Origin of the sequence: Pantoea sp. A4 (genome assembly GCF_000295955.2) — a bacterium.
In the GTDB taxonomy this organism is placed as follows: domain Bacteria; phylum Pseudomonadota; class Gammaproteobacteria; order Enterobacterales; family Enterobacteriaceae; genus Pantoea; species Pantoea multigeneris.
The window spans coordinates 1-57,671 of record NZ_ALXE01000002.1; the positions used below are offsets into that span (position 1 = coordinate 1).

Below are 57,671 nucleotides of genomic sequence, written 5' to 3' on the forward strand. Positions count from 1 at the left end.
CTGCTCCACCCCGCGTCCGTGGATGCGCACTATACTCTGCGAGCGCGGCGATGCAACTTTTTTTTCCAGTAAATTCGTAAATTTAGCGGGAAAAGCGGGTTTTAGCCGTTTTTTGATTATTAATTATACTGCCATGCACGGCAGCAACAGGGACGCATTCCTTTCTGACTGCCCCTTTGCTATCGTCGCGGCTGGCACGCCTTCTTATATGAGATTGCAATGAAAGGACACTGGACGAAGTATGTACTTACTGGCGCTGTAATTGCGCTGCTGGCTGGCTGTAGCTCCAGGCCTACCGATCGCGGCCAGCAATATATAGACGGAAAACTGGACCAGCCACTGGCGCTGGTTAATCAGCCGAATGCCAAAGGCCGCCCCGTGAATGGCAAAGATTTTAGCGACCAGGTGCGACAGATTCAGTACGCTGCCACCGGGTTATTTGGCCGCAATACCGGCACCTACAGTGCGGTAGAAAACTGGCTGCTTTCCGGCGGTGATACCCGTCAGCTGCGCCAGTTCGGTATTAATGCCTATCAGATGGAAGGAACGGATAATTACGGCAACGTGCAATTTACCGGTTATTACACCCCGGTGGTTGAAGCACGCTATACCCGACAGGGTGAATTCCAGTATCCGATCTACCGTATGCCGCCACGCAAACGTGGGCAAAAATTACCTAGCCGCGCCAGCATCTACAGCGGTGCACTGAGCGATAACTATGTGGTGGCTTACAGCAACTCGCTGATTGATAACTTCATGATGGATGTGCAGGGCAGCGGCTATGTGGACTTCGGTGACGGACAGCCCCTGAGCTTCTTTGGTTACGGTGGCAAAAATGGCTGGGCTTATCACAGTATCGGTAAAGAGCTGATCGATCGTGGTGAAGTGAAACGCGAAGATATGTCGATGCAGGCGATTCGCCAGTGGGCGCAGGAGCACTCACCGCAGGAAGTGCGGTCACTGCTGGAAACCAACGCCTCGTTTGTCTTCTTCAAGCCGGAAAATTTCGCTCCCGTGCGCGGGGCCAGCGCTGTGCCGTTAATTGCGAAGGCCTCGGTCGCCTCCGATCGCTCGATTATTCCTGCCGGAACGGTGCTGCTCGCAGAAGTGCCGCAGTTGAATGCGAAAGGCAAATTCAACGGACAGTATGAAATGCGCCTGATGGTCGCGCTGGACGTTGGCGGGGCCATTAAAGGCCAACACTTTGACATCTATCAGGGGATCGGGCCGGATGCGGCACACCTGGCTGGATTCTATAACCACTATGGTCGTGTCTGGGTACTGAAATCTGCCCCTGGCAGTGGTCAGACGCTGTTCAGTAACGTGCAAAGCGGTAATAATGGCTCAATGTTATTAGGTTCCAACTGATTCCTGACTGCGGGCCTGCGCGCCCGCTCACGTTATAAGGTTTGTTATGGCTGTGGTTAATGACGCCTGGCGGCAACGCTTTGGCGGCACCGCGCGTCTGTATGGGCAAGACGCGCTGCAACACTTTGCAGATGCCCATTTCTGCGTTATTGGTATTGGCGGCGTTGGCTCATGGGCCGCTGAAGCGCTGGTGCGCACGGGGATTGGTAAAATTACCCTGATCGACATGGATGATATCTGTGTGACCAATACCAACCGCCAGATCCATGCGCTCAAAGAGAACGTGGGTAAAGCCAAAACGGAAGTGATGGCGGACAGGATGCGTGCGATCAATCCCGACTGCGAGATCATCTGTATTGATGACTTTATTACGCCAGAAAACACCGCTGAGCTGCTGTCTGCCGGGTTTGACTATGTCATTGATGCCATTGACAGCGTGCGCCCCAAAGCGGCCCTGATCGCCTGGTGTCGACGGAATAAAATCCCGCTGATCACCACCGGTGGCGCGGGTGGACAGATCGATCCGACCCAGATTCAGGTCGCCGATCTGGCAAAAACGGTGCAAGATCCCCTGGCCGCGAAACTGCGTGAGCGGTTGAAAGCGATGGGTGTGGTGAAGAACAACAAGGGTAAGCTCGGCATTGACTGCGTCTTCTCCACCGAACACCTGGTGTATCCGCAGGCAGATGGCAGCGTTTGTGCTTCCCGTGCCACGGCGGAAGGGCCAAAGCGGATGGACTGTGAATCGGGCTTTGGGGCAGCCACTATGGTGACCGCCACCTTTGGTTTTGTCGCCGTCTCTCACGCACTGAAAAAGTTCCAGGCGCGGTTAGCGCGCAAAGCCTGAAACTATGCCGCTGCGCGTGCGGCGGCATGTACCGCTTCAGCCAATGCTTTTAATCCGCTACTGCGTGAGGCGCTAAGCTGAGCGCGTAGCCCAAGCTGGTCAAACAGTTGCAGCGGGTCTTGCGCCAGCAGGGCCTGTGGCGTCTGGCCTTCAATCGCAGTAAGCAATACCGCCAGCAATCCGCGTACAATCCGCCCCTCACTTTCACCATAAAAATGTAGGGTTCCGTCGCTGCGTTTTTGGCTTCCCAACCAGACCCGGTTTTCACAGCCGCTTAGCTCAATCTCCGGTGTTTTTAACGCTTCGTCCAGCGGCGGAAGCTGTCGGCTCAACTGGATGAGTTGACGATAGCGATCCTCCCATTGGTGAAAATGGGCAAATTTCTCCTCAAGCCCCGCGCGGGTGATCAGGTCGCCAAACGGGTGCTGGCCAATCTGCTGTGACATGTTAAAACTCCGAAAGCAATTCCACCGTGCTGCGCATGGCGCGTACCAGCGCATCCACATCCTGGAGATTATTATAGGGGGCGAATGAAGCGCGTAGCGTGCCGCTAACGCCGAGTGCCTGCATCAGTGGCTGGGCGCAGTGTTGCCCAGCCCGCAGCGCAATGCCATGCTCTGCCAGCAGGGTCACGATATCGCTGTGATGAATACCGGCAATCTCAAACGCCAGCAGGCTCGACTGACCAGAGCGGAAGCTGCGAAAACCGCTGATTTCCGCCAGCTGCTCTTCAGCAATGCTCGCCAGCTGCTGACACCATAGTTCTGCCTGCGGCAAATTGTGTTGTTGCAGCCAGGTCAGTGCGGCGCTCAACCCCACCACGCCTGCGACATTGGGCGTTCCGGCTTCAAAGCACCAGGGAACGGGCTGCGGGGTAAAGCCAGAGAAACTCACCTCGGTGAGCATTTTCCCGCCCCCTTGCCACGGTGCCATTTCAGCCAGCAGCACTGCGTTGCCATACAGCACGCCGATGCCCATCGGGCCGTACAGCTTGTGGCCAGAAAAGGCATAGAAATCAATATTCAGGGCGGCAACATCCGGGGCATGGTGTACCACGCCCTGAGCACCATCCACCAGGACTTTGGCACCCACGGCATGTGCCTGCGGGATAATCTGCGCCAGATCCGGACAACCGCCAGTGACGTTAGACATCTGGCTCACCGCGACCAACCGGGTACGCGCATTGAGGAGCTGTGGCAGCAGCGTCATATCCGGCAGATGATCCTCGCCCAGTGGCCATTTCACCACGCGAGCCTGACGCGCGGCGGCGACCATCAGCCACGGCACCAGATTGGCATGGTGCTCCGCTTCACTCACCAAAATTTCATCCCCTGGCTGCAAACGCGGTAACAGCCAGCTATTGGCCACCAGGTTGATCGATTCGGTCGTGCCGCGTGTCCAGATGATCTGCCGGGCATCGCCCGCGTGCAGGAAGTCCGCCACCTGTTGCCGTGCCTGCTCATAGCGCTCAGTCAATTCACGCGCGGCAGCAAACTGACTACGATGCACAGTCCCCGCGCTCAGGCTATAGAACTGCTGGGTGGTATCGATCACCACCTGAGGCTTCAGCGCCGTCGCGGCGCTATCGAGGTAGACACCTGCATCGGCCAGGGCAGGAAACTGCTGACGAAATGCGCCAGGATTGAAAAAGGTCATGCCGGACTCGCTTTCTGTTAACCAGGACCAGACCGAAAGCTGGGTTTCAGCCTGGCAAAGATGGAAAAGCGCGTTATGCTAATTATTGCAAGGTATTAACCAATACCCGCATAACGCGTCGACATTTGCAGTCGATCTCTCTGTTTTCTGCTGTCAACCAGCGAAATGCGGGTGGTTTTGTGCAATCAATCTGTAAGGAGATAGAAGATGAAAAAACTCGTCGCAGTGCTGGCTGTCTGTACCATGGCCTTTACCCTGGCTGCTTGCTCCAGTAACTATGTGATGCACACCAACGATGGTCGAACCATCATCGCTAAAGGCAAGCCGCAGGTAGACTCAGATACCGGTATGATCGGCTATAAAGATGCCAATGGCAACAAGCAGCAGATTAACCGTACTGATGTGAAAGAGATGGTTGAGATGGATTAAGGCATTCACTGCTTATCACTGAATCTTGACCTGAAGCGCCCTGATGGGCGCTTCGTGACCCCCTCCCGTTAATTCACCGATGCGCGCCCGCGATGACGTAATTTCTCCTGCACATCGGGCTCATCCTGTAGCGAAATGCGAGACGTTTCAGGCAGTGCCATACCGCCTGACATAGCCAGTAATGCCACCAGAATCAGATAGAACGCCGGCGCCAGGCTGCTGCCGGTCAAACTGATTAACCAGGTGGCGACTAAAGGCGCCGTACCGCCAAAAAGGGTATAGGCCAGGTTGTATGTAATGGCTGAAGCCGTATAGCGAGCCCGTGTCGGGAACACTTCAGACAGCAGCGCCGCCGTGACCACTCCGGATAAAACCGCCCCTGTTGCCAGCAGCAAGACGCCAAAGATTGCCGCGCCAAGATGACCACTGTTTGCCAGCCAGTAAGCCGGATAGACGGTGAAAATGACCCAACAGCCGGTGAGCCGAATGGTTTTTCGCCTGCCGATGCGATCACAAAGTGCGCCAGCCAGCGGGCAAAGGGCGGCGGCAAACAGCAGCGCCAGGGTAGAGACCAGCAGTGACTGGGTACGGCTAAAGTGTCCTTCCAACTGGAGGTAGGTGGAAAAATAGGTGTTAAACATATAAAAACTCAGTGCGGTCAGTGAGATAAACGCACCGAGACGCAGAATATTGCCCCCTTGATGACGCACGGTTTCTGCCAGCGGTGAGTGTGGTGCGCTGTGATTTTCTGACAGCGTGGCACGGAATGCTGGCGTCTCTTCCATGCGCAGACGCAGATAAACCCCGACCAGCCCTAATGGTGCGGCAATCAGGAAGGGGATGCGCCAGCCCCAGAGGCTCATCTGTTCAACGCTGAGCACGGCATCCAGCGCATAGGTCAGCACGGCCGCACAGGCGAACGCTGTAAAGGTGGAAACGGTGATAAAGCTGCCGTACCAGGCGCGCTTGTGATTTGGGGCGTGCTCCATCACGTAGGCGCAGGCACCTGCGTATTCGCCACCGGCGGAGAATCCCTGTAAGCAGCGGGTCAGCGTCAACAGGATCGGTGCCCATAACCCAATGCTTTGATACGTCGGTAGCAGGCCAATCACGGTGGTCGCAGCGGCCATCAGCAGCACGGTAAGGGACAGAATACGTTTGCGTCCCAGTTTGTCCCCCAGCATGCCACAAACTATGCCGCCGAGTGGACGCAGGGCAAAAGCCACAGCGAAGACGGCAAAGGTCTGTAATAACGCGGCATGGGGCTGACTCGCAGAAAAAAACTGTTGGGCGATCAGCGTGGCAAGGAAGCCATAGACAGCAAAATCAAACCATTCAACAAAATTACCGATGGCGGCAGCTGTGGTGACTTTACGTAACGTCGCGGCGGATGTTGATGCTCTGTTTTTCATGGCGTAGTTCCCGGTGTGGAGAGAAGCCATGACCGGTCACGCATCATGGCTTAACAGACAGCATTGAATGGAAGGGTTACGGCATCTCTTTTACGCGTTGTGTGGTAATGGGTTCATTCGAGTTAGCAGGAGGCGTGTTACTCAGCGAAGCCGCATCGTTGAGATCCATCTTGTTGGTTTCCGGTGCGAGGATGAAGGAGACCAGCAAGCCGAAGAACGTAATGGCGGCGGAGATATACATCGTCACTTCAATCCCCTGGGTCTGGAGTGAGATGGGGACCAGCCAGGTGCCAGCGGCAGCACCAATACGTGACATGGAAATACCAACACCGACGGCAGCAGCACGGATTTCCGTTGGGAAGATTTCGTTGGGATAAACCAGCGTCAGCACCTGCGCACCACCAATAAACAGCGCGTAAGCACTGAACAGCAGCAGCACAACCACCGGCGAGGCATCGTGCTGCCAGCCTAGCAGCAGCAGGGCGAGGCCAGACCAGAAGAAGCTGTGCAGGATCAGATTACGCCGCCCCAGGTAGTTAATGAGTGAGGTCGCGAGAATGCACCCGGCAACGAACAGCAGGGTAATAATAATGGTGCCGATAGAGGCCAGTTCGCCGGTCACGTGGAGTGCATCCAGCACGATGGGCCCAAAAGCGTAGACCGCGAACAGGGGGATCACGCCACAGGTCCAGAACAGGCTGACAAACGCCATGCGTTTACCATAACCAGAGTGCAGCAGGTTAATAAACGAGAGTTTTTTGCGCGGTTCTTCAGCAGGTAAATTTGCGACCCCGTACTGCGCGCCATAGGTTTTTTTTATCACCTGCTCAGCTTCAGCAATGCGGCCTTTGCCTAACAGCCAGCGCGGAGACTCTGGCGTCCCCAGGCGCAGACAGAACAGGATCAGGCCAAACAGTGCCGCACTGGATATCACCCAGCGCCAGGCATCATCCCCACCATACCGGAGGATCAGTTCGCCAATAATGTACGCGGCCGCCGCGCCGACGAACCAAATAATGGTGATCCCCGCCAACCTTGGGCCACGATTTTTCTTTGGCAGGAATTCCACCAGAAACGCGGAGGCAACCGGATATTCAATCCCCACTGCCACGCCCAACATAAAGCGGTAGATGAAGAGTTGCATGCCACTTTCAGCCCAGAGCTGGAGCAGGGAAAAAATAATAAACAGAGCGGGACCAACAAAATAGAGCAGGCGGCGACCTAATTTATCCGTCAAAAACCCACCTAAAAAGCCACCAAAAAATATTCCGATGAGTGCTGATGAGGCCACAAGCCCCTGCCAGAAAGCGTCCAGGCCTAAAGCGACGGTGATTTTTGCCATGACGATGCCAATAATACTTAATACATAACCATCAACAAAAGTACCGCCCGCCGATCGCACAGTCAGTATTTTGTGAAAACGGTTAAGCGGTAGATCTTCAATAGATAGATGTCTCGACATTGTTCTGATCTCGAATTGAAGTGATGAGGATCAAAGTCAGAAAATTACCATGATGATTGCCGGGAGAGATTATTCCTTCGGTTTTATATCGAAGGGTTTTAATCCACCAAACATGAGCATTGTAATTGTCTGTCTTTAATCGTATGCGGTTTTCTTTATTGTGATCGATCTCTCTTTTAATTGTTGTTTGATGTTCGGTTAGCGTGGTATCCCTTTTTTCAGGATGCATGATTATTAATTGTCCGGTGTGAAAGGATACTTGCATAAAGTTTTACAGCGATCAACACGGTTTCGACGTAAGTGCAGGGCAAAATGGGATGAATCGGAAGTGTTAACAGAAGCTTTCATAATAAAACACCTTTAATTCAATGTGTTATGGCGTGTATTTTTTGGTCATATGATTTTTGTTTATAAAAAAGCGCTAATATCCACACTTCGGCTTATTACCGTAAAAGGTAATGAAATCAGACAGTGAAAAAGAAAATGCTTTTGATTTATATGGTGATTTTTAAAACCTCTGGCGGGTTTTTGAATAAAGTGATGACGCAATTAAAACAGCCTAATCTTGCCCTCTGTCGTTTTTTGACATTCAGAGGTCGCTTTTTTCATTTTTATGTTTTCGTAATGTCATATTTTATTACTTTGACGCTAACGGATGAAAGTCGCTTCTGGGTAGTCTCTCCGCTGTATTTTTGATCAAATTGTCGCCACGTGGGAAAATGTGAGCTGCGTTATATATTGCCCTATTATTAAGCAATCTTTGCACTAAAACAGTGCTGAAAGTCAGATTGCCGAAGCGATAAAACATTATTTATTGTGTGCCATCACGAATCTAGTAGCTTCGCTTGACAGTGGCATATCAATTGCTACAGATTTTCACGGCAGAGAATCATAATGTTACAAACCCGATTTTATCAATTTTCGGTAATACATTTAGAGGGTTGTGCTCATGCTCGAGACAAATACTGCATTTCAGACGACTGCAGATAAACCCAAAGTACGCAATGTCGGTTTTTTACTGATTAGCAATTTTACTATGATGGCGCTGGCGGCGGCGGTTGAACCTCTGCGAATGGCAAACCAGCTCAGCGGCAAGGAGTTATACAACTGGTGCACCATCAGTGAGGACGGTAACCAGATAGCCGCGAGTGATGGCATCTCCATTACGCCTGACAGCGCGATGCTGGAATCACTGACGCTGGATGTGCTGATCGTGGTGGGCGGGGTAAACATCACCCGCAGCTACAGCACCCGACAAATCAGTTGGTTACAGGCGATGGCACGGAAAAAAACGCTGCTCGGCGGCGTCTGTACCGGGCCATACCTGCTGGCTGAAGCCGGACTGTTGGATGGCTATCACTGCAGCGCACACTGGGAATGTATTGCCTCGATGCAGGAGCTTTATCCAAAAGTGATCTGCACTAACCAGTTGTTTGTGATTGAACGCGATCGCATGACCAGCAGCGGTGGCACGGTGCCGATGGATATGATGCTGCATCTGATTCAGCGTGATTTTGGCTACAAACTGACCACCGCCATTTCCGAGATGTTTATTTGCGATCGGGTACGCGATCAGTCTGACTATCAGCGTATTCCGCTCCGTCATGTGCTTGGTACTACCCAGCCAACGCTGGTGGAAGTGGTGTCACTGATGGAAGCGAACATCGAAGAGGCGATTGAGCTGGACGATCTGGCCAAATACGTTGGCCTGTCACGCCGCCAGCTTGAGCGCCTGTTCCAGAAGTATTTGCACTGTTCGCCTTCACGTTACTACATGAAACTCCGGCTGTTCAGGGCGCGGCAACTGCTCAAACAGACCTCGCTGTCGATCATCGAAATAGCCCTTGCCTGTGGGTTTATCTCTACGCCGCACTTTAGCAAATGCTATCGCGAATATATCGGCATCCCACCGCGTGAGGAGCGCAAGGGAAAGGGGAACCGGGATGAGGACAAAAAATTCTCGCAGCTCATCATCACCGACTTGCCTGGCCTTGCCAGCAAAAATGAAGAGTCGCTTCTCTCTCTGTCGCTGCGCGTACTGGGTGAAGCCCGCTACGAACCTACTTATGGTTCGGTCCCGTTACCGCTGACCTGACCCAAATTTTTCCTCTGGTTGTGTCGCAAAAGAGCTTGCCGATCAAGGCAGGCTTTTTTTGTCCTGAAGCCGCGTGATTACTGGGCTGGCAAAGCTGCGTTTCCAGCCAGCAGAGTGACGTTTTCAGAACAATTTCCCCCTGTGGTTAATCCTATGCTGTCAGCAATGAACAACGTCGCGGGCAAACAGATTCAACGGGAGAGACTATGAACGCAAGTGAACTGCACAATGATGCGGTGGTGATCGATGGGCTGGTGATTGCAAAGTGGGACCGGGAACTGTTCGTCGATATGCGCCAGGGAGGGATCACCGCAGCGAACTGTACCGTGTCGGTCTGGGAAGGGTTCCAGAGCACGGCAAATAACATTGTCGCGATGAACCAGCTGATCGCAGAGAACAGCGATTTGGTGACTAAGGTCCAAACCACCGAAGATATTCGCCGCGCCAAGCGTGAAGGGAAAACCGGGATTTTGTTCGGCTTCCAGAATGCCCATGCTTTTGAAGATCAGCTGGGCTACGTCCAGTTATTCAAGGAGTTGGGCGTAGGCGTGGTGCAGATGGCCTACAACACACAAAACCTCGTTGGCACCGGATGCTACGAACGTGATGGCGGTTTATCCGGTTTTGGGCATGAAGTGGTGGCAGAAATGAACCGCGTCGGCATGATGTGTGACCTCTCACACGTGGGCGCGCAAACCTCGAAAGAGGTGATTCTGGCCTCGAAAAAACCGGTGTGTTACTCGCACTGCCTGCCGACCGGGTTAAAAGACCATCCGCGCAATAAATCAGATGAGGAACTGAAGTTTATTGCGGATCGCGGCGGCTTTGTTGGCGTCACCATGTTTACCCCTTTCCTGAAAAAAGGCATTCACGCAACGATTGACGATTATGTCGAAGCCATTGCCTACATCTTTAATCTGGTCGGGGAAGATCAGATTGGGATCGGAACTGATTTTACCCAGGGCCACGGTCAGGACTTTTTTGAATGGCTCACCCATGACAAAGGCTATGCGCGCGAACTGACGCAGTTTGGCAAAATTATCAACCCGGAAGGTATTCGTACCTTAGGCGAGTTCCCTAATTTAACCGCTGCGCTGTTACGCCATGGTTTCACGGAGAAACAGGTGCGTAAAATTATGGGTGAAAACTGGATGAATATTCTGGCTGAAGTTTGGGGAGAATAACAATGCCTTCACATGCACCGGAATTACCCATTAATGTAGACAGTGAAACAGGCGTATGGACCAGTGATGCGTTACCCATGCTGTATGTGCCGCGCCACTTCTTTGTCAATAATCACATGGCGATTGAAGAAGAAATAGGGGCGGAAAAATACGCCGACATTTTGTATAAGGCAGGGTATAAATCCGCCTACTACTGGTGTGAAAAAGAAGCCGAGCTGCATGGTATTCGCGGCGAAGCGGTGTTTGAACACTATATGAAACGCCTTTCTCAACGTGGCTGGGGATTCTTTATTACCGAAGCGATTGATATTGAGAAAGGCACTGCGCGCGTTCGTCTCGAAAACTCCGCCTTTGTTTATCAGTATAGCAAGGTCGATCGCAAAGTCGATTATATGTTTACCGGCTGGTTTGCCGGGGCGATGGATCAGGTCGCACAAAGCCTTGGTTTTAAAATATCCACGCGTGCCGTGCAGACACAAAGTGCGGCTGAGCATGGCAAGGATGTCGGTATTTTTGAAGTCTCACCACTGTAAATGTTCACCCGGCGTTATACGCTGAATTTATTTCTCTGCGTATAACGCTGTCGCTCTATTTAAATCCAGATAAGAAAAGGCAACGTAAAAATAAGTTGCCGGAAATACTTTCGTCTTCATTTAAGGTGCAGCCATGTCACAGTTTGATCTTCTGTTTCAGCCGTTGAATATTAATAAACTCACCATCCGTAATCGCATTGTCAGCACCGCACATGCAGAGGTGTATGCCACTGATGGCGGCATGACGACCGATCGCTATGTGAAATATTACGAAGAGAAAGCCAAAGGCGGTTGTGGCCTCTGTATCTGCGGCGGCTCCAGTGTAGTTTCGATTGATAGCCCGCAAAGCTGGTGGAGTTCCGTTAACCTCAGCACCGATCGCATCATTCCCCATTTCCAGAATCTGGCGGACGCTGTACATAAGCACGGCGGCAAAATCATGATCCAGATTACCCACATGGGACGGCGTTCACGCTGGGACGGTGAAAACTGGACGCACCTGATGTCTCCTTCGGGCATCCGTGAACCGGTGCACCGTGCCACCTGTAAAATCATTGAAGAAGAGGATATCTGGCGCATTATTGGCGACTTTGCCCAGGCGGCCAAGCGGGCAAAAGCGGGTGGACTGGATGGCGTAGAACTCTCGGCTGTGCACCAGCATCTGATCGACCAGTTCTGGTCGCCGCGCGTGAACAAACGTACCGACCAGTGGGGCGGCAGCTTTGAAAACCGGATGCGCTTTGGTCTGGAAGTGGTGAAAGCCGTGCGCGCCGCCGTGGGCCCCGATTTTGTGGTCGGGATGCGTATCACCGGGGATGAGTTTCACCCGGACGGTCTGAGCCATGACGACATGCGCCAGATCGCCGCCTACTACGCCGATACCGGCATGATTGACTACCTCGGTGTTGTCGGCTCGGGTTGTGATACCCACAACACCCTGGCAAACGTGATCCCCAATATGAGCTATCCCCCGGAGCCGTTTTTACACCTTGCTGCGGGCATCAAGCAGGTGGTGTCCATTCCGGTGATCCACGCGCAGAACATTAAAGATCCCAACCAGGCACAGCGTATTCTGGCGGCGGGCTACGTCGACTTTGTCGGCATGACGCGTGCGCACATTGCCGATCCCCATCTGATCACCAAAATTAAGCTCAATCAGGTCGACCAGATCCGTCAGTGCGTGGGCGCCAACTACTGCATCGATCGTCAGTACATGGGTCTGGATGTGCTGTGCATCCAGAATGCGGCGACGTCGCGTGAGTATCTCGGGCTGCCGCATATTATCGAAAAGACCACCGGGCCGCTGCGCCATGTGGTGGTGGTGGGGGGCGGACCGGGTGGATTAGAAGCCGCCCGCGTGGCTGCTGAACGTGGTCATAAAGTCACGCTGCTGGAGCGGGCTCAGGAGCTGGGCGGCCAGGTGGTTACGGCTGCTAAAGCACCCCAACGCGATCAAATGGCGGGTATCACCCGTTGGCTGGCGATGGAGCTAGCGCGCCTTGGCGTCACTGTGCAGCTGGGCGTTGAGGCGGATGTCGCGATTGTTAACGACCTCAAACCCGATGTCTGCATTCTCGCCACCGGCGGTCGCCCGTTCCTCGAACAAAATCCCGAGTGGGGTGCAGCGGAAGGGCTGGTGGTCTCCACCTGGGACATTCTTAATGGCACGGTTGAGCCGGGTAAAAATGTGCTGATTTATGATGCTATCTGCGAATTCTCCGGCATGTCAGCGGCAGATTTTCTGGCCTCAAACGGGTCGCTGGTGGAACTGGTTACCGGCGATATCAAGCCAGGAGTGGGCATTGGTGGCACCACGTTCCCGACCTATTACCGCAGCCTCTACGAGAAGGCGGTGATTATGACTGCCGACCTGGCGCTGGAAAAAGTCTATCGCGAGGGCGATAAGCTGGTGGCGTTGCTGGAAAACGAATACACCGGCCAGCAAGAGGAGCGAGTGGTGGATCAGGTGGTGGTGGAGAACGGCACCTACGCCAATGATGAACTCTACTTTGCCCTGAAAGCGGACTCACTGAACAAAGGGCAGATTGATAACGAGGCGCTGTTTGCGTTGCAACCCCAGCCGATTCTCGCGACAACAGAGAAGGGCATGATTCTGTGGCGCGTGGGTGATTGCATCTCCCAGCATAACGTCCACGGTGCAATCTATGATGCGCTGCGGCTGTGCAAGGACTTGTGATTAAGGAGCACAGCATGATACTCGATCAATTACTGCCGCTGTTGCTGGCCGCCGCGCTGGTGTTAGTGGTGGCTGGTGTAGTGAAACGCGTTAGCCTGTGGCGCAGAGGCCGGCCGGAAAAAGTCAGGCTGCTACGCGGCCTGATGGCGATGCCGCGCCGCTATATGGTGGACTTACACCATGTGGTCGCGCGGGATAAATACATGAGTAATACCCACGTGGCTACTGCGGGTGGCTTCGTGTTGTCACTGGTTTTACTGGTGGCGATCCACCTGTTGGGCATCTCCAACTGGGTGCTGAATGTGGCACTTTCAGCCGCCTTAGTGATGATGTTTACCGGCGCCGTGTTTGTCTATCGTCGCCGTCGCAACCCGCCATCCCGCCTTTCCAAAGGGCCGTGGATGCGTTTGCCGAAAAGCCTGCTGATGTTTGCCTTTAGCTTTTTCATCACCACCTTGCCGCTCTCTGCGGCCGTCTCCTCTGATGTTGGCCGTTGGGCGATTTCCATCCTGCTCGTCGTGGGGATTATTTGGGGGCTCGGTGGGCTGGTGTTCAGCATGAGCTGGGGCGGCCCGATGAAACATGCGTTTGCCGGAGCACTCCATCTGGCTTTTCATCGCCGTCCTGAGCGTTTTGGCGGCGGCAGATCCACCGGACTGAAAGCGATTGATTTAGCGGCACCGAAGTTGGGGGTGGAGCAGCCAGCCGATTTCAAATGGAATCAGCTGTTGGGTTTTGATGCCTGCGTGCAGTGTGGCAAGTGTGAAGCGGTTTGCCCGGCGTTTGCGGCGGGGCAGCCGTTGAATCCGAAAAAGCTGATTCAGGATATGGTGGTCGGCATGGCGGGCGGCAGTGATGCAAAGTTTTGCGGCAGCCCCCATCCCGGTATTGCCGTGGGGAATGCCGTCGGCGATGCGCATCAGCCGATAGTCGGCGGGCTGATTGCCCCTGAAACGCTGTGGTCCTGTACCACCTGTCGCGCCTGTGTGGAAGAGTGCCCGATGATGATTGAGCACGTGGATGCGGTGGTCGATATGCGCCGTTTTCAGACGCTGGAGAAGGGCAGCACGCCAGGCAAAGGCACTGAGGTGCTGGAAAATCTCATCTTCACCGATAACCCAAACGGTTTTAACCCGCAGCATCGTACCCACTGGGCAGCCGATCAGAACTTGCCATTAATGAAACAGGTGAAAAGCGCGGACGTGCTGTTCTGGGTTTCCGATGGGGCATTTGATATGCGCAGTCAGCGGATCCTGCGTGCCTTTGTGAAAATCCTCAATGCCGCGGGTGTGGACTTTGCCGTGCTGGGAGATGAAGAGGCGGACAGTGGCGATATGGCGCGCCGTCTGGGCGACGAAGCCACGTTCCAGCGTCTGGCGAAACGCAATATTGCTACGCTGAGCCAGTACCAGTTTAAAACCCTGGTCACCACCGATCCCCATGCGTTTCACTGCCTGAAAAATGAGTACCTTGATTTTTATCCCGCCGGGGAAAAACCAGCATTTGAAGTGCTGCATCACTCCACCTTTATTAACAACCTGGTGAAAGCACAGCGGCTACGTCTCAACGCCAGCAAAGGCAGCAACGTCACGTATCACGATCCCTGCTATCTGGGCCGCTACAACGGTGAGTATGCCGCACCGCGTGAGCTGCTCGCCAGCCTCGGCATGACGTTGGTTGAGATGGAGAGATCCGGTTTTCGCTCCCGCTGTTGTGGCGGCGGTGGCGGTGCGCCGATCACTGATATCCCCGGCGAACGACGGATTGCGGACATGCGCATGGACGATGCCCGACAGACCGGTGCTGAGCTGATTGCCGTAGGCTGCCAGCAATGTACTGCGATGTTAGAGGGGGTAGTAGAACCGCGTCCGGTGGTGAAAGACATTGCCGAGCTGGTGGCTGAAGCGCTGACCATGGCGGAGCGCCAGCAGCGCGAGAGCAGCCGTCGCATCGAAATAGCCGTGGAGATGGCCTGATGAATGACATTATTCGCAGAGATCCCCGGCGGGAGTGGATTATCCGCAACCGCCTGCACCCGCAGCACCATGAAGTCACGATGAACGTCATGACATTGCGTGGCGCTTCCGGCGTGCTGCGCAAAAACCCGCATGTGTTGGGGTATATCGGCCCTAACGGCATTAAACGTATTGATCGGATGAACGTTATCGCGCCGCAACAGATCCCGGCTCGGGGCGTGGCCCGCGCGGCCGAAGCTCGCGAACTGCCGCTGCATCGGGTAGATCAAGCCGATTACTACGTGGCGGTGGTGCCGGACATGGTCGGTGGACGCTTGAGCAGTCACGATCGCGATGCGATTGGCCAGGCGCATGCGTTAATCCGCCAGGCCGGGGGTGCAGGCGCGGTGTTAGTAATTGTGTTTGCGGAACACCGTGAAACGCAGTTTGCTCAGGCCGGGGTTGATCGGTTGATGCTGATCAACGGCAGCGAATATGCCGGATACAGCCCCGAAGCGCGAACTCAGGTGCTGGCACAGGTGGAGCAGGAAATTGCACCACGCTACTGGCTGTTCCCGGACAGCATCTCCGGCGGCTTTGAGCTGGGTTGTCGCCTGGCCGCGCGCATCGGCGAACGGCCAGCCACTCAGGCATGGAAAGTGGATACTGAACAGACGCTCTGTCGTGGCGCGGCAGGTACGCAGGATATTGCCCGCATGACGCCGCGTGTTTTGCTGCTGGCGGAAGAGTGTGCCGATCACATTGATGAGACGCGTCATGAAGTGTTACCGCTGGCGCTCTCCAGCACCACGGCGACACGCGCACGGATTATTGATGACGGGCCGGTTGCAGTTGATCCTAATGCCGTGGCGCTGAGCGAGGCGGAATTTATTCTCTCCGCCGGTAATGGCGTGCATCACTGGGCGCAGTTCCATCAGACCGCACAGGCGCTGGGGGCCACCGAAGGGGCGAGTAGGGTCGCGGTGGATAACGGCGATATGCCGCGTTTTCGTCAGGTGGGGGCTACCGGGACTTGGGTTACGGCCAGAGTGTATGTGGCCGTGGGCATCTCCGGTGCCGTTCAGCATCTGCAAGGCATTGGGCAGTGCGACAAAGTGATTGCCATCAATACCGATATCAGCTGTGACATGGTGAAGCGTGCGGCGCTGAGTGTGATTGCGGACAGCGACGAAATTCTGGCAGAACTGCAGCGACTGGTGCAGCAAAATCGTAAGGAGGCGTTGGATGATGCAGCCTGATAATTTCCGCATTACGGCGTTGATCTCAGTGGGTAAACATCCGGATTCCGGGCGCGATCGCCGTGCGGAACAAGATGCACGCGCGGTAGAGATGGCGCTGCGTCTGGCCCCGCAGCAGCTGGAAGTGTTGCATGCAGGCGATGTCGAAACGCCCGCGTTGCGCGCCTATGCCGGCATGGGCGTGAAATCTCTGCGAGTGTTATCAGTCGGGGAATCCGCCGATGCGGTGCCAACGCTGGTGGATTATCTCCAGCGTAAACCGCCCGATATCATCCTCACCGGTAAGCGGGCTGAGCAGGGCGAGTCTTCCGGTATGCTGCCGTTTCTGTTGGCGGAGCAGTTGGGCATCCCCCTGGTGATGGGGATTGCTGAGATTGTCCGGGTTGAGGGGGGCGAAGCGCAGGTGCTTCAGGCTTTACCGCGCGGGCAGCGTCGTGCGTTGCGCGTTCCACTGCCGTTTATTGCCAGTGTGGATATGGCCGCCAGCGTGCCGCGCCAGAGTGCTTTCGGCCCTGGCAGCCGGGCCATCTTCGCCTGTGAAACCGCGCAGGTGATTGCAGAGGATGAAACGCGGGCTGCGTGGCAAGTCACTGCTGCGCGTAAACGACCAAAACGGATGAAAGTGGTAAAGGCCAAAACCGCTGCGGATCGCTTTAAAGCGGCCACAGCGAAAGCTCAAAGCGAAGGGGGAAAGGTGATGCGCGATGAGCCAGTTGAGAAAATGGCGCAGGCCATCTATGACCTGTTACTGGAGGAAGGGGTGTTACGCTGAATAGCTTATCTTGATAGCCCTTTTTTCTACCTGAAGTTGATATTTCATAGAACGCAGCGCACGAACAGGTATTGATCGGTATGCGCTGCGCTCGAGCATGACTCTCCGTTAGTCATTCCCGCAGAAGTTCTACGTATCGATAGTACTCGTAACTTCTGTGTCGGGCCCTGCCGGAAGTTTCAACCAATACGCCAGCCTCAACCAGACTTTTCACCGCTGCATTTGCTGTTGGATAAGTGACTTCCAGCAGTGTAACGGCTCGATCAACGGTCAGCTTAGGCATTGTCGGTAAAAATTCGAATAGACGGATGCTATGAACGGATGTCGATTTAAGAGATAGCATCCTTTTTCTGTCATCCGCAAAAAGAGTGGCTATTTTGATGATACCTTGTTGCGCTTCTTCGGCTGAAAATGTGACTGCTTCCAGGAAAAAGGCAACCCATTGCTCCCAATTTCCGTTGGTCCGTATATCTGTCAGACACTGATAATAATAACGCTGGTGCTGTTTCAAATACCCTGAAACGTATAACAGTGGCTCATTCAGAAGCTTCCATTCTTCTAGCAGCATAGCGATAAGCAAACGACCGATGCGTCCGTTGCCATCCAGGAAAGGGTGAATGGTTTCAAACTGAGCATGAACAAGGGCGATGCGAACAAGAGGTGGTAGAGAAGGATTGGGGGCGTGAATGAATTTCTCCAGGTCAGATAACAACTCTCCAACATTTTCCGGCGGTGGCGGAACATAGGATGCATTTCCTGGCCTTGTACCACCGATCCAGTTTTGCGTCGTTCTTACTTCACCTGGTTGTTTCGTGGTGCCCCGAACGCCGGATAATAGTACCTGATGAGCATTTTTTAGCAGGCGAACACAAACGGGCAAACCTGAAGGAGAGCTCATCTGATCGTGAACAAACTTATACGCTTGTAGGTAGTTAGTGACCTCTTCTACATCATCAACATTCGTGACAGAAAGCCCGGCCTCTTCATCAAAAATATCTGTCAGGGTAGCCTGTGTGCCTTCTAACTGCGAAGTTAGCAGGGCTTCCTTACGAATAGCGCTGTAGACAAGCCATTCGCTCGACGATACCAGCCCTGACATGCCAGACAATCTTGCCAGTGATTTTTCCGCTTTTTCATTCAGTTCAATGAAAGATGCTGGATCGAGCTCGGGTGCAGAGGGGGGTAAAGGGAGCGGCATAAATGCGCTGACAGTTTCATCATAGCTAGTGGTTTTGAGGATTTGACCGGATACACGCTTCATAAAAATCCTTTCATTATGTCCCTGGTTATTAAAAAAACATTTAATTACTCCGGGGGCTATTAAAGCATTTTTTAATAACGTATGTGTTATTAAAAAAATTTTGCTTTCATAACGGCATGACATTCCGCAAATCGTTGAGCATGTGTGGGGGGGTAGATATTTGATTTCATAGGGATTAAGAAAGGAATACCGCAGAAAATCAGAGCCAGGCGTTGCCTGGCTCTGTGCTGTCAGGGGTGCAGATTTTTCAGGACGATGTCACTGTACCAGTCAATAAAGTTGATCACGCCGAACTCATGGGACTCGGAATAGGGGCCAGGACGATACCCCATGGAGTTGATGCCACGTTGGTTTTCCTCACCCAGTACGCGGTCCTGATCGTTAGTGGCATCCCACACTTCGCGCAGGCGCTGAGGATCGTAATCCACCCCTTCGACGGCATCTTTATGCACAAACCACTTGGTGGTTACCATGGTTTCCTGGGCGGAGATCGGCAACACGCGGAACACAATAAAGTGATCGCTCTGCATGTGGTTCCAGGAGTTTGGCAGATGCAGGATGCGCATCGAGCCCTGGAAATAGCTGGTAAAGCGGCCCAGTAATTTGCCCGATCCGGTGCCGCCGTCAATGGTCATGACTTTGGCTCCCTCTTTTAACGGCATACGCACAATGCGGTTACGCAGGCCAAAACTGCGGTGACGATGTGGAATGCCCTGTTCATCCCACTGCGCGGCGTGTTTGTTGTAGTAGTCGAGGAAAGACTGCGGTGCGCGTGGGTCATTGATATCGTCCCACTCCAGCAGGGAATTGAGCAGCTCAGGATGGCTGCCCGCGCAGTGATAGCACTCGCGGTTGTTCTCAATCACCAGCTTCCAGTTGGCGCGTTCGTACATATTCGACTCAACCGCCAGCTTGGTATTTTCGACGTCATACGGCTCCATGTACTCTTCCAGCGTCAGCAGGAAGTCATCGAAATCAGAAACCGGTGCGGACTCCGCCAGGCAGACAAAGATAAAGCCGCCGGCTGTTTTACAGTGCGCACGCTTCAGGCCGTGCTGTTTCATATCGAAACCTGGATTGGTCTCCGATCCGGCAAACAGCAGATTGCCTTTCAGGTCATAGGTCCACTGGTGGTAAGGGCAGACCAGGTTAGCGACCTTACCGCGCTCTTTAGAACACAGGCGCGAACCGCGATGGCGACAGGTGTTGTGGAAGGCAGAGATCTTCCCTTCGCCATCTCTGAGGATCAGTACCGGGTTTTGGCCAATTTCAACCGTGAAGTAGTCACCTTTTTTCGGTATTTCACTGCTCATCCCGACGAAAAGCCACTCCTTCTGGAAGATCTCCTCCATATCTACACGAAACAGCGCAGGGTCGTTATACAACCCCTGTGCCAGAGAGTAGTTAGGCTGGCGCTGCTCGAGCAGCTCAGTGGTTTTCTCTCTCGCCTCGTCAATGCTGGTACAGCTGATATTCAGAAAATCGATATTGCTCATAATGGCTTTCTTCTCGCGCGGGTGAACGAAAATTGTGTTTGTGTGCAACACATTCGGATGTCAACCAGGCCCCAGCTGTGCGGGAAACCAATGCCGCAGTTTAGGTGTGGGTAACTGTTAAGCTGAATGCTGCACTGATTCAAATCTTGCGAATGTTCTACCTGCGACATCGATCCCCTCAGTTAAAGACGCTGCCAGCAAAGCACGAACCTGTAAGCGCTGTTTTAGGCATTTCCATGTCGTGAATAAACAAATGCCCAACCGGGGATAACACCAGAATTCCAGCTATTGGCCACATTGTCTGGCCGCACTGGAGAGCCTCCTTTGGCTTTTCATTTCCTCTACCCGAGACAGGAAATGCCATGATGAGCACGCAAGACATTACAATACTGAACCCGAGCTCTTTTGAACCCGTCACCACGCGAACCTGGAGCAACGGGCGTCATGCAGTGCGGTGCGTCAAGGTGATACAGGAAACCTGGGACGTGAAGACCTTTAACTTCATGGCTGAGCAGCCAGCGATCTTCTTCTTTAAACCGGGCCAGTTTGTCACCTTAGAGCTGCCGATCGAGCAGGAGACCATTTTCCGCTCTTACACCATCTCCAGCTCGCCTTCGGTGCCTTACAGTTTTTCTATTACCGTGAAACGTGTGCCGGGTGGTCTGGTCTCAAACTGGCTGCACGATAATATTCAGGAAGGGATGGAGCTGGCGGTACACGGCCCGGTGGGCCAGTTTAACTGCATCGATTTTCCCAGCCGCAAGGTGCTGTTCCTGTCGGGGGGCGTGGGCATTACGCCGATGATGTCGATGGCGCGCTGGTATTTTGATACCAGCGCCGATGTGGATATGGAGTTTGTCCACAGTGCCCGTACCCCGGAAGACATTGTGTTCAAGCGCGATCTGGAAAACATGGCTGCGCGTATTCCCAGTTTCAAACTCAGTCTGGTTTGCGAGCGCTACACTTCGGGCCAACACTGGAGCGGCTATCGCGGCTTTTTCAGCTACGCCATGCTGGAGATGATTGCGCCTGACTACCGTGAGCGAGAAATTTTTTGCTGTGGCCCGACCCCTTACATGAATGCAGTGAAGAAAATGCTGCAAGAAGCGGGCTTTCCGATGCATCGCTACCATGAAGAGTCGTTTGGCGCGACCCCGGCACCCGCCAAAGAGCAGGCTAAGCAGGAAGCCGAGGAGGCGGAAACTCTGGCGGATGCGTTAGAAACCGCCGATCTGAATCTGGTCTCTTTCGCCAGCCACGGCAAAAGTGTGCAGATTGCACCGGGTGAAACCATTCACGCCGCTGCGGCAAAATCAGGTATTACCATCCCGAAAGCCTGTGGCATGGGCATTTGTGGCACGTGCAAGGTGAAGTGCATGGAAGGAGAGGTGGAGATGAACCACAACGGCGGTATCACCGATGAGGATGTTGAAGAGGGGTATATCCTTTCGTGCTGTAGCGTACCGCAGGGTAACGTGGTGATTGAAATCTAGTCGTTGGGTGATTTCAGGGCAAAAAAAAGCACCGCAATCGCGGTGCTATGTAAATCACTTTGGACAGACAGGGTAAATCTACAGGAATTAAAAGCTTGATCCGTAAGCTGTCGGATCAAAATGCAAACACAACATCACGACCACAAGCCAAAAATCCCCAGAAAGTCTGCGAGATAACTCGCAATTCCTAAAAATTTTTCGTTCCGGCTCAGGAAGTGCGGCAACTATAGGTATTTGCTGGAGCTTCCTCAACGGACAATTTATAATGTCTCGGATTAAAAAAACTAATACGGATGCCTCTGTTATAAGCAAACGTATTGTGGTCTTTTCCCGGATGCGGTAACCCATGTCGAAACGCCTTCCCCCGCTCAATGCTCTGCGGGTTTTTGATGCAGCTGCGCGTCATTTGAGCTTTACTAAAGCCGCTGAAGAGCTGTTTGTTACCCAGGCTGCTGTCAGCCATCAGATAAAATCTCTGGAAGATTTTCTCGGTCTTAAGCTGTTTCGGCGGAGGAATCGTTCGCTATTACTCACCGAAGAAGGTCAAAGCTACTATTTGGATATCAAGGAGATTTTCTCTGCCTTGAATGATGCAACGCGCAAATTGCAGGCGCGGAGTGCCAAGGGTGCCTTGACGGTGAGCTTGCTGCCAAGCTTCGCGATTCAGTGGCTGGTGCCGCGCCTTTCTAGCTTTAATCTGGCTTATCCGGGGATTGATGTGCGTATCCAGGCGGTTGACCGTGATGAAGAGAAATTGGCGGATGACGTCGATGTGGCCATTTTTTATGGGCGCGGCAACTGGCCGGGGCTGCGGGTGGAGAAACTGTACGCAGAATATTTGCTGCCGGTATGCTCACCAACACTGCTGACCGGCGAAAATGCGCTGAAAACGCCAGCCGATCTGGGCAACTTTACCCTGTTGCATGATGCCTCCCGACGGGACTGGCAAACGTATATCCGCCAGCTCGGCCTGCAACATATTAATGTGCAGCAGGGGCCGATCTTCAGCCACAGTGCGATGGTGTTACAGGCGGCTATCCACGGGCAGGGCATCGCTTTAGCCAACAATGTGATGGCGCAAACGGAGATTCAGGCCGGCCGCCTGGTTTGTCCTTTCAATGATGTCTTAGTCAGTAAAAACGCTTTTTATCTGGTTTGTCATGACAGCCAGGCAGAACTGGGTAAAATAGCCGCCTTCCGACAGTGGATTCTGGCAAAAGCGGCGAATGAACAAGAGACGCTGCATTTCCGTTACGATCATTAGTCTGGTGCGTTCTGTACAGTGACGTGCAGTGAAATACCTTGAGGAAAGTCTGATGTCCAGTCGTGCAATGTTTATCTTTGCAGCCATCAGCGGCTTCGTGCTGGTGGCCTTTGGCGCTTTTGGCGCTCATGTGCTGAGTAAATCACTCGGTGCAACCGAAATGGCGTGGATCCATACCGGTCTGGAGTATCAGGCCTGGCATACCCTGGCCATTATCGGGCTTGGCTCGGCGATGTTACGCCGGGCGAATATCTGGTTTTACTGGAGCAGCGCCCTGCTGGCATTAGGCACGGTACTGTTCAGCGGCAGCTTATACTGCCTTGCGCTATCACATCTGAAGGTGTGGGTGTTTATTACGCCAGTAGGAGGAATGTTCTTCCTGATTGGTTGGTTAGTGATGTTAGTTGGCGCTTTGCGTCTGAAACAAAGGGCCGATCGCCATGAATAAAGTATTACTGTATTGCCGTCCTGGATTTGAGAAAGAGTGTGCGGCAGAAATTACGGCAAAGGCCACGGAGCGTGAAGTCTTTGGCTTTGCCCGCGTCAAAGAGAACTCCGGCTACGTGCTGTTTGAGTGCTATCAACAAGAAGACGCAGAAAAACTGATTAAAACCCTGCCGTTCGCCGAGTTGATCTTTGCGCGCCAAATGGTGGTGGTGGGTGAATTACTGCGTGATTTACCGCCAGAAGATCGCATTACGCCAATTGTCGGCATGCTGACCGGCGTCGTAGAGAAGGCGGGTGAGCTGCGCGTTGAAGTACCGGATACCAATGAAGCCAAAGAACTCACCAAGTTCTGCCGCAAGTTGACCGTACCGCTGCGTGCCAGCCTGCGTGAGAGCAAAATTCTCCTGAACTATGAATCGCCGAAGCGCCCCGTAGTGCATGTGTTCTTTATTGCACCCGGCACCTGCTACGTTGGCTACTCACTGACCGGCAACAATTCGCCGTTCTATATGGGAATTCCACGTCTTAAGTTCCCGTCGGATGCGCCAAGCCGCTCTACGCTGAAACTGGAAGAGGCGTTCCACGTCTTTATTCCCGCAGATGAGTGGGATGAACGCCTGGCGAGCGGTATGTACGCGGTGGATCTCGGCGCATGTCCGGGCGGTTGGACCTACCAGCTGGTAAAACGCAGCATGTGGGTCTACTCCGTCGATAACGGTCCAATGGCACCCAGCCTGATGGATACCGGGCAAGTGACCCACTGTCGTGAAGATGGCTTCAAGTACCGTCCTGCCCGCAACAACATCAGTTGGCTGGTGTGTGACATGGTGGAAAAACCGGTGCGAGTGGCGAGCCTGATGACCGAGTGGCTGGTGAACGGCTGGTGCCGTGAGGCCATCTTCAACCTCAAGCTGCCAATGAAAAAACGCTATGAGGAAGTGACGCAAAACCTGGCGATGATCGATGCCGCGCTGAAAGAGCAGGGCGTTAATGCGCAGATCCAGGCGCGCCAGCTGTATCACGACCGCGAAGAAGTGACCGTGCATGTGCGCAGGTTGTGGGCAGCTGTGGGCGGCCGTCGCGACGAACGCTAATCCTGCTTCATACTTTGCACTACAGCTGCGTTGGCAGCGCTTGCTCACCCCGGTCACATACTGAAGTATGCTCCCGGGGATTCCCAAGCTTGCCAGCCTTGCTGTAGCACAAATTATTTTGCAGGAACGTACGGTGCTCTTAAACGAAAGCCACTGAGAAATCAGAGCGATGCTTAGCACCGCAGGTGCGTTGGCGAAGCTTACTCGCCCCGGTCATCCTGCTTCATACTTTGCACTACAGCTGCGTTGGCAGCGCTTGATCACCCCGGTTACATACTGGAGTATGCTCCCGGGGATTCCCTACCTTGCTGTAGCACAAATTATTTTGCAGGAACGTACGGTGCTCTTAAACAAAAGTCACTGAATAATCATTGATATCAATCTGTTATGCCTGATAGCGCAGCGTATTCAAATTCCCCTGTAGGACCAAATCGCGTTTCAGCGTGGATACCTGGCGGCAGATTTCTGCCATCTCCTGCTGGTCGCGCAGCTTTTTTTGCCACTTTTCCGGAACCTGGTCCAGATGCTGATAGATCGCCTCCAGCGTGCCGAACTGCATCAGTAATTCGCGTGCGCTTTTGGGGCCAATGCCCGCAACCCCTGGAATTTTACTGCTGCTGATGCCGCACAGCCCCCAGTAATCGGGCAGTTGGGCAGGCGCTACGCCAAAATCTTGCTCAATAAAAGGCACATCCAGCCAGCGCTTCTGAAAATAGTCACGAATGCGGATAGCCGGGGCTAACAGCTGGCAATAGCCCTTATCGGTGGAGACAATTGTCGCCTGGTGTCCTGCATCGGCCATTTTCACTGCCAGCGTGGCGGCCAGATCGTCGGCTTCATCCCGATCGGCTACCCAGCAGCGCACGCCAGCGGCTTCAAACGCGGCCTGTAGTGCCGGCATTTCGGCCTGGAGATCGTCAGGCATGGGCGGTCGGCCCGCTTTATAGTCCGGCAGTAGCTGATGTCGCCAGCCGGGTTGACGGCTGTGGCTATCGAATACGGCGACCACATGTGTGGGTTGTGTATGGCCCAATAGCTGGTGCAGTGCTGTGATGCAGGCATCGCGACAAGGCGAGCCCTGGACAGCATGGAGCCGGCGGATGAGGTTGAGCGCATCCACAATAAGAAGGTGAAAAGCCATAATGATTTCAGGCAGCCCGCAGGCTGCCTCCTGGGTTATTTGATGATTTCGTAGCAGGGCGTGTAAGCACTACCTGGCAGTTTCATGCGGTGCTGGGCAACAAACCCCTGCAGCAGTTCGTCCATGCGGTGCATGATGTCCGCATCGCCATGCAGTTTGAACGGGCCTCTTTCGCGGATTTCGCGGATACCCATCTCTTTTACGTTACCTGCGACAATGCCTGAGAAAGCCCGACGCAGATCGGCGGCCAGTTTTTCCGCCGGTTGGTTGGTAAACAGATTGAGATTCGCCATGTTTTCATGGGTCGGTGCAAACGGCTGTTGCAGATCGGCATCAATGCGGATCGACCAGTTAAAGCTGTAAGCATCGCCGGTTTCACGACGATGCTCTTTGACCTGCGGCATGGCGCGTTTCATCAGGCGAGCCACTTCGGCGGCATCATCAATAATGATTTGATAGTGTGCACGTGCGCTCTCACCCAGCGTATTGACGATAAAATCGTCCAGCACGCGGAAGTAATCAGCACTCTCTTTTGGCCCGGTGAGGATCAGCGGCAACACCTGCTCTTTGTTGTGTGGGTTCATCAGAATACCCAACAGATAGAGCAGCTCTTCGGCGGTGCCTACGCCACCAGGGAAGATCACGATACCGTGGGCGATACGCACGAACGCCTCTAGCCGTTTTTCAATATCCGGCATGATGATCAACTCATTGACCAACGGGTTTGGCGGCTCGGCGGCAATAATAGAAGGTTCGGTTAAACCGATAAACCGCGAGTCGTGATTGCGCTGTTGTGCGTGGCCCACCGCCGCACCTTTCATTGGGGCTTCCATCACGCCCGGACCGCAGCCGGTACAGATGTTTAGCTCACGCAAACCTAACTGGGTACCCACATTACGGCAGTACTGGTATTCAATGGCGTTGATGGAGTGACCACCCCAGCACACGACCATATTGGGATATTCCCCAACGTGCAGTGCGCGGGCATTCCGCAGGATAGAAAAGACCTGGTTGGTGATTTGCACGGAGTCCGTTGAGGCGGGGTCCGCCAGGCGGCTGCCGGGCGTGAGCTGGCCATTAACGAATAAGATGTCTCGCAATACCGCGAACAGGTTAGCCTGCAATGAGCGGATAATGCGCCCATCAACAAACGCCTCTTCCGGCGGGTTAATCAGTTCAAGCTTCACGCCACGTTCGCGGCGTAACACGTTAATATCAAAGCTTTCGAAGCGGGAGAGCAGTTCATGGCTACTGTCGGTCTGGCTGCCGGAATTCAACACTGCCAGTGAACAGTTGCGAAACAGTTGGTAGAGGTCGCTGCTCGCGGTGCGTTTGAGCATGTCGACTTCCAACTGGGAGAGCAAATCCATGGAGCCAAGTGGGCTGATATGTGTAATCAAGTGAACTCCTTTACACCCGAAAGGCGTGACTGATAACGCTGTACGAACAGAGAACGCGTTGCCACGCTCCCTGTAGCGGCGACCCTCATGGTCACCGTCTTTACTGAGATTAACGTTGTTCCCGGTCTCTGCTCAAGTCAAATGACACAGCCTGCGAAGCGACTCGCAAAGCGTTACTGGCGCACCAGTCTGGAATGGCCCGGCGTGAATGGCACGTTGCTACGCCACGGATTGATATCCAGGCCACCACGGCGGGTGTAGCGGGCGTAAACCGTGAGTTCGGTTGGCTGGCAGAAGCGCTGAATATCGTTGAAAATACGCTCAACGCACTGTTCGTGGAATTCGTTGTGCTGGCGGAATGAGACCAGATAGCGCAGCAGCGCTTCGCGATCGATACGAGCACCTTTATAGCGAATCATGACCGATCCCCAATCCGGCTGGTTGGTGATCAGACAGTTTGATTTCAGCAGGTGGCTGACTAAGGTTTCATCCACGACGTCCGTGCCCGTCGCGTTTGCCAGGTAATCGGCGTTAAAGCCGTAATCGCTGATCTCAATATCCTGCTCGTCGATGCACTCACCGGCAAAATGACCAATCGGTTGGCCTTCAATTTCACTCAGACGGAACAGAACCACCTCAACATCCCCCTGAGCGCAGGCGCTAAGATCGCGTTGTAATGTCTGGCGTACCTCATCCCAGCCAGCAAACTGCGTCTGGTTGAAGCTATTGAGGTAGAGTTTGAAGCTCTTCGATTCAATCAGGTTGAGGCTGTCTGCATTCAGGACAATTTCACCCACGGCAACCTGGGGTACCCCTTTGCTGTTCAGCCAGGAGAGTTCATACAGCGTCCAGAGATCGGCGCCGTGGAACGGCAGATTGTCAGGTTGTAGCCCTAAAGGATCGCGGTTAAGGCTGCGTGGCACCGCTTGTAGCAACGTGTTGTCGTAGCGATCGTGGTAAGCTACCGACTTACCCAGCGTCAGGTTGCTCAGGGCCTGATCCTGTTTTTCAGAAGACATAGAAAGGTCATCACTCAGTTTGAACATATCTGCTCAGTGTAACCTATCAGAAGTGAGAATATGAAAGATGCCGCATACTGCTGATGCTCTGCGTGATTTTACCGCCCGCTACTGTCTGCGCTGGCAGCAAATTTATGGGCATCCGCCCGCGAGTGAAGCGCTATACGGTATTGCTTCTCCCTGCATTACGGAAACCCGAGAGAGCGAAGTGCTGTGGCAGCCGCAGCCGTTTACGTTGGGTTCGACGCTGGAGATGATTGAACGGGCGCTGGATATTCGCCTCCAACAGGATGTTGCCGCGTTCTATACCACCCAGTTTGCCGGTGATATGAGTGCGAAATTTGGGGAGCGAGCGCTGACGCTGCTGCAAGTGTGGAGTGAAGATGACTTTGAGCGGTTGCAGGAAAACCTGATTGGTCACTTGGTGATGAAACGTCATTTGAAGCAGAGTCCAACACTGTTTATTGCCACCACCGATTCAGAACAGGAAATTATTTCGCTATGTAATCTTACCGGTGAGGTGGTACTTGAGCGTCCGGGAACGAAACATCGTGAAATTCTCGCCGATAAAATTGAGAGTTTTCTTAATGGATTACAACCAGTTACTCCTTAATTTGCAGAGCTGAACCCGTGCTGTTGTGAGAGATCTCTCACAACAGCTGTAAGAGATCCATCACTTGTAAGATTAATTTTTTTGTCTCTATTTTTGTAAAGATATTGTGAATCATGAACTTATTGAAAGAATTCGCGTCGCGAGGCTTTAACAAGAATAAGTTATTAATTTCGGTATCTTGCTTAAGATTCAGAATATGCCAGAATGTTTCTCATTAGCAGGACGCTAAAGGATGAAGATACAGCTTGGAGCTGTAAGCCAGGAGGCGGGAACGTAACGGAGCTTACGTCACACGGAAGGCTTCAGGATGAAGCAGGATCGCTCAGGATTGAGTAAAGGACACCTCCAGGAAGGAGAATGTGAGCCAGTGAGGATGACTGGTGGGCCTGGATGCCGAATGGATTAGCGTCATGATGACGAGTGGCAGGATGTCACACGGGAAGAGTTGTCACGGATGAGCAGGGAGCACACAAGTAGCTGGATAGCTGCAAACGAGAATCGGGAGCACTGTGTAAACAGTGCTCCCTTTTTTATTGGTGCTTCCCGGTGGCCGCAAATGGTATTCTTGCCGCCCAATTTTTGGCTTTACGGAGGCGTGTATGACGCTGCAACAACTTCTTCAACAGCGGCTAATACAGGCCGAAACCCTGATGCGTGAGCATCAACTCTGGCAACTTGACGCTCCCGCTGCGGAATCATTAGTCAGCGATCAACCCTTCTGTCTGGATAAACTGGAGCCGCTTGAGTGGCTACAGTGGATCTTTATCCCGCGTATGCAGGCACTGCTGGATGCCAACGCACCGCTGCCGATGAATTTCGCTATTGCACCTTATTATGAAGTGGCGCTGCCGGATACGACGCCGGGGCACGGGGTGTTACTGCTGACGCTAAAACAGATCGATGCGCTGTTCGTGCAGGACAGTGACTGATGCTGGAGATCATTTATCAGGATGAATGGCTGGTTGCGGTTAACAAACCCAGTGGTTGGTTAGTGCACCGTAGCTGGCTCGATCGTCATGAGAAAGTGTTCGTCATGCAGACCGTGCGCGATCAGATTGGTCAGCACGTGTTTACCGTGCATCGCCTTGACCGTCCCACTTCAGGTGTGTTGCTGATGGGGCTCTCCAGTGAGGTTGGGCGTTTGCTGTCACAGCAGTTTGAACAGCATCAGATTCGAAAAACCTACCATGCGGTGGTGCGCGGCTGGTTACAGGAAGCGGCCACGCTGGATTATCCGCTGCTGGAAGAGATGGATAAAATCGCGGATAAATTCGCAACGGCTCCCCGTGAGGCACAGCCCGCAGTGACCGATTATAAAGGCCTGGCGACCTGCGAAATGCCGGTGCCGATTGGCCGTTATGATGCGGCGCGCTACAGCCTGGTGGAGCTTGCTCCTCACACTGGGCGCAAGCATCAGTTGCGCCGTCATATGGTGCACTTGCGTCATCCGATCATTGGCGATAGCAAGCATGGCGATCTCAAACAGAATCGCGGTGCGGCCAGCCACTTTGGGATGAACCGGCTGATGCTGCACGCCAGCCAGCTTGAGCTGACCCATCCCATCACGGGAGAAGCGTTGTGTTTGCGTGCCGGGCTGGACCACGTCTGGCAAGGCATGTTGACGCAGTTTGGCTGGCAGGATCAGTTGTCGCATCTGCCACGGGTTGAGTTTCTGCCCACCCCAGGCGAGGATATCGTCGGCGAATAAGGAGTCTTACCATGGCGAAAATTGGCATATTTGTAGGTACGGTTTACGGTAACGCGCTGCTGGTTGCTGAAGAGGCGCAGCCAGAGCTTGAGGCGCTGGGGCATGAGGTCAAGGTGTTTGAAGATGGCACGCTGGAGGACTGGCAGAAGTACAGCCAGGACGTGGTGCTGGTGATCACCTCGACCACCGGTCAGGGCGATCTGCCGGATAACATTCGTGCGCTATTCGCCTCTTTGCAGGATCAGTATCAGCCCACGCTGCGCTACGGCGTTATCGCTCTGGGTGACAGCAGCTATGACAACTTCTGCGGGGGTGGTAAGCACTTCGATGCCTTATTGCAGGAGCAGGGGGCACAACGTGTGGGTTCCCTGCTTGAAGTGGACGCCATCGAAAATCCTGAACCTGAAGAAGTGACAACGCCGTGGGTCAAGCAGTGGGCGGCCCAACTCTAACCTTCCACGCCGGTTTCTGCCGGCGTTTTTCTTTACGCTAGCCACACTTTTTCTAATCGCGCTATGCTTAGCAGTTCTGCGCCTGCGCGCCATTTCTGTTCTGCCACAGGGGACAACCGGTGAAAATTGTCATTGCACCCGATTCATGGAAAGAGAGTTTATCTGCACTTGATGTCGCCACGGCTATCGAAGCGGGCTTTCGCGAAGTCTACCCTGATGCACACTATGTCAAAATACCGCTGGCCGATGGCGGTGAAGGCACGGTAGAGGCGATGATCGCCGCGACCGGAGGTTCGTTGATCGCTTTGCCGGTCACCGGGCCACTCGGGAACAGCGTGGAGGCTTTCTATGGCCTGTCTGGTGATGGACATACGGCTTTTATTGAGATGGCGGCGGCCAGCGGCATAGAGTTGGTGCCGCCAGCGCAGCGTAATGCGTTAATCACGACTTCTCGGGGGACCGGGGAATTAATCTCTGATGCGCTGGCAAGAGGTGTACGCCACCTGATTATTGGTATCGGTGGCAGTGCGACCAATGACGGTGGGGCGGGAATGCTTCAGGCACTCGGTGTGAAGCTACTGGATCAACAAGGCACCGAGATCGCAGCAGGTGGCGCAGCGCTGGCTGGGCTGCACAAGATTGAGACTGCGGCACTCGACAGCCGCCTCAGCCAGTGCCGCATTGAGGTGGCCTGTGATGTGACCAATCCCCTGACCGGTCCACAAGGTGCTTCCGAGGTGTTTGGTCCACAAAAAGGGGCGACAGCAGAAGACGTGCAACAGTTGGATAAAGCGCTGGCACACTTTGCGAGCCTGATTCAGCGCTACCTGGGTGTGGCCGTTGCGGAAGTACCCGGTAGCGGTGCCGCCGGTGGGATGGGGGCGGGATTGCTGGCTTTCTGTCAGGCAACCCTGCGCCCAGGCATTGAGATCGTTACCGAAGCGCTCCAGCTTGAAGCGCAGCTAGGGGATGCCGATTTGGTGATCACCGGAGAAGGGCGCATAGACAGCCAGAGCGTACAGGGTAAAGTGCCTGTCGGCGTGGCGCGGCTGGCGCAACGCGCGGGCATTCCTGTCATTGGTATTGCGGGCAGCCTGACGCCTGATGTGGGCGTAGTGCATGCGCATGGCATTAATGCCGTCTTTAGCGCGCTGTACCGTATTTGCACCCTGGAAGAGGCGCTGGCCGCCGCGGCGGAGAATATCCGCCTGACGGCGCGCAACGTAGCCGCGACGGTGAAACTCGGGCAGCAACTAGCGCTGTAACAGCGCTTCAGCAGCCCGTGCGACGTTCTGCATTTCATCCAGCAGTTCCAGCAACTCCGGTTCTAAATCGTCAATATCACTGGCTTTAAGCAGCTCTTTCTCCAACTGATGACAGAGCTGCTTCATGCGCGGTACGCCGCTGTAGCTGGCGCTACCGTGCAGTTTATGGATGATTTCTCGCAGGCCGTTCACTTTGTTTTCATCCATGTAGCGGGTGACCTTTTCCTGCACTTCGGGCAAGAAGTCGAGCAGCATTTGCAGCAGGTCACGTGCCAGCTCGGGTTTGTTGGCCGCCTGGCGTAGCGCCAGATTCCAGTCCAGGCTGGCATTCAGGTCGCTCTTTTCCGTCATTAATGACGTGGGCACCGGGGCATAGCGCGCCAGCAGTTGACTCAGTTTGCTCTCATCAATCGGTTTAGCCAGATAGTCATTCAGGCCCGCTTTGATCAACTCTTCACGCTCGCCATCAATCGCGTGGGCGGTCACGGCGACAATCGGTGTCTGGGCATGATTAGGCAGGCTGCGAATAATTTCACTGGCACGAATACCGTCAATATCGGGCATCTGAATGTCCATCAGTATGACGTCCAGAGTGCGCTGGCGGGCCTGGCTTATCGCCTCACTCGCACTGCTACACAGAATAATTTCCTGAGTCTGCTCCTCCAGCAAAGTGCCAATCAGTTTCAGGTTAGCGGGGTTGTCATCCACCGCCATCACCGTGAGCGGCAAACGCTCAGAGACCGGCAGCGGACTTTGCTGACGGGCGTGTAAGTCAAACAGCATTGGCAGCAGGCGCGTCATGGAGACGGGTTTCGCAATACAGCCATCAATTCCTTGTGCTTTGAGTTTGTCTGCCAGCAGCATTTTCTGGGTCGGCAGGGCGAGAATGACGCAGTCGGCTCGCTGGAGCAGTGAACTAATCCAGCGCTTATCTAACAGGGCACGTGCGCTGATATTGACCGGAATACCTACCAGCATCAGTGGGTAGTGCCGATCACCCAGCGCTTCCAGGGAGGGATAGTAATCCACCTGTAGCGGCGTGGCGCTGAGCATGTTGCGCACAGCGCGGCTGGCAGAGGCATGCGGTTCTATATAGGCCACCGCGACTTCTGACAGCGCCTCCAGCACGCGCGGCATACTTGAGGCATTAGGGTTGAGGTGCAAAGGGATGTTGACGGTGAAGGTCGAACCTTCGCCGGCCTGGCTGGTAAAGCTAATTTCCCCGCCCATTTCACTGACCAGTTTCTGAGTGATCACCAGCCCCAGCCCGGTGCCACCATGACGGCGTGAAATACTGGCATCTGCCTGGCGAAATGCCTGGAACAGCTGAGATTTCTGCTCAGATGAAATGCCGATCCCGCTGTCGTGCACATTGATGACAATTTCAACCTGGGTTGCGTCTAGCGAACGTCGTTCAACCTGCAAATCAATGGTGCCTTGCTCGGTGAACTTGACGGCATTCCCAATCAGGTTAATTAAAATCTGCTGGAGGCGCAGTGGATCGCCAATGACGTTATCCGGCACGCTGCGGTCAACGTGCACCGTTAGCTCCAGCATTTTGTCGTGTGCGGACGGGGCCAGCAGCACCAGCGTTTCGTCAATGGTGGCACGCAGGGGGAACGGAATAGACTCCAGCATCAATTTACCCGCTTCCAGTTTCGAGAAGTCGAGCACGTCATTAATGATGCTCAACAGGTTGCTGGCGGAGCGTTCAATGGTGTGCATGTAGTCGCGTTGCGTGGTGCCAAGGTCAGTTTTTAGCATCTGACGCGTAAAGCCAATCACGCCATTTAACGGAGTACGTAGCTCGTGAGACATATTAGCGAGGAACTCGGATTTGATACGTGCCGCTTCCTGGGCGCGCTTTTTGGCTAAATCCAGCTCGACATTCTGGATCTCTAACTGTTCCAGCGTTTCCCGCAGATCCCACGTGGCCTGATCGATATTGTGCTGCATCTCTTCATGATACGCCGTGAGGGACATGGCCATCGCGTTGATGCCATTTTTCAGAATGCTCAGCTCACCCAGCATGTAACCTTCGACCCGGCTATCTAACTGACCGCGACGAATGCGGTCCACCGTGCTGACCATATTCCGAATCGGACCGGTGACATCGCGCATCAGGCGATAAGCGAACAACATGGCAATACACAAGCAGAACAGCAGTAGCAGGGTCGCGACAAAGACTTCTTTATATTGCTGGAGCCTGACTGACTGGAGATCCAGTTCGATCGCGACATAGCCTAATCGATCGCCACCCGGCGTCTCTTCGCTGTCGAGTTCATCGGAGGTATAGCGGACGGAGGTGATGGGTGCGCGCAAAATAATGTGGTCATTGTGGCGCTGTTGAGTGATTTTCGTTGGCAGTGCAGCGATATCTTCTTGCAACGAGAGACTGAGATCTTCGTTACCGTTCGACGTGACGTAAAGGCGATTGTTGTTGTCGTAGATGGCAATCGCACGGACAATATTAGAATGACGACGATGCAATAGTCCGGTCATGGCATGCAGTGCCGCCCGGTTGTGCCACATCATGCTGTATTCGCTGGCAATGGCCAGTGGTTCAATGATGTTGGAGCCGGAATCAATGACCTGATGTTGTAGTTCGTTGTAACGGTGTACAACAAAAAAGGCGCTGAGCAGCAAGCCTATCATCAGTGTCGGTGCGAGGATCAGAATCATCATTCTTGCCCGCAAGCTGTATTTCGTCATGAGTGTCGCCCGGCCTTATCATCCCTGGATACTGGAAATTAGAGAAATCGCATTACTATGGCGCAATTTTACTCCGCAAAACAGCGTGTGACGACCCGTCAACGCCTTACCGTCACGATTCAGGACCTTGATCCCTTTGGTCAAGGCGTGGCTCGCCATCAGGGGAAGGCCCTGTTTATCAGTGGGGCTCTGCCGGGTGAGCAGGTAGAAGTCACCCTACAAGAAGAAAAAAAGCAGTATGCACGCGGTAAAGCAGTGCGTTTGCTGAGCACCAGCCCAGAGCGCGTTACGCCGCGTTGTCCGCACTACCAACAGTGCGGGGGATGTCAGCAGCAGCATGTCAGCGAGGCGTTGCAGCAGCGCAGTAAAGCCCAGGCTCTGGGGCGGATGTTATCGGCGGAAGCGCACCGTACCGTCGCAATAGATGAAGTGATTGCCGGAAAGCCGTGGGGCTACCGCCGTCGTGCCCGACTGGGATTGCAGTGGCATGCTAAGCGCCAGGTCTTGCAGATGGGCTTTCGACAGGAAGCCAGCAACGATCTGGTGCAGGTTCAGCATTGCCCTGTTTTGGTGCCCGAGCTTGAAGCATTGCTGGTGCCGCTGCACCACTGCTTGCAGAGCCTGAGGGCAGTTAAACGTCTGGGCCATGTGGAGCTGGTGTTAGCGGAAAATGGCCCGCTGATGGTATTGCGTCATCTGGATGCACTGCACGCTGAAGATCGTGAAAAACTGGAACAGTTTTCGCATATCAGCAATGTGATGCTGTTTCTGGATGGCGGAGAAGGCGCGATTTGCCGCGCAGAAAGTGCGAAACCCTACTATCGTTCATCCGGCATGAACCTGAATTTTAACCCACAGGACTTTATCCAGGTAAACGATCGCGTTAATCAGCAGATGGTGGCGCGTGCGATTGAGTGGCTGGCGCTGGAGCCAGACGATCGGGTGCTGGATCTGTTCTGTGGTATGGGCAACTTCACACTTCCTGTTGGAAAACAGGTACAAATTGCAGTTGGCGTTGAGGGTGTTGCAGCTTTAGTGGAGCAGGCAGCGTATAATGCGCAGGTTAATAATCTGCAAAATGTCACCTTCTATCAGCACAATCTGGAAGAAGATGTGACTCACCAGCCATGGGCTGCGCAGGGTTTCAACAAGGTGTTACTGGATCCGGCACGTGCCGGTGCCGCAGGGGTAATGGCACACGTCGTTAAACTTGCGCCGCAACGCGTGGTCTATGTCTCCTGTAACCCAACAACACTTGCTCGCGATAGTCAGACACTGTTGTCGGCGGGTTACCATTTGGAAAGGGTCGCGATGTTGGATATGTTCCCTCATACCCGCCATCTCGAGTCCATGGTGCTGTTTAGCAAAGCATAAGCAACACAACGTTGTGATGGCAGGAGAGGATATGGTTGCGGTCAGAAGTTCGCATTTAAATACGGCAGGGGAGTTTGCCCTGGAGCAGTGGATCGACAGCCTTGGCATTGCGAACCCGCAAACCTGTCAAAGCCTGGCCGATACCTGGCGTTATTGCGAAGCAGAAACCCACGGTCATCCCGATCAGTCCCTGCTACTCTGGCGTGGCATTGAGATGGTCGAGATCCTCTCGATGTTGAGCATGGATCTCGATAGCCTGCGTGCCGCGTTGATCTTCCCGCTGGCGAGTGCCGAAGTCCTGAGCGAAGAAGATCTGGAAAAAACCGTTGGCAAAGGCATCGTGTTGCTGGTGCATGGCGTCCGCGATATGGATGCTATCCGGCAGCTGAAAGCCATTCATAACGACTCAATGGCCTCCGAGCAGGTCGATAACGTGCGCCGTATGCTGCTGGCCATGGTGGAAGATTTCCGCTGCGTGGTCATCAAGCTGGCTGAGCGTATCGCGAATCTGCGAGAAATGAAGGATGCGCCGGAAGATGAACGCGTGCTGGCGGCGAAAGAGAGCACCAATATTTATGCGCCGCTGGCCAACCGTTTAGGTATCGGTCAACTCAAATGGGAACTGGAAGATTACTGCTTCCGTTACCTCCATCCGGATGAATACAAACGCATCGCCAAGCTGTTGCACGAAAGACGTATCGATCGTGAGCAGTATATCGATGACTTCGTGGGCAATTTGCGTAAAGAGATGGGTAAGGAAGGGGTTCGTGCTGAAGTGTATGGCCGCCCGAAACATATCTATAGCATCTGGCGCAAAATGCAGAAAAAGTCGCTGGCGTTTGATGAACTGTTTGATGTGCGAGCCGTGCGTATTGTCGCCGAGCGTTTGCAGGATTGCTACGGCGCTTTAGGCATTGTGCATACGCTTTATCGTCACCTGCCCAGTGAGTTTGATGACTATGTTGCCAATCCGAAACCCAATGGCTACCAGTCTATCCATACGGTGGTGCTGGGGCCAAAAGGCAAGACGGTAGAGATCCAGATCCGTACCCGGCAGATGCACGAAGACGCCGAGCTGGGTGTTGCTGCCCACTGGAAATATAAAGAAGGCCCGGGCACCGGCAACTCGCGGGGTGCCGCTGGCCATGAAGAGCGTATTGCCTGGTTACGTAAGCTGATCACCTGGCAGGAAGAGATGTCGGATTCTGGCGAGATGCTGGAAGAAGTGCGCAGTCAGGTCTTTGACGATCGGGTTTACGTGTTTACGCCAAAAGGGGATGTGGTGGATCTGCCAGCAGGCTCGACGCCGTTGGATTTCGCTTATCACATTCACAGTGATATTGGGCATCGTTGCATTGGGGCCAAAATCAGCGGCCGCATTGTGCCGTTTACCTATCAGTTGCAGATGGGCGATCAGATTGAAGTGATCACCCAGAAGCAGCCAAACCCAAGCCGCGACTGGCTCAATCCGAACCTTGGCTATATCACCACCAGCCGTGGGCGCTCCAAGATTCACGCCTGGTTCCGTAAGCAGGATCGCGATAAAAACATTCTGGCCGGACGGCAGATCTTTGATAATGAGCTGAATCAGCTGGATATTAGCCAGCGTGAAGCTGAGAAGGTGTTGCTGCCGCGCTACAACGTGAGTTCCCTTGAGGAACTGCTGGCCATGATTGGCGGCGGCGATGTGCGCCTCAATCAGATGGTTAACTTCCTGCAAGGCAAACTCAATAAGCCGAGTGCTGAAGAGGAAGATCGTGAAGCCCTGCGCCAGCTGACGCAGAAAAGCTTTGCACCGCAGCCGTCTCGTAAAGAGAGTGGCCGGGTGGTGGTTGAGGGCGTGGGCAATCTGATGCACCATATTGCTCGCTGCTGCCAGCCCATTCCCGGTGATGACATCGTTGGTTTTATTACCCACGGGCGCGGTATTTCCATCCACCGTGCCGATTGCGACCAGTTATCCGAGCTGATTGCCCACGCGCCAGAGCGCATTGTCGATGCAGTCTGGGGCGAGAGTTATTCCAGCGGCTATTCGCTGGTGGTCCGCGTGACCGCCAACGATCGTAGTGGTTTGTTGCGTGATATCACCACCATTCTCGCCAATGAGAAGGTCAATGTGCTGGGCGTTTCCAGCCGTAGTGATACCAAAAAGCAGCTGGCGACCATTGATATGGATATTGAGATTTATAATCAGCAGGTGCTGGGACGTGTGCTGTCACGCCTGAATCAGGTGCCGGATATTATCGACGCCCGCCGTTTGCACTGAGTACGGGTACGTCACTTCTTTCAGGCAAGATTACATCGCTGTGGTTTGGGTGGTCAGGTCAGATAATGGGGGATATGACTGCTCGGAAAGATTGCTCCTGCCGATCGGGCCCTACGTCCATGTAGGGCACGCACTCGCTATGATATCCCCCGTTATCATCCCGGCAAGCAGCAGTGTTGCTGCCGGAAGCCCGTGCGGTTTTAAATTTGGGCGCTTTTACTTGATCAGGCAAATCAGCCCTGTGGATTTCGGTGGCAGAGGGGTGGAATTGCTGTTGGTTCGGTAGGTACAATCGGACCTTTGCTGAAAAGCCACAAGGACCGCCATGACTGCCCTAAACCGCCTGCTCGATATCATGAAAACCCTGCGCGACCCGCAGAGGGGCTGCCCGTGGGATCGTGAACAGACCTTTGCTTCTATTGCTCCTTACACCCTCGAAGAGACCTATGAAGTGCTGGATGCTATTCAGCGCGAAGACTTTGTCGACCTGCGGGGGGAACTGGGCGATCTGTTATTCCAGGTGGTGTTTTACGCGCAAATGGCCGAAGAGGAGCAGCGATTCAACTTTGATGACATCTGCAACGCCATCAGCGATAAGCTGGAGCGTCGCCACCCGCACATCTTCGCGGACGCTCAGGTTGAAAACAGCGCAGAAGTCCTGAAAAACTGGGAAGCCATCAAAACGGCAGAGCGAGCGGATAAAGCCCAACACTCGGCGCTGGACGACATTCCTAAAGCGTTGCCAGCCCTGATGCGCGCACACAAAATCCAGAAGCGCTGCCACAATGTTGGCTTTGACTGGACTACCCTCGGCCCGGTAGTGGATAAGGTGCATGAAGAAATTGACGAAGTCATGCACGAAGCGCAGCAGTCAGTGATTGACCCGGTAAAACTGGAAGAAGAGATCGGCGATCTGCTGTTTGCCACCGTTAATCTCTCCCGCCATCTGGGCAGTAAAGCCGAAACCGCCCTGCAAAAAGCCAATGATAAATTCGAACGCCGTTTCCGCCAGGTTGAAGCGATCATCACGGCTCAAGGCCTCAGTATGCCAGGTGCGACGCTGGAGCAAATGGAAGCCGCATGGCAGCAGGTTAAAGCGCAGGAAAAGGGCTAATCAGCTGATTATTCCAGCGCTGATTATAATTGCATCAATTGAGCTTACTCGATTCAGCCTAACTGCACTTTTGTGACCTGCATCAACATTTCATTAACCGTGATCCGCTATGTTGGCTACCTACTGCGTGGAGGATTACGGTGATTGATCATTTGTGGCTGAGAGGGGTTTCCGGTATACTGCTTTCCCGTCCTGGTTATTCTACCGTCTTTAAACCTAAACTCTCAGGTTCAGCATGACAACGAACTATATTTTTGTGACCGGTGGGGTCGTATCCTCTCTGGGTAAAGGCATTGCCGCAGCCTCCCTCGCAGCTATTCTTGAAGCACGTGGTCTGAATGTGACCATCATGAAACTCGATCCGTACATCAACGTCGATCCGGGTACCATGAGCCCAACCCAGCACGGTGAAGTTTTCGTGACCGATGACGGGGCCGAAACTGACCTGGACCTGGGTCACTATGAGCGCTTCATCCGTACTAAAATGTCGCGCCGTAACAACTTCACGACCGGCCGTATCTACTCTGAAGTTCTGCGCAAAGAGCGTCGCGGTGACTATCTGGGTGCGACCATTCAGGTCATTCCGCACATCACTAATGCGATCAAAGAGCGCATTATTGAGGGCGGTGAAGGCCATGACGTGGTGCTGGTCGAAATTGGCGGCACCGTGGGTGACATCGAATCTCTGCCGTTCCTCGAAGCCATTCGCCAGATGGCGGTTGACGTGGGTCGTGAGCACACCATGTACATGCACCTGACGCTGGTTCCATACATGGCAGCGGCGGGTGAAGTGAAGACCAAACCAACGCAACACTCAGTGAAAGAGCTGCTGTCGATCGGTATCCAGCCAGATGTGCTGATCTGCCGTTCAGATCGCGCTGTGCCGGCTAACGAACGTGCGAAAATCGCGCTGTTCTGTAACGTGCCAGAGAAAGCTGTTATCTCCCTGAAAGATGTCGACTCCATCTACAAAATCCCGGGCCTGTTGAAATCACAGGGTCTGGATGACTACATCTGCAAGCGTTTCAACCTGTCTGCACCAGAAGCCAACCTGGCGGAATGGGAACAGGTTATCTACGAAGAAGCGAACCCAGGCGGCGAAGTCACCATTGGTATGGTGGGTAAATACGTCGAACTGCCAGATGCTTACAAATCAGTGATTGAAGCACTGAAGCACGGCGGCCTGAAAAATCGCGTGACCGTCAACATCAAGCTGATCGATTCACAGGATGTTGAAACCCGTGGTGTAGAAATTCTGAAAGATCTGGATGCTATTCTGATCCCAGGCGGTTTCGGCTATCGTGGCGTAGAAGGCAAAATGTTGACCGCGCAGTTTGCGCGTGAGAACAAAATTCCTTACCTGGGCATCTGTCTGGGAATGCAGGTTGCGTTGATGGAATTTGCCCGCAACGTGGCAGGCATGGAAGGTGCGAACTCCACGGAATTCGTACCAGATTGTAAGTACCCGGTGGTTGCGCTAATCACCGAATGGCGTGATGAAGAGGGTAACGTTGAACAGCGCTCTGAGCAGAGCGATCTGGGCGGCACCATGCGTCTGGGTAGCCAGCAGTGTCAGCTGACCCCAGAAAGCAAAGTGCGCCAGCTCTACGGTTCTGACGTGATTACCGAACGCCATCGCCATCGCTATGAAGTTAACAATATGCTGCTGAAGCCAATTGAAGCAGCGGGACTGCATATCGCAGGTCGTTCTGGTGACGATCAACTGGTCGAGATCATTGAGATCCCTGATCACCCTTGGTTTGTTGCTTGTCAGTTCCACCCGGAATTCACCTCGACCCCGCGTGATGGGCATCCGTTGTTTGCTGGCTTTGTTAAAGCGGCACATGAACATCAGAAGCGTTTAGCGAAGTAAGTTTCACGAACAACGCGCGAATTTTCGCGCGTTGTTTGTCTTAGGATTGACTAACTTGTTCTGAGGAAAATCGAATGTCCAAAATCGTTAAAGTCATTGGTCGCGAAATTATCGACTCTCGTGGTAACCCGACTGTAGAAGCTGAAGTTCACCTGGAAGGCGGTTTTGTCGGCCTGGCTGCGGCCCCATCAGGTGCTTCTACCGGTTCACGTGAAGCTCTGGAACTGCGCGATGGTGACAAATCTCGTTTCCTGGGCAAAGGCGTAACCAAAGCCGTTGCTGCTGTTAACGGTCCTATCGCACAGGCGCTGGTGGGCAAAGATGCCAAAGACCAGGCCAATGTCGATAAAGTGATGATCGATCTCGACGGTACTGAGAACAAATCCAACTTCGGCGCTAACGCCATTCTGGCGGTATCTCTGGCTGCTGCTAAAGCGGCTGCTGCCTCTAAAGGCCTGCCACTGTATGCGCACATCGCAGAACTGAACGGTACTCCAGGCAAATATTCTATGCCACTGCCAATGATGAACATCATCAATGGTGGTGAGCACGCCGACAACAACGTCGACATCCAGGAATTTATGATTCAGCCTGTTGGCGCGAAGAACGTGAAAGAAGCCATCCGTATGGGTTCTGAAGTGTTCCACCACCTGGCTAAAGTGCTGAAGGCGAAAGGCCTGAACACTGCAGTAGGTGATGAAGGCGGTTACGCACCAAACCTGGGTTCTAACGCTGAAGCACTGGCTGTTATCGCTGAAGCGGTAAAAGCAGCGGGCTACGAACTGGGCAAAGACATCACTCTGGCGATGGACTGTGCAGCTTCTGAATTCTACAAAGACGGCAAATATGTGCTGGCTGGCGAAGGCAACAAAGCGTTCACCTCTGAAGAGTTCACCCACTTCCTGGAAGAGCTGACCAAACAGTACCCAATCGTCTCTATCGAAGACGGTCTGGATGAGTCTGACTGGGCGGGCTTCGCGTACCAGACCAAAGTACTGGGCGACAAAATCCAGCTGGTTGGTGATGACCTGTTCGTGACCAACACCAAAATCCTGAAAGAAGGTATCGAGAAAGGCATCGCTAACTCTATCCTGATCAAATTCAACCAGATCGGTTCTCTGACCGAAACCCTGGCTGCAATCAAGATGGCAAAAGATGCAGGCTACACCGCGGTGATTTCACACCGTTCAGGTGAAACCGAAGATGCCACTATCGCTGACCTGGCGGTAGGTACTGCAGCAGGCCAGATCAAAACCGGTTCAATGAGCCGTTCTGACCGTGTTGCTAAGTACAACCAGCTGATCCGTATCGAAGAAGCGCTGGGCAATGCCGCGCCATTCAACGGTCTGAAAGAAGTGAAAGGCCAGGCGTAATCGTCTGGCTTTCTGAAAAAAGCCCCGCCATCGTGCGGGGCTTTTGCTTTTCTGGTGTTCAGGTGTTGTTGTCTGGCGCAGATCTGCCATAATCAGCGCCCTGTTTTACACTAACGAGTAACAAATGTACTACCCGATTAATGAGATGTTCCAGACATTGCAGGGAGAAGGCCTGTATACCGGCGTTCCGGCAATATTTATCCGACTGCAGGGATGCCCGGTGGGTTGCAGCTGGTGTGATACGAAACATACCTGGGATAAGCTGGCCGATCGGGAGACATCGCTCGGTGATATCGTGATTAAAACTCAGGAGAGTGATGCCTGGGGAAATGCCGACGAAGCGATGCTGCGTAAGGTTATTGCCGATAAAGGCTGGACGGCCCGGCACGTGGTGATCACGGGCGGTGAACCCTGCATTTACGACCTGCGCCCGTTAACGGAAGCGCTGGAAGCCGCAGGATTTGATTGCCAGATTGAAACCAGCGGCACGCATGAGGTGCGCTGTAGCGAAAAGACCTGGGTAACGGTGTCACCCAAGGTCAATATGCGCGGCGGCTATGATGTGTTGCATCAGGCGCTGGTCAGGGCCGATGAGGTGAAGCATCCGGTGGCCCGCCAGCGTGATGTGGATGCGCTGGATGGATTGCTGGCAACGTTAAGTGACGTGAAGCCACGGATTATTGCCCTGCAACCCATCAGCCAGAAAGCTGATGCCACCGAACTGTGCATTAATACCTGCATAGCGCGCAACTGGCGGCTTTCGTTACAGACACATAAGTATCTGAATATCGCCTGATGGCTAAGCGGGCCGACAGAAGAGGCCCGCTTTCTTGCCACACACTTACTCGCCGCGATAGACACAGCCAGCAGTACAGGTTTCTTTCACCATCACTGCGCTAAGTTCGGGCAGCTTTGGCTTCATCTCATCCCAAATCCACTTTGCCAGCACTTCGCTGGTAGGGTTTTCCAGACCTGGAATTTCATTGAGATAGTTATGATCGAGGCGATCATAGATCGGCATAAATGCCGCTTTCAGTTCGGCAAAATCCATTACCCAACCGGTATACGCATCCACTTCACCGGTAATTTCCAGTCGTACTAAAAAGGAGTGACCATGCAGGCGACCGCACTTATGCCCCTCAGGGACATGCGGCAGGTGATGGGCGGCTTCAAACTGGAATTCTTTAAACAACGTGGTAGACATAATGGTTCTCTAACGGGTTAACGGTGAGAATTCTACCTGAAATGGTAATTTTTCCCAGCCTGGTCGCACGAATGCGCCATTTTTCTGCCTTTGGTGGAGCCTCAGATGATTAACTCAATGATTTAAAATGCTTTTGTTTACCACTTTTTCTGGTTGGTTAAATCCATAAAACCATTAAGTCATTTTGGTTATTTTATATATCGAAGCTTTATTTAGTCGTTAATATAGTGCCCGGTAACCTACCCACATTCTGCCGTTGTTCACGGCGCTGATCACAGCTACTGGATATCTTAACGCGATGACGACTCAGGCTCCTTCAGGTTCAATTCTTCCGCTGACGCCCGATCAACTTGCTCGTTTGCAAACAGCAACCACGGACTTCTCACCTACGCAACTGGCATGGCTCTCTGGCTATTTCTGGGGCATGGTCAACAATGTACCTGGTGCCGCTGTGGCAGCAGCACCGGCCCAGGCGGAAGCGCCTTCTGTCACTTTGATCTCCGCCTCTCAGACCGGCAATGCACGCCGTCTGGCAGAGCAATTACGTGATGATTTGCTGGCGGCAAAACTGAATGTGAACCTCGTCAACGCAGGTGACTATAAATTCAAGCAGATTGGTCAGGAAAAACTGCTGGTGGTCGTGACCTCAACGCAGGGGGAGGGCGAGCCACCAGAAGAAGCCGTGGCACTGCATAAATTCCTGATGGGGAAAAAGGCACCGCAGCTGAAAGACGCGGCGTTTGCAGTGTTTGGCCTCGGTGATACCTCCTATGAATTCTTCAGCCAGGCAGGCAAAGACTTCGATAAGCGTCTGGAAGAGCTGGGCGCAGCCCGCTTGCTGGATCGCGTTGATGCTGACGTTGAGTACGCACAACAGGCCACTGACTGGCGCAGTGCGCTGGTTGAGATCCTGAAACAACGCGTCCCCGCCCAGTCAGCGGCTTCCGCAGCGGTAACCGCGACGGGTGCGGTGAATGAGGTTTTCTCTAGCCCTTACACCAAAGAAGCGCCATTAACTGCCGCTTTTGCGGTTAATCAAAAAATTACCGGACGTGGTTCAGATAAAGACGTGCGCCACATCGAAATCGATCTCGGCGACTCTGGCCTGCGTTATCAGCCTGGTGATGCGCTGGGCGTGTGGTATGAGAATGATGCGGAGCTGGTCAGCGAACTGTTGGCGCAGGTCTGGCTGAAAGGTGATGAACAGGTTGAAGTGCAGGGCAACACGCTGCCACTGGCAGAAGCCCTGCAAAAACACTTTGAGCTGACGGTGAATACACCGCAAATCGTCGCGCAGTACGCCACGCTTTCGCGCAACGAAGCTTTACTGGCTCTGGTGGATGATAAAGCGGCGCTGCAAAACTTTGCCCAGAACGTTCCGATCATCGAGATGGTTCGTCAGGCACCGATTGAACTCAATGTGGAGCAACTGACTGGCCTGCTGCGTCCACTGACGCCGCGCCTCTATTCCATCGCTTCTTCACAGGCGGAGAACGAAAACGAAGTGCATATCACCGTGGGTGCTGTGCGCTATGAAATTGATGGCCGTGCGCGCGGCGGCGGTGCCTCTACCTGGCTGGCCGATCGCATCGAGGAAGATGGCGAGATTCGTATCTTCATCGAACACAACGACAACTTCCGTCTGCCGGCTAACCCGGAAACGCCGGTGATTATGATTGGCCCTGGCACCGGCATTGCCCCGTTCCGCTCGTTCATTCAACAGCGTGATAACGACGGTGCAGGCGGCAAAAACTGGCTGTTCTTTGGCAACCCGCACTTTACTGAAGATTTCCTGTATCAGGTTGAGTGGCAGAAATATGTCAAAGATGGCCTGTTAACAAACATCGATCTTGCCTGGTCGCGCGATCAGCAAGAGAAGATTTACGTACAAGATAAAATCCGCGCTAAAGGGGCGGAAGTGTGGCGCTGGATCGCAGAAGGCGCACACCTTTATGTCTGCGGCGACGCCAATCGCATGGCGAAAGACGTTGAGCAGGCTTTGCTGGATGTGGTGGTCGAACACGGCGGAATGGATCGTGAAACGGCCGATGAATTTTTAAGTGAGCTGCGCGTTGAGCGCCGTTATCAGCGAGACGTTTACTGATGAGCGAAAAACACCCCGGACCTCTGGTCGTAGAAGGTAAGTTAGTGGACGCCGAGCGTCTGAAAAAGCAGAGTAACTACCTGCGCGGCACGATTAAAGAAGATCTGGAAGAGGGACTGACCGGTGGTTTTTCCGGTGATAACTTCTTGCTGATCCGCTTCCATGGCATGTATCAGCAAGATGATCGTGATATCCGTGCTGAACGTGCAGCGCAGAAGCTGGAGCCGCGTCACGCCATGATGCTGCGCTGTCGTCTGCCTGGTGGCATTATCAAGCCATACCAGTGGCTGGCGATTGATAAATTTGCCACCGAGAAGACTATTTACGGCAGCATCCGTTTGACGAACCGTCAGACTTTCCAGTTCCACGGCATTCTGAAGAAGAACGTCAAACCTACGCATCAGATGCTGCATGAAGTCGGTCTGGACGCACTGGCTACCGCCAATGACGTAAACCGTAACGTGCTCTGTACCTCTAACCCGGTAGAGTCTGAGCTGCATCAGGAAGCGTACGAGTGGGCGAAAAAACTGTCTGAGCACCTGCTGCCGCAGACGCGCGCCTATGCAGAAATCTGGTGGGATCAGGAGAAAGTCGAGACCACCGATGTCGAACCGATTTTGGGTGAGACTTATCTGCCGCGTAAGTTTAAAACCACGGTGGTGATCCCACCGAACAATGATGTCGATCTGCACGCCAACGATCTGAACTTCATTGCGGTGGCTGAGAAGGGCAAGCTGATTGGCTTTAACCTGCTGGTGGGCGGTGGCTTGTCTATCGATCACGGCAACAAGGCGACTTACGCCCGTACCGCCAGTGAAATTGGCTTCCTGCCACTGGACAAGACTCTGGATGTGGCGGCGGCAGTGGTTACCACTCAGCGTGACTGGGGCAACCGTACCGATCGTAAAAATGCCAAAACCAAGTACACCATTGAACGCGTCGGCCCGGATGTGTTTAAGGCAGAGGTGGAGAAGCGCGCAGGTCTGACGTTTGAGCCAATCCGTCCTTATGAATTCACCAGCCGTGGTGACAATATCGGCTGGCTGAAAGGCATTGATAACAAGTGGCATTTGACGCTGTTTGTGGAAAATGGCCGTCTGTTGGATTACCCAGGACGTCCGTTGAAAAGTGGTATTGCTGAAATTGCGAAAGTCCACGAAGGTGACTTCCGCCTGACGGCAAACCAGAACCTGATTGTGGCCGGTGTGCCTGAAGCACAGAAAGCACAGATTGAAGCGATTGCACGTGCCCATGGCCTGATGGACAGCGTAACGCCGCAGCGTGAGAATTCGATGGCCTGCGTTGCCTTCCCAACCTGTCCGTTGGCGATGGCAGAAGCAGAGCGTTTCCTGCCTTCGTTTGTCACACGCGTTGAAGAGATCATGCACCGCCACGGTGTGGGCGAAGAGCACATAGTGCTACGTGTTACCGGTTGCCCTAATGGATGTGGCCGTGCTTTGCTGGCGGAGATTGGTTTAGTCGGTAAAGCGCCAGGCCGTTACAACCTGCACCTTGGGGGTAACCGGATGGGAACGCGTATCCCGCGTATGTACCGCGAAAACATCACGGAAACTGAAATCCTCGCCAGTATTGATGAGCTGGTTGGCCGTTGGGCGTCAGAACGCCACGCCGATGAAGGTTTTGGTGACTTTGTTATCCGCGTTGGGGTCGTCAAGCCGGTTCTGGATCCGGCGCGGGACTTTTGGGATCAGGAGGCATCATGAGTCAGTTTGACATTGCAGCACTGAATGCGCTGAGCAAAGAGGATCGCAGCCAGGCGCTGGCGGAAACCAATGCACAGCTGGAACAGCTTTCCGCTGAACAGCGGGTGAGCTGGGCGCTGGAACAGTTGCCGGGCGCTTTTGTCCTCTCATCCAGCTTTGGTATTCAGGCGGCGGTGTCGCTGCACCTGGTCACGCGTCAGCAGCCGGATATTCCGGTGATTCTGACCGATACCGGTTATCTGTTCCCGGAAACCTATCGTTTCATCGATCAACTGACCGAACAGCTTAATCTCAACCTGCAGGTGTTCCGTGCGGACACCTCACCGGCCTGGCAGGAAGCGCGCTACGGCAAACTGTGGGAGCAGGGGGTTGAGGGCATTGAGCAGTATAATCAGTTGAATAAAGTTGAGCCGATGAACCGGGCGCTGGAGACTCTGGGCGCACAAACCTGGTTTGCTGGGTTACGTCGCGATCAGTCGGGTAGCCGGGCACAATTGCCGGTGTTAGGTGTTCAGCGCGGTGTGTTTAAGATTCTGCCGATCATCGACTGGGACAACCGTCAGGTGTATCAATATCTGAAGGCGAATAACCTGAAATATCACCCGCTGTGGGATGAAGGTTATCTCTCGGTGGGGGATACCCACACCACGCGCAAGTGGGAGCCGGGCATGGTAGAAGAAGAGACGCGTTTCTTCGGCCTGAAGCGCGAGTGCGGTTTGCACGAAGGTTAAGCGTCTGCTTCGATTGATGGAAACCCCGACTCTGTTCGGGGTTTTTTGTTGTTACTGGCGGTGATGATCAAGCCGCTAAAGGTCGTGTAGTCAGGTCAGGCAATGGGGGATATGACTGCTCGGAAAGATTGCTCCTGCCGATCTGGCCCGACGTCCATGTCGGGCAAGCACTCGCTATCATATCCCCCAGTGCCTTCCCCGCAGGCAGCAACGCGGCTGCCAGAAGTCCGTGCGGTTTCTGGGTTAGCGCTTTATCTGCAATCCACACGTTTCTCGTCTTTCAGACAAAACAGTGATACGGATTTCGGTGGCAGAGGGGGATTGGCGTGGAGCCTGTCGGAACCCAACCCCCTCTGACAGGCCGATGTATCTCGGGTCGGCAGACTGTTGTGTTGGTGTTGCTGGCAGCAATGCGGCGGTCAGATATCCGTGCGGTTTGTGGGTTAGCGCTTTATCTGCAAGCCACACGTTTCTCGTCTTTCAGACAAAACAGTGATACGGATTTCGGTGGCAGAGGGGGATTGGCGTGGAGCCTGTCGGAACTCAACCCCCCTCTGACAGGCCGATGTATCTCGGGTCGGCAGACAGTTGTGTTGGTGTTGCTGGCAGCAATGCGGCTGCCAGCAGTCCGTGCGATGGATGACCCGATTAAATTCCTTTCAGGCCAGAGAACTGCTCGGCGGCGCGTGTCACGTTGACCTTCGTCACGTCATAGTTTGCCACTTCCACAAACGGGTCCTCTGCCAGAATGGCGGCCAGGCGGGTGCGTGGCATGTCCCGGAGCATAATCATTCCTCCGGTACGCGGATCTTTGCGCCCGGCGGCAATAATATCCCCGCTGTCGAAATAACGGTTCAGCCACTCAATGTGGGGAGCCAGTAAAGCTTCGACATCTTCAACTGGGCGGAAGTAGTTCAAATACACCACGTACATATAGATTCCTTAACGTTGCGGATTAGCCAGTTCTTGCAGCAAAGGCAGGAGGATATTAACGCTCTCACGGCTGCGCAGCGCAATGCGTCCGGGCAGCCAGCGATCGATATATTGCAAGTTATCCAGATCGGTCTGGTGTCGGGTTTCCCCTTCAGGGAAATGGCGGCTACGGCTGCGCTGCTGCATGCCGTTATGCTGGCCAAGTTTCCAGTTGCTGGCCGTGACATCAAGCAAAGGGAACCCCGCTTGATCAAAAGCATTATGCCCCGCAAAGTCATTACTGGTTAATACCCGGCTGGCTGCCGGAATATTAAGCCTGTGCGCCAGGCGCACGGCACGTTCGCTGGTCTGCTTACGCACGGCAACGGGCGTATGTTGCCCGCTGTTAAAATAGAGGGAGTCGCCCGTGATCAGACTGTTCAGGTCAATCACTAACAGCGTATTTTTCTTCTCAACAGGACTCATGCGCTGCAGGTAATCATCCACACCATGCAGATTGTTCTGTGCGGCACTGAGTGCGACAAAACGAATACCATAATGCAGTGGACTATGGCTAAGTTTCTCAGCCAGCTCCAGCATTACGCCAAGGCCAGAAGCATTATCATCAACGCCCTGTAAACGCAGGCCACCCAAATTATTATCGATATCTTTGCTGCTGGCGGGGGTCCAGGTATCCAGATGGGCGATGACCAGAATCTCTTGCGGCACTTCACCTGCACGCGCGGCAATTACTGATGTCGCAGTCACTTTACGCGGGTGCTGCTGCCCACGTTCATCCTGCCATTCATAGCCGGTATTGAACTGACGGGTGTTGCTTTGGTAGCCAAAACTGCTGAACTGTTGTTGCAGATAATCTGCGGCCATTAATTCGGCGGGCGAACCGCTCATGCGACCGGGGAAGAGCGTCGCGATATGGCGAATTTGTTGTTCGGCAAACTGGCCTGGCGTAGAGACAGATGCCGAAGCCTGAAAGGTAAGACCGCTGACCAGTGCGCAAAGCGCGGCCCGGCGGAGAAAGGCAAACATGGGGTTATCCTTGTAAAACACCTGAACACAGGCGGCGGAAAAAACGCAGCCAGTATGAAACTGTGAAGCAAATTAGACAATTTAGAAAACGCTGAAACACCAGCAATATCATTCGTTAAGCACTATTTGTTCGTAACTTAGCAGTGGCGTTATTCCATTCAGTAACAACTCATTCCAATAAGTAATTTCATCTGCCAGAACCAGGGGACGTATAGTCGCGTTAATCATTAGCATAGTACTAAGGTTCACGTGGATTATCTGCCCTTATTCGCCGATCTCAAAGGCCGCCCGGTGCTCGTCGTCGGTGGTGGTGATATCGCTGCCCGCAAAATAGAACTGCTGCATCGCGCTGGCGCGCAGGTGCAGATTGCCGCACGTGAATTGTGCGAAGAACTGCAAGCTCAACGAGATGCACAACAGGTTGAGTGGATCGCGACATCATTCGAACCGGCCCAGCTCGATAAAGTCTTTCTGGTGATTGCTGCCACCGATGATAACGCCCTGAACAGCCAGGTGTTCGACGAGGCCAATGCCCGTTTTCGTCTGGTAAACGTGGTGGATGATCAGCCGAAGTGTTCGTTTATCTTTCCTTCTATTGTTGATCGCTCCCCGTTAGTGGTGGCGATCTCCTCCAGTGGCACGGCACCGGTACTGGCTCGTCTGCTGCGGGAAAAAATTGAAACCCTGTTACCCGCCACGCTAGGGCAGATGGCTCAGGTGGCTGGAGAGTGGCGCGGCAAGGTTAAACAGCGCTTTGCTGAAATGAGCGACCGCCGCCGCTTCTGGGAACGGGCGTTTAATGGTCTGTTCGCCAGCCAGATGGCCGCCGGTAACGTGACAGCGGCACGTGAAACGCTGGATCGTGAACTCACCACTGAAGAAAACCGTCAGGGTGAAGTGATTCTGGTAGGTGCCGGGCCTGGCGATAGCGGCCTCCTCACACTGCGTGGCCTTCAGGTGATGCAACTGGCGGATGTGGTGCTGTATGACCATCTGGTCAGTGATGAAGTGCTGGAGCTGGTGCGGCGTGATGCTGACCGTATCTGCGTGGGCAAACGTGCTGGCGCACACTCCGTTTCGCAGGAAGAGACTAACCAGCTATTGGTCAAACTGGCGCTGGAAGGGAAACGCGTGGTGCGTCTGAAAGGTGGCGATCCGTTTATCTTTGGTCGTGGTGGTGAGGAACTTCAGGCTGCCCGCGCCGCAGGTATTCCGTTCCAGGTGGTGCCGGGTATCACCGCGGCCTCCGGGGCGACGGCTTATGCCGGTATTCCACTGACGCACCGCGACTACGCGCAGAGCGCACTGTTTATTACTGGTCATCTGCGCAGCGACAGCGCAGGGATCGACTGGCCTTCATTGGCGCGAGCACGACAAACGCTGGCGATCTACATGGGCACGGTCAAAGCGGCGGAAATCAGCGCCGGATTAATTCAGCACGGTCGAGACCCGCACACGCCAGTGGCGGTGATCGGGCGCGGAACGCGTCAGGATCAGCAGGTACTCACCGGCACATTAGAACAACTGGAAGCACTGGCTGCCGTTGCGCCCACCCCGGCCCTTTTGGTGATCGGTGAAGTGGTGAATCTGCATGAGCAGTTAGCCTGGTTTCAACATTCGGCACAGCAGGGGGCTCGCGAGTCCGCCGTTGTCAATCTGGCTTGAGGAAATATCATGGACCAAAAAAGACTCACTCATCTGCGTCAGCTGGAAGCTGAAAGCATCCATATCATCCGCGAAGTGGCGGCGGAGTTCAGCAATCCGGTAATGATGTACTCTATCGGTAAAGACTCTTCGGTGATGCTGCATCTGGCGCGTAAAGCGTTCTATCCAGGCACGCTGCCATTCCCGCTGCTGCACGTGGACACCGGCTGGAAATTCCGTGAGATGTATGAGTTCCGCGACCGCACAGTGAAACAGATTGGTGCAGAGTTGCTGGTCCACCGTAATCCGGAAGGTGTTGCAATGGGCATCAGCCCGTTTGTGCACGGCAGTGCTAAGCACACCGACATCATGAAAACCGAAGGGTTGAAGCAGGCGCTGAACAAATACGGTTTTGATGCCGCGTTTGGTGGTGCCCGTCGTGATGAAGAGAAATCACGAGCCAAAGAGCGTATTTACTCGTTCCGTGACCGCTTCCACCGCTGGGACCCAAAAAATCAGCGTCCTGAGCTGTGGCACAACTACAACGGCCAGATCAATAAAGGCGAAAGCATCCGCGTATTCCCGCTCTCCAACTGGACGGAGCTGGACATCTGGCAGTACATCTTCCTGGAAAATATCGAAATCGTCCCACTTTACCTGGCCGCACCGCGTCCGGTGCTGGAACGTGATGGCATGTTGATGATGATTGATGACGATCGTATCGACCTGCAGCCCGGTGAAAAAATTGAAGAGCGCATGGTGCGTTTCCGTACCCTTGGCTGCTGGCCATTAACCGGTGCCGTGGAGTCAGAAGCCCAGACGCTGCCGGAAATTATTGAAGAGATGCTGGTCTCCACTACCAGTGAACGTCAGGGCCGCGTGATAGATCGCGATCAGGCCGGATCAATGGAAATGAAAAAACGTCAGGGTTATTTCTGAGGAGCGCCAGATGAATACTGTAATTGCACAACAAATTGCCGACCAGGGTGGCGTAGAAGCCTGGTTGACCGCACAACAGCACAAAAGCCTGCTGCGCTTCCTCACCTGTGGCAGCGTGGATGATGGGAAAAGTACCCTGATTGGTCGTTTGCTGCATGACACGCGTCAGATTTATGAAGATCAGCTCTCCTCGCTGCACAACGACAGCAAGCGTCACGGCACGCAAGGTGAGAAGCTGGATCTGGCGTTGCTGGTGGATGGCCTGCAGGCCGAGCGTGAGCAGGGCATCACCATTGATGTTGCTTACCGCTATTTCTCTACCGAAAAACGCAAATTTATCATCGCAGATACCCCAGGACACGAGCAGTACACGCGAAACATGGCGACCGGGGCTTCGACCTGTGATTTGGCTATTTTACTGATCGATGCGCGTAAAGGCGTGCTGGATCAGACACGTCGTCACAGCTTCATCTCAACGCTGCTGGGGATTAAAAACCTGGTGGTCGCGATCAACAAAATGGATCTGGTCGACTACAAGCAGGACGTGTTTGAGCAGATCAAACAGAGCTATCTCGATTTTGCCGAGCAGCTGCCGCAGGATCTGGATATTCGTTTTGTCCCGATGTCGGCGCTGGAAGGGGATAACGTGGCTAGCCCGAGCCAGACTATGCCGTGGTACAGCGGCCCAACGCTGCTCGATGTGCTGGAAACCGTGGAAATCAAACGTGTGGTTGAACACCAGCCAATGCGCTTCCCGGTACAGTACGTGAATCGCCCTAACCTGGATTTCCGTGGTTATGCTGGCACGCTGGCATCCGGTGTGGTTAGCGTAGGACAGCGTGTAAAAGTTCTGCCTTCTGGCGTGGAATCTAACATCGCACGGATTGTGACTTTTGATGGCGATTTGCAACAGGCGGGTGCGGGCGAAGCCATTACCCTGGTACTAACCGATGAAGTCGATATTAGCCGTGGCGATCTGCTGGTTGCGGCAGATGCCGAACTGCAAGCCGTGCAGTCCGCCACCGTCGACGTGGTGTGGATGGCAGAGCAGGCGTTGCAGCCTGGTCAGAGCTATGACGTGAAAATCGCAGGGAAAAAATCCCGTGCACGCGTTGAAAAAGTGATTCATCAGGTTGAGATCAACAGCCTGGAAAAACGCAGCGCGGATCAACTGCCGTTGAACGGTATCGGCTTGGTTGAACTGACTTTTGATGAACCGATGGTGTTGGATAGCTATCAGCAAAACCCAGTGACCGGCGGCATGATCTTTATCGATCGCCTGAGTAACGTCACGGTAGGCGCCGGGCTAATCAATCAGCCGCTGACTAACCAGCTACAGCAGCAGGGCCAGTTTAGTGCCTTCGAGCTGGAACTGAATGCGCTGGTGCGCCGCCACTTCCCACACTGGAACGCGCGTGACCTGTTAGGGGGCAACTAATGGCGCAACACGATGAGAACGTGGTATGGCATGACCATCCCGTTACGCGTGAGGCCAGAGAGCAGCAGCACGGCCATCAAGGGGTCGTGCTGTGGTTTACCGGGCTTTCGGGCTCGGGTAAATCAACCGTTGCTGGCGCGCTGGAGCAGGCTCTTCACGCTGCGGGTGTCAGTACCTATCTGCTGGATGGTGATAACGTACGTCATGGCTTGTGTCGCGATCTCGGCTTCAGTGATGACGATCGTAAAGAGAACATCCGCCGGGTGGGTGAAGTCGCAAAACTGATGGTGGATGCCGGGTTAGTGGTGTTGACCGCGTTTATCTCTCCCCATCGTGCTGAGCGCCAGATGGTGCGTGAGCAGCTAGGTGAAGGCCAGTTTATTGAAGTGTTTGTCGATACGCCGCTAGCGATTTGTGAAGCGCGCGATCCCAAGGGGCTGTATAAAAAAGCCCGTGCCGGTGAACTGCGCAATTTCACCGGAATCGACAGCGCGTATGAAGCGCCAGAAGCCCCAGAAATTCAGCTGGATGGCGAACAATTGGTTACAAAACTGACCCGCCAATTATTAGACCTCCTGCGTCACCGCGATATCATCAGATCCTGAACAGACTGCGGCAAATCCAGTTGATTTGCCGCCCTCAGCGTCAACAGGATTTCTATGCAGAACGTTACCCCAATGCTGGCTCGCAAAGACGACCGCTCCCAGGATGAGTCTCGCTCCTCCCTGCCCGGAGGCGTGATTGGCTTTCTCTCTTACTGGTGTGCGTTAGCAATTCCCTTCCTGCTGTACGGTTCAAACACGCTGTTCTTCTTCCTCTATACCTGGCCGTTCTTCCTCGCGCTGCTGCCTGTCTCGGTCTTGATCGGCATCGCCTGTAGTATGTTCCTGCGTGGCCATCTGTTTTGGACGGCAATTGCAACGGCAATCATCGTTGTCTGCCTGTTCTGGCTCCTGTTCTCTTTCCTCTCCGGATGGTGATGGGGTGATGACCAAACGCATCGGGCAGTTACAAAACTTTACCCGAAGCGGCGCGGTTTTTTTGCGCATACAGTTGTCCTTTGCCACCATTTCTTCCGCTGCTGTGGAGTCTTCTGCAAAGTTATGGGATGATTGAGCGGTTTTTCAGGGGGCGGGAATGGGAAAACTGACGTTACTGCTACTGGTGCTGCTTGGCTGGCTTCAGTATTCATTATGGCTGGGCAAAAACGGTATTCACGACTACACGCGCGTCGATCAGGACGTTGCGGTACAACAGGCGAATAACGCCAAATTAAAAGCGCGTAACGATCAACTGTTCGCTGAAATTGACGATCTTAACGGTGGGTCAGAGGCGATCGAAGAGCGCGCGCGTAACGAGCTGGGTATGATCAGACCCGGTGAAACTTTCTATCGCCTCGTGCCTGACCAGAATCAACGCAATGCGCAACAAGCTGCGCAAAATCAGCCACGATAACTCCATGAATAACCTCGTATCCTCTGCGGATGTGGTCGCCGTTGTCCCGGCGGCCGGTATCGGCAGCCGTATGCAATCGGCTTGCCCTAAGCAATATCTGACTATTGGTCAACACACCATTCTGGAACACAGCATTGCCTGTCTGTTCCGCCATCCTGCGGTGAGCCGGGTGGTTGTCGCCTTAAGCCCGGAAGATACGCAATTTACTCAGTTGCCAGTGGCTCAGGACCCCCGTATTACTGTGGTCACAGGCGGTGATTCGCGAGCAACGTCGGTGCTGGCAGGGCTGCGCGCTATCCAGCATGCTCACTGGGTATTGGTGCATGATGCCGCACGTCCGTGCCTGCATCCGGAAGATTTACACGCGCTGCTTGCGCTGCGTGAGCAGAGCAAAGTGGGCGGGATTCTGGCAGCCCCCGTCCGTGACACCATGAAACGCGGCGAACCGGGCCAGGCTGCCATTGCCCACACGGTCGATCGCGAACAGTTGTGGCACGCACTGACGCCGCAGCTATTTCCCCATCAGCTTCTGCTGACTTCCCTTGAGCGCGCATTGCAAGAGGGGGCTAACGTCACCGACGAAGCTTCCGCGCTTGAGTACTGCGGTTATCATCCGGCGTTGATTGCCGGTCGCAGCGACAACATCAAAGTCACCCGCCCGGAAGACCTCGCGTTGGCGGCATTCTATCTATCTCAGATTCAGTTAAAGGAGAGCGCATAATGCGTATTGGCCACGGTTTTGACGTGCATGCTTTTGGCGGGGAAGGCCCATTGGTGATTGGTGGCGTTCGGATTCCCTTTGACCAGGGGTTTATTGCCCATTCGGATGGCGATGTTGCGCTGCACGCGCTGACAGATGCGCTGTTAGGGGCCGTGGCCATGGGTGATATTGGCAAGCTCTTCCCGGACACCGATCCCGCTTATAAGGGGGCTGATAGCCGTGGTTTGCTGCGCGAAGCCTGGCGTCGTATTGAGCAGAAAGGGTATCGCGTCGGGAATGTCGATGTCACGCTAATCGCTCAGGCACCAAAGATGTTGCCACATGTGCCGCAGATGCGCGTCAACATCGCTGAAGATTTGGGCTGCCATATGGACCAGGTCAACGTCAAAGCCACCACCACAGAGAAACTGGGGTTCACTGGACGTGGTGAAGGGATTGCCTGCGAGGCTGTCGCACTGTTATTTAAGGTTGATGAGGCATGATACCGTTGCATTACCTGCATGGACAGCCTGGCGCGACTGGCGTACTGAAAAGTGCACCGGAAGATTTTGTGGTGATAGAAGATCTGGGGTATGCCCCGGATGGTGAAGGTGAGCAGCTGCTGGTTCGCATTCGCAAAACCGGCAATAACACCCGCTTTGTGGCTGAGGCATTGGCAAAGTATTTGCGTGTTTCTGCGCGTGAGCTGAGCTACGCCGGGATGAAAGACCGGCATGCCGTCACGGAGCAAACGCTTTGCTTCCGCGTCCCCGGCAATGGGATGCCGAATTTGACCGGATTCGCCCTGGAAGGGGTCGAAATTTTGCAGGTGATTCGTCACAAACGTAAAATTCGTATCGGTGCGCTGGCGGGGAATCATTTTCGGATAGTGATCCGCCATATATCCGGGCAGGATGAAGTCACACAACGACTTGAACTTATTCGCCAGAGTGGTGTGCCAAACTATTTTGGTGAACAACGCTTTGGCCGCGACGGCAATAATCTGTCACTGGTGCGCCAATGGGCCGAGGGTCAGTTCCAGCCGCGCGATCGTAATAAAAAAGGCTTGTTGCTCTCAACGGCCCGCAGTGCCTTGTTTAACCAGGCGAGCAGTGCCAGGCTGCAACATTATGGGCCAGAGCGGGTGCTGGCCGGTGATGCAGTACAACTGGCTGGACGCGGCAGCTGGTTTGTCGCACAGCCTGATGAGCTAGCAGAGGTACAGGCGCGGGTTGAGCA

51 protein-coding genes (1 of these 51 running past the window's edge) are annotated in these 57,671 nt (G+C 54.0%); 38 read left to right on the forward strand and 13 right to left on the reverse strand.

Features of this window, described 5'->3' with window-relative positions; genetic code table 11:
• The 3 genes from B880_RS26970 to tcdA form a co-directional block, all read left to right on the forward strand.
• Window positions 1-223 (forward strand): hypothetical protein (locus B880_RS26970; RefSeq protein WP_036645059.1); only part of this gene is annotated, 223 nt, incomplete at its 5' end.
• Entirely contained in the window at window positions 220-1,368 is a 1,149-nt protein-coding gene (gene mltA / locus B880_RS0100735; RefSeq protein ID WP_017345469.1) for a murein transglycosylase A, read from the forward strand. The genes B880_RS26970 and mltA, both read left to right, overlap by 4 nt.
• A gap of 46 nt (window positions 1,369-1,414) precedes the next feature.
• Window positions 1,415-2,215 (forward strand): tRNA cyclic N6-threonylcarbamoyladenosine(37) synthase TcdA, encoded by an 801-nt coding sequence (gene tcdA / locus B880_RS0100740; RefSeq protein ID WP_017345470.1) that lies wholly within the window; start codon window positions 1,415-1,417, stop codon window positions 2,213-2,215.
• Window positions 2,216-2,217: 2 nt separating this feature from the next.
• Here the strand turns inward: tcdA and csdE are convergent, their stop codons facing one another.
• Together csdE and csdA are read right to left on the reverse strand one after the other, a co-directional pair.
• Window positions 2,218-2,661: a cysteine desulfurase sulfur acceptor subunit CsdE gene (gene csdE, locus B880_RS0100745; RefSeq protein ID WP_017345471.1), complete on the reverse strand. Its 444-nt coding sequence runs from the start codon at window positions 2,659-2,661 to the stop codon at window positions 2,218-2,220.
• 1 nt (window position 2,662) lies between these two features.
• Window positions 2,663-3,871, reverse strand: coding sequence for a cysteine desulfurase CsdA (gene csdA, locus B880_RS0100750; RefSeq protein WP_017345472.1), 1,209 nt, complete (start codon window positions 3,869-3,871; stop codon window positions 2,663-2,665).
• 207 nt (window positions 3,872-4,078) lie between these two features.
• Here csdA and B880_RS0100755 point away from each other — a divergent pair, with 207 nt between their 5' ends.
• Window positions 4,079-4,300, forward strand: a complete 222-nt coding sequence (locus B880_RS0100755; protein ID WP_017345473.1) for a YgdI/YgdR family lipoprotein — start codon at window positions 4,079-4,081, stop codon at window positions 4,298-4,300.
• A gap of 68 nt (window positions 4,301-4,368) precedes the next feature.
• On the opposite strand, the gene B880_RS0100760 is transcribed toward B880_RS0100755, so the two are convergent.
• Window positions 4,369-5,712 carry an MFS transporter gene (locus B880_RS0100760; protein ID WP_017345474.1) on the reverse strand — a complete coding sequence of 448 codons (1,344 nt, stop codon included), beginning with the start codon at window positions 5,710-5,712 and terminating at the stop codon, window positions 4,369-4,371.
• A gap of 76 nt (window positions 5,713-5,788) precedes the next feature.
• Window positions 5,789-7,174, reverse strand: a complete 1,386-nt coding sequence (locus B880_RS0100765) for an MFS transporter (RefSeq protein ID WP_017345475.1) — start codon at window positions 7,172-7,174, stop codon at window positions 5,789-5,791.
• A gap of 949 nt (window positions 7,175-8,123) precedes the next feature.
• Between B880_RS0100765 and B880_RS0100775 the strand changes: the two genes are divergently transcribed.
• The 7 genes from B880_RS0100775 to etfB all read left to right on the forward strand — a co-directional run bounded on the left by B880_RS0100775 (window position 8,124) and on the right by etfB (window position 17,169).
• Window positions 8,124-9,269 (forward strand): GlxA family transcriptional regulator, encoded by a 1,146-nt coding sequence (locus tag B880_RS0100775; RefSeq protein ID WP_017345477.1) that lies wholly within the window; start codon window positions 8,124-8,126, stop codon window positions 9,267-9,269.
• A gap of 206 nt (window positions 9,270-9,475) precedes the next feature.
• Window positions 9,476-10,453: a dipeptidase gene (locus B880_RS0100780; protein ID WP_017345478.1), complete on the forward strand. Its 978-nt coding sequence runs from the start codon at window positions 9,476-9,478 to the stop codon at window positions 10,451-10,453.
• 2 nt (window positions 10,454-10,455) lie between these two features.
• Complete coding sequence (locus B880_RS0100785; protein ID WP_017345479.1) at window positions 10,456-10,986, forward strand: DUF5943 domain-containing protein; 531 nt, start codon at window positions 10,456-10,458, stop codon at window positions 10,984-10,986.
• A gap of 133 nt (window positions 10,987-11,119) precedes the next feature.
• Window positions 11,120-13,183, forward strand: coding sequence for an oxidoreductase (locus tag B880_RS0100790; RefSeq protein WP_017345480.1), 2,064 nt, complete (start codon window positions 11,120-11,122; stop codon window positions 13,181-13,183).
• 14 nt (window positions 13,184-13,197) lie between these two features.
• Window positions 13,198-15,159, forward strand: a complete 1,962-nt coding sequence (locus B880_RS0100795) for a (Fe-S)-binding protein (RefSeq protein ID WP_017345481.1) — start codon at window positions 13,198-13,200, stop codon at window positions 15,157-15,159.
• Entirely contained in the window at window positions 15,159-16,397 is a 1,239-nt protein-coding gene (gene etfA, locus B880_RS0100800) for an electron transfer flavoprotein subunit alpha (RefSeq protein WP_017345482.1), read from the forward strand. The genes B880_RS0100795 and etfA overlap by 1 nt, the downstream gene beginning before the upstream one ends.
• On the forward strand, window positions 16,384-17,169 hold the full coding sequence (gene etfB, locus B880_RS0100805; RefSeq protein ID WP_017345483.1) for an electron transfer flavoprotein subunit beta: 786 nt from the start codon (window positions 16,384-16,386) through the stop codon (window positions 17,167-17,169). The genes etfA and etfB overlap by 14 nt, the downstream gene beginning before the upstream one ends.
• 112 nt (window positions 17,170-17,281) lie before the next feature.
• On the opposite strand, the gene B880_RS0100810 is transcribed toward etfB, so the two are convergent.
• Window positions 17,282-18,430 carry a Fic family protein gene (locus B880_RS0100810; protein WP_017345484.1) on the reverse strand — a complete coding sequence of 383 codons (1,149 nt, stop codon included), beginning with the start codon at window positions 18,428-18,430 and terminating at the stop codon, window positions 17,282-17,284.
• A gap of 230 nt (window positions 18,431-18,660) precedes the next feature.
• Entirely contained in the window at window positions 18,661-19,926 is a 1,266-nt protein-coding gene (locus B880_RS0100815; RefSeq protein ID WP_017345485.1) for an aromatic ring-hydroxylating oxygenase subunit alpha, read from the reverse strand.
• 362 nt (window positions 19,927-20,288) lie between these two features.
• Here B880_RS0100815 and B880_RS0100820 point away from each other — a divergent pair, with 362 nt between their 5' ends.
• The 4 genes from B880_RS0100820 (at window position 20,289) to rlmM (ending at window position 24,224) form a co-directional block, all read left to right on the forward strand.
• The gene (locus B880_RS0100820) at window positions 20,289-21,419 is read left to right on the forward strand and encodes a hybrid-cluster NAD(P)-dependent oxidoreductase (RefSeq protein WP_017345486.1); all 1,131 of its coding nucleotides are present in this window, start codon (window positions 20,289-20,291) and stop codon (window positions 21,417-21,419) included.
• A 346-nt stretch (window positions 21,420-21,765) separates the two neighbouring features.
• The gene (locus tag B880_RS0100825; RefSeq protein ID WP_017345487.1) at window positions 21,766-22,683 is read left to right on the forward strand and encodes a transcriptional regulator GcvA; all 918 of its coding nucleotides are present in this window, start codon (window positions 21,766-21,768) and stop codon (window positions 22,681-22,683) included.
• Between the two features lie 52 nt (window positions 22,684-22,735).
• Window positions 22,736-23,131 (forward strand): DUF423 domain-containing protein, encoded by a 396-nt coding sequence (locus tag B880_RS0100830; protein ID WP_017345488.1) that lies wholly within the window; start codon window positions 22,736-22,738, stop codon window positions 23,129-23,131.
• Entirely contained in the window at window positions 23,124-24,224 is a 1,101-nt protein-coding gene (gene rlmM / locus B880_RS0100835) for a 23S rRNA (cytidine(2498)-2'-O)-methyltransferase RlmM (protein ID WP_017345489.1), read from the forward strand. The genes B880_RS0100830 and rlmM overlap by 8 nt, the downstream gene beginning before the upstream one ends.
• Before the next feature lie 385 nt (window positions 24,225-24,609).
• Here rlmM and xni read toward each other — a convergent pair whose 3' ends face one another.
• From xni to queF, 3 genes are all read right to left on the reverse strand, one after another.
• Complete coding sequence (xni, locus tag B880_RS0100840) at window positions 24,610-25,365, reverse strand: flap endonuclease Xni (protein ID WP_017345490.1); 756 nt, start codon at window positions 25,363-25,365, stop codon at window positions 24,610-24,612.
• A gap of 35 nt (window positions 25,366-25,400) precedes the next feature.
• Complete coding sequence (ppnN, locus tag B880_RS0100845) at window positions 25,401-26,765, reverse strand: nucleotide 5'-monophosphate nucleosidase PpnN (RefSeq protein WP_017345491.1); 1,365 nt, start codon at window positions 26,763-26,765, stop codon at window positions 25,401-25,403.
• Window positions 26,766-26,938: 173 nt separating this feature from the next.
• The gene (gene queF / locus B880_RS0100850) at window positions 26,939-27,784 is read right to left on the reverse strand and encodes an NADPH-dependent 7-cyano-7-deazaguanine reductase QueF (RefSeq protein ID WP_026042341.1); all 846 of its coding nucleotides are present in this window, start codon (window positions 27,782-27,784) and stop codon (window positions 26,939-26,941) included.
• A 67-nt stretch (window positions 27,785-27,851) separates the two neighbouring features.
• Here queF and syd point away from each other — a divergent pair, with 67 nt between their 5' ends.
• From syd to B880_RS0100875, 5 genes are all read left to right on the forward strand, one after another.
• Window positions 27,852-28,397, forward strand: coding sequence for a SecY-interacting protein (gene syd / locus B880_RS0100855; RefSeq protein ID WP_017345493.1), 546 nt, complete (start codon window positions 27,852-27,854; stop codon window positions 28,395-28,397).
• A gap of 599 nt (window positions 28,398-28,996) precedes the next feature.
• Window positions 28,997-29,326, forward strand: coding sequence for a YqcC family protein (locus tag B880_RS0100860; RefSeq protein WP_017345494.1), 330 nt, complete (start codon window positions 28,997-28,999; stop codon window positions 29,324-29,326).
• Window positions 29,326-30,105 (forward strand): tRNA pseudouridine(65) synthase TruC, encoded by a 780-nt coding sequence (truC, locus tag B880_RS0100865; RefSeq protein ID WP_017345495.1) that lies wholly within the window; start codon window positions 29,326-29,328, stop codon window positions 30,103-30,105. The genes B880_RS0100860 and truC overlap by 1 nt, the downstream gene beginning before the upstream one ends.
• An 11-nt stretch (window positions 30,106-30,116) precedes the next feature.
• Window positions 30,117-30,557 carry a flavodoxin gene (locus B880_RS0100870; RefSeq protein WP_017345496.1) on the forward strand — a complete coding sequence of 147 codons (441 nt, stop codon included), beginning with the start codon at window positions 30,117-30,119 and terminating at the stop codon, window positions 30,555-30,557.
• Between the two features lie 119 nt (window positions 30,558-30,676).
• Window positions 30,677-31,822, forward strand: a complete 1,146-nt coding sequence (locus B880_RS0100875) for a glycerate kinase (RefSeq protein ID WP_017345497.1) — start codon at window positions 30,677-30,679, stop codon at window positions 31,820-31,822.
• On the opposite strand, the gene barA is transcribed toward B880_RS0100875, so the two are convergent.
• On the reverse strand, window positions 31,811-34,534 hold the full coding sequence (barA, locus tag B880_RS0100880; protein WP_026042342.1) for a two-component sensor histidine kinase BarA: 2,724 nt from the start codon (window positions 34,532-34,534) through the stop codon (window positions 31,811-31,813). The two genes, B880_RS0100875 and barA, sit on opposite strands and share 12 nt — an antisense overlap.
• Window positions 34,535-34,591: 57 nt before the next feature.
• On the opposite strand from barA, the gene rlmD reads away from it, so the two are divergent.
• The 6 genes from rlmD to queE all read left to right on the forward strand — a co-directional run bounded on the left by rlmD (window position 34,592) and on the right by queE (window position 43,330).
• A complete protein-coding gene (gene rlmD / locus B880_RS0100885) occupies window positions 34,592-35,908 on the forward strand; it encodes a 23S rRNA (uracil(1939)-C(5))-methyltransferase RlmD (protein WP_017345499.1) in 1,317 nt (438 codons plus the stop codon).
• A 31-nt stretch (window positions 35,909-35,939) separates the two neighbouring features.
• On the forward strand, window positions 35,940-38,174 hold the full coding sequence (gene relA / locus B880_RS0100890; protein WP_017345500.1) for a GTP diphosphokinase: 2,235 nt from the start codon (window positions 35,940-35,942) through the stop codon (window positions 38,172-38,174).
• Between the two features lie 325 nt (window positions 38,175-38,499).
• Window positions 38,500-39,288 carry a nucleoside triphosphate pyrophosphohydrolase gene (mazG, locus tag B880_RS0100895; protein ID WP_017345501.1) on the forward strand — a complete coding sequence of 263 codons (789 nt, stop codon included), beginning with the start codon at window positions 38,500-38,502 and terminating at the stop codon, window positions 39,286-39,288.
• Between the two features lie 235 nt (window positions 39,289-39,523).
• Window positions 39,524-41,161, forward strand: coding sequence for a glutamine hydrolyzing CTP synthase (pyrG, locus tag B880_RS0100900; protein WP_017345502.1), 1,638 nt, complete (start codon window positions 39,524-39,526; stop codon window positions 41,159-41,161).
• A gap of 74 nt (window positions 41,162-41,235) precedes the next feature.
• The gene (gene eno, locus B880_RS0100905; protein WP_017345503.1) at window positions 41,236-42,534 is read left to right on the forward strand and encodes a phosphopyruvate hydratase; all 1,299 of its coding nucleotides are present in this window, start codon (window positions 41,236-41,238) and stop codon (window positions 42,532-42,534) included.
• 124 nt (window positions 42,535-42,658) lie between these two features.
• Entirely contained in the window at window positions 42,659-43,330 is a 672-nt protein-coding gene (queE, locus tag B880_RS0100910) for a 7-carboxy-7-deazaguanine synthase QueE (protein WP_017345504.1), read from the forward strand.
• Window positions 43,331-43,375: 45 nt separating this feature from the next.
• Here queE and queD read toward each other — a convergent pair whose 3' ends face one another.
• Window positions 43,376-43,738, reverse strand: a complete 363-nt coding sequence (gene queD, locus B880_RS0100915) for a 6-carboxytetrahydropterin synthase QueD (protein ID WP_017345505.1) — start codon at window positions 43,736-43,738, stop codon at window positions 43,376-43,378.
• Between the two features lie 298 nt (window positions 43,739-44,036).
• Here queD and cysJ point away from each other — a divergent pair, with 298 nt between their 5' ends.
• The 3 genes from cysJ to B880_RS0100930 are packed head-to-tail and all read left to right on the forward strand — an operon-like array spanning window position 44,037 to window position 48,297.
• A complete protein-coding gene (gene cysJ, locus B880_RS0100920; protein WP_017345506.1) occupies window positions 44,037-45,842 on the forward strand; it encodes an NADPH-dependent assimilatory sulfite reductase flavoprotein subunit in 1,806 nt (601 codons plus the stop codon).
• The gene (gene cysI / locus B880_RS0100925) at window positions 45,842-47,566 is read left to right on the forward strand and encodes an assimilatory sulfite reductase (NADPH) hemoprotein subunit (RefSeq protein WP_017345507.1); all 1,725 of its coding nucleotides are present in this window, start codon (window positions 45,842-45,844) and stop codon (window positions 47,564-47,566) included. Before cysJ ends, cysI begins: the two co-directional genes overlap by 1 nt.
• Window positions 47,563-48,297 (forward strand): phosphoadenylyl-sulfate reductase, encoded by a 735-nt coding sequence (locus B880_RS0100930; RefSeq protein ID WP_017345508.1) that lies wholly within the window; start codon window positions 47,563-47,565, stop codon window positions 48,295-48,297. Before cysI ends, B880_RS0100930 begins: the two co-directional genes overlap by 4 nt.
• Before the next feature lie 648 nt (window positions 48,298-48,945).
• On the opposite strand, the gene B880_RS0100935 is transcribed toward B880_RS0100930, so the two are convergent.
• Both B880_RS0100935 and B880_RS0100940 read right to left on the reverse strand, forming a co-directional pair.
• Window positions 48,946-49,230 (reverse strand): YciI family protein, encoded by a 285-nt coding sequence (locus tag B880_RS0100935; protein WP_017345509.1) that lies wholly within the window; start codon window positions 49,228-49,230, stop codon window positions 48,946-48,948.
• Window positions 49,231-49,239: 9 nt separating this feature from the next.
• Window positions 49,240-50,256, reverse strand: coding sequence for an aminopeptidase (locus B880_RS0100940; RefSeq protein ID WP_017345510.1), 1,017 nt, complete (start codon window positions 50,254-50,256; stop codon window positions 49,240-49,242).
• Window positions 50,257-50,505: 249 nt separating this feature from the next.
• Here B880_RS0100940 and cysG point away from each other — a divergent pair, with 249 nt between their 5' ends.
• From cysG to truD, 9 genes are all read left to right on the forward strand, one after another.
• A complete protein-coding gene (cysG, locus tag B880_RS0100945) occupies window positions 50,506-51,921 on the forward strand; it encodes a siroheme synthase CysG (RefSeq protein ID WP_017345511.1) in 1,416 nt (471 codons plus the stop codon).
• A 9-nt stretch (window positions 51,922-51,930) separates the two neighbouring features.
• Window positions 51,931-52,839: a sulfate adenylyltransferase subunit CysD gene (gene cysD / locus B880_RS0100950; protein ID WP_017345512.1), complete on the forward strand. Its 909-nt coding sequence runs from the start codon at window positions 51,931-51,933 to the stop codon at window positions 52,837-52,839.
• A 10-nt stretch (window positions 52,840-52,849) separates the two neighbouring features.
• Window positions 52,850-54,277, forward strand: coding sequence for a sulfate adenylyltransferase subunit CysN (gene cysN / locus B880_RS0100955; RefSeq protein WP_017345513.1), 1,428 nt, complete (start codon window positions 52,850-52,852; stop codon window positions 54,275-54,277).
• Entirely contained in the window at window positions 54,277-54,882 is a 606-nt protein-coding gene (gene cysC, locus B880_RS0100960) for an adenylyl-sulfate kinase (protein WP_017345514.1), read from the forward strand. The genes cysN and cysC overlap by 1 nt, the downstream gene beginning before the upstream one ends.
• A gap of 54 nt (window positions 54,883-54,936) precedes the next feature.
• Window positions 54,937-55,257 carry a DUF3561 family protein gene (locus B880_RS0100965; protein ID WP_017345515.1) on the forward strand — a complete coding sequence of 107 codons (321 nt, stop codon included), beginning with the start codon at window positions 54,937-54,939 and terminating at the stop codon, window positions 55,255-55,257.
• A gap of 157 nt (window positions 55,258-55,414) precedes the next feature.
• Complete coding sequence (gene ftsB, locus B880_RS0100975) at window positions 55,415-55,732, forward strand: cell division protein FtsB (RefSeq protein WP_017345517.1); 318 nt, start codon at window positions 55,415-55,417, stop codon at window positions 55,730-55,732.
• 4 nt (window positions 55,733-55,736) lie between these two features.
• Complete coding sequence (ispD, locus tag B880_RS0100980; protein ID WP_026042343.1) at window positions 55,737-56,453, forward strand: 2-C-methyl-D-erythritol 4-phosphate cytidylyltransferase; 717 nt, start codon at window positions 55,737-55,739, stop codon at window positions 56,451-56,453.
• Window positions 56,453-56,935, forward strand: a complete 483-nt coding sequence (gene ispF / locus B880_RS0100985; protein ID WP_017345519.1) for a 2-C-methyl-D-erythritol 2,4-cyclodiphosphate synthase — start codon at window positions 56,453-56,455, stop codon at window positions 56,933-56,935. The genes ispD and ispF overlap by 1 nt, the downstream gene beginning before the upstream one ends.
• Window positions 56,935-57,671 carry the 5' portion of a tRNA pseudouridine(13) synthase TruD gene (truD, locus tag B880_RS0100990; RefSeq protein WP_026042344.1) on the forward strand. It continues 301 nt past the right edge of the window, so 737 of the gene's 1,038 nt are visible here — the first part of the coding sequence; it begins with the start codon at window positions 56,935-56,937; its stop codon lies beyond the right edge, outside the window. Before ispF ends, truD begins: the two co-directional genes overlap by 1 nt.

Coding starts and splice junctions, on each gene's coding strand:
- mltA (WP_017345469.1), top strand. CDS start 220: ATGAAAGGACACTGGACGAAGTATGTACTTACTGGCGCTGTAATTGCG.
- tcdA (WP_017345470.1), top strand. CDS start 1,415: ATGGCTGTGGTTAATGACGCCTGGCGGCAACGCTTTGGCGGCACCGCG.
- csdE (WP_017345471.1), bottom strand. CDS start 2,661: ATGTCACAGCAGATTGGCCAGCACCCGTTTGGCGACCTGATCACCCGC.
- csdA (WP_017345472.1), bottom strand. CDS start 3,871: ATGACCTTTTTCAATCCTGGCGCATTTCGTCAGCAGTTTCCTGCCCTG.
- B880_RS0100755 (WP_017345473.1), top strand. CDS start 4,079: ATGAAAAAACTCGTCGCAGTGCTGGCTGTCTGTACCATGGCCTTTACC.
- B880_RS0100760 (WP_017345474.1), bottom strand. CDS start 5,712: ATGAAAAACAGAGCATCAACATCCGCCGCGACGTTACGTAAAGTCACC.
- B880_RS0100765 (WP_017345475.1), bottom strand. CDS start 7,174: ATGTCGAGACATCTATCTATTGAAGATCTACCGCTTAACCGTTTTCAC.
- B880_RS0100775 (WP_017345477.1), top strand. CDS start 8,124: ATGCTCGAGACAAATACTGCATTTCAGACGACTGCAGATAAACCCAAA.
- B880_RS0100780 (WP_017345478.1), top strand. CDS start 9,476: ATGAACGCAAGTGAACTGCACAATGATGCGGTGGTGATCGATGGGCTG.
- B880_RS0100785 (WP_017345479.1), top strand. CDS start 10,456: ATGCCTTCACATGCACCGGAATTACCCATTAATGTAGACAGTGAAACA.
- B880_RS0100790 (WP_017345480.1), top strand. CDS start 11,120: ATGTCACAGTTTGATCTTCTGTTTCAGCCGTTGAATATTAATAAACTC.
- B880_RS0100795 (WP_017345481.1), top strand. CDS start 13,198: ATGATACTCGATCAATTACTGCCGCTGTTGCTGGCCGCCGCGCTGGTG.
- etfA (WP_017345482.1), top strand. CDS start 15,159: ATGAATGACATTATTCGCAGAGATCCCCGGCGGGAGTGGATTATCCGC.
- etfB (WP_017345483.1), top strand. CDS start 16,384: ATGATGCAGCCTGATAATTTCCGCATTACGGCGTTGATCTCAGTGGGT.
- B880_RS0100810 (WP_017345484.1), bottom strand. CDS start 18,430: ATGAAGCGTGTATCCGGTCAAATCCTCAAAACCACTAGCTATGATGAA.
- B880_RS0100815 (WP_017345485.1), bottom strand. CDS start 19,926: ATGAGCAATATCGATTTTCTGAATATCAGCTGTACCAGCATTGACGAG.
- B880_RS0100820 (WP_017345486.1), top strand. CDS start 20,289: ATGATGAGCACGCAAGACATTACAATACTGAACCCGAGCTCTTTTGAA.
- B880_RS0100825 (WP_017345487.1), top strand. CDS start 21,766: ATGTCGAAACGCCTTCCCCCGCTCAATGCTCTGCGGGTTTTTGATGCA.
- B880_RS0100830 (WP_017345488.1), top strand. CDS start 22,736: ATGTCCAGTCGTGCAATGTTTATCTTTGCAGCCATCAGCGGCTTCGTG.
- rlmM (WP_017345489.1), top strand. CDS start 23,124: ATGAATAAAGTATTACTGTATTGCCGTCCTGGATTTGAGAAAGAGTGT.
- xni (WP_017345490.1), bottom strand. CDS start 25,365: ATGGCTTTTCACCTTCTTATTGTGGATGCGCTCAACCTCATCCGCCGG.
- queF (WP_026042341.1), bottom strand. CDS start 27,784: ATGTCTTCTGAAAAACAGGATCAGGCCCTGAGCAACCTGACGCTGGGT.
- syd (WP_017345493.1), top strand. CDS start 27,852: ATGCCGCATACTGCTGATGCTCTGCGTGATTTTACCGCCCGCTACTGT.
- B880_RS0100860 (WP_017345494.1), top strand. CDS start 28,997: ATGACGCTGCAACAACTTCTTCAACAGCGGCTAATACAGGCCGAAACC.
- truC (WP_017345495.1), top strand. CDS start 29,326: ATGCTGGAGATCATTTATCAGGATGAATGGCTGGTTGCGGTTAACAAA.
- B880_RS0100870 (WP_017345496.1), top strand. CDS start 30,117: ATGGCGAAAATTGGCATATTTGTAGGTACGGTTTACGGTAACGCGCTG.
- barA (WP_026042342.1), bottom strand. CDS start 34,534: ATGACGAAATACAGCTTGCGGGCAAGAATGATGATTCTGATCCTCGCA.
- rlmD (WP_017345499.1), top strand. CDS start 34,592: ATGGCGCAATTTTACTCCGCAAAACAGCGTGTGACGACCCGTCAACGC.
- relA (WP_017345500.1), top strand. CDS start 35,940: ATGGTTGCGGTCAGAAGTTCGCATTTAAATACGGCAGGGGAGTTTGCC.
- mazG (WP_017345501.1), top strand. CDS start 38,500: ATGACTGCCCTAAACCGCCTGCTCGATATCATGAAAACCCTGCGCGAC.
- pyrG (WP_017345502.1), top strand. CDS start 39,524: ATGACAACGAACTATATTTTTGTGACCGGTGGGGTCGTATCCTCTCTG.
- eno (WP_017345503.1), top strand. CDS start 41,236: ATGTCCAAAATCGTTAAAGTCATTGGTCGCGAAATTATCGACTCTCGT.
- queE (WP_017345504.1), top strand. CDS start 42,659: ATGTACTACCCGATTAATGAGATGTTCCAGACATTGCAGGGAGAAGGC.
- queD (WP_017345505.1), bottom strand. CDS start 43,738: ATGTCTACCACGTTGTTTAAAGAATTCCAGTTTGAAGCCGCCCATCAC.
- cysJ (WP_017345506.1), top strand. CDS start 44,037: ATGACGACTCAGGCTCCTTCAGGTTCAATTCTTCCGCTGACGCCCGAT.
- cysI (WP_017345507.1), top strand. CDS start 45,842: ATGAGCGAAAAACACCCCGGACCTCTGGTCGTAGAAGGTAAGTTAGTG.
- B880_RS0100930 (WP_017345508.1), top strand. CDS start 47,563: ATGAGTCAGTTTGACATTGCAGCACTGAATGCGCTGAGCAAAGAGGAT.
- B880_RS0100935 (WP_017345509.1), bottom strand. CDS start 49,230: ATGTACGTGGTGTATTTGAACTACTTCCGCCCAGTTGAAGATGTCGAA.
- B880_RS0100940 (WP_017345510.1), bottom strand. CDS start 50,256: ATGTTTGCCTTTCTCCGCCGGGCCGCGCTTTGCGCACTGGTCAGCGGT.
- cysD (WP_017345512.1), top strand. CDS start 51,931: ATGGACCAAAAAAGACTCACTCATCTGCGTCAGCTGGAAGCTGAAAGC.
- cysN (WP_017345513.1), top strand. CDS start 52,850: ATGAATACTGTAATTGCACAACAAATTGCCGACCAGGGTGGCGTAGAA.
- cysC (WP_017345514.1), top strand. CDS start 54,277: ATGGCGCAACACGATGAGAACGTGGTATGGCATGACCATCCCGTTACG.
- B880_RS0100965 (WP_017345515.1), top strand. CDS start 54,937: ATGCAGAACGTTACCCCAATGCTGGCTCGCAAAGACGACCGCTCCCAG.
- ftsB (WP_017345517.1), top strand. CDS start 55,415: ATGGGAAAACTGACGTTACTGCTACTGGTGCTGCTTGGCTGGCTTCAG.
- ispD (WP_026042343.1), top strand. CDS start 55,737: ATGAATAACCTCGTATCCTCTGCGGATGTGGTCGCCGTTGTCCCGGCG.
- ispF (WP_017345519.1), top strand. CDS start 56,453: ATGCGTATTGGCCACGGTTTTGACGTGCATGCTTTTGGCGGGGAAGGC.